At 62.3% G+C, this 55747-nt stretch carries 56 protein-coding genes and 2 pseudogenes (1 of these 58 only partly in view); 21 read left to right on the forward strand and 37 right to left on the reverse strand.

Annotated features, from left to right (window positions below):
- A protein-coding gene (locus ACP15R_RS07295) for a cation:proton antiporter (protein WP_424985735.1) crosses the window boundary here: on the forward strand, positions 1–1150 show its 3' end. 1364 nt of this gene lie to the left of the window's left edge; the window shows 1150 of its 2514 coding nt (coding positions 1365–2514); its start codon lies off the left edge, out of view; it ends in the stop codon at positions 1148–1150.
- A 28-nt stretch (positions 1151–1178) separates the two neighbouring features.
- Here ACP15R_RS07295 and ACP15R_RS07300 read toward each other — a convergent pair whose 3' ends face one another.
- The 18 genes from ACP15R_RS07300 to ACP15R_RS07385 all read right to left on the reverse strand — a co-directional run bounded on the left by ACP15R_RS07300 (position 1179) and on the right by ACP15R_RS07385 (position 18265).
- Positions 1179–1721, reverse strand: a complete 543-nt coding sequence (locus tag ACP15R_RS07300; RefSeq protein ID WP_424985736.1) for a redoxin domain-containing protein — start codon at positions 1719–1721, stop codon at positions 1179–1181.
- A gap of 24 nt (positions 1722–1745) precedes the next feature.
- Positions 1746–3110, reverse strand: coding sequence for a TRAP transporter large permease (locus tag ACP15R_RS07305; RefSeq protein WP_424985737.1), 1365 nt, complete (start codon positions 3108–3110; stop codon positions 1746–1748).
- A 2-nt stretch (positions 3111–3112) separates the two neighbouring features.
- Positions 3113–3646, reverse strand: a complete 534-nt coding sequence (locus tag ACP15R_RS07310) for a TRAP transporter small permease subunit (protein WP_424985738.1) — start codon at positions 3644–3646, stop codon at positions 3113–3115.
- 50 nt (positions 3647–3696) lie between these two features.
- On the reverse strand, positions 3697–4728 hold the full coding sequence (locus tag ACP15R_RS07315; RefSeq protein ID WP_424985739.1) for a TRAP transporter substrate-binding protein: 1032 nt from the start codon (positions 4726–4728) through the stop codon (positions 3697–3699).
- A gap of 207 nt (positions 4729–4935) precedes the next feature.
- Positions 4936–5631, reverse strand: coding sequence for an RraA family protein (locus tag ACP15R_RS07320; RefSeq protein ID WP_424985740.1), 696 nt, complete (start codon positions 5629–5631; stop codon positions 4936–4938).
- Positions 5628–6326: an alpha/beta fold hydrolase gene (locus ACP15R_RS07325; protein ID WP_424985741.1), complete on the reverse strand. Its 699-nt coding sequence runs from the start codon at positions 6324–6326 to the stop codon at positions 5628–5630. Before ACP15R_RS07325 ends, ACP15R_RS07320 begins: the two co-directional genes overlap by 4 nt.
- Positions 6323–6952 carry a class I SAM-dependent DNA methyltransferase gene (locus tag ACP15R_RS07330; protein WP_424985742.1) on the reverse strand — a complete coding sequence of 210 codons (630 nt, stop codon included), beginning with the start codon at positions 6950–6952 and terminating at the stop codon, positions 6323–6325. Before ACP15R_RS07330 ends, ACP15R_RS07325 begins: the two co-directional genes overlap by 4 nt.
- A 7-nt stretch (positions 6953–6959) precedes the next feature.
- Positions 6960–7922: a cupin gene (locus ACP15R_RS07335; RefSeq protein WP_424985743.1), complete on the reverse strand. Its 963-nt coding sequence runs from the start codon at positions 7920–7922 to the stop codon at positions 6960–6962.
- Positions 7923–8074: 152 nt separating this feature from the next.
- Positions 8075–9064: an ester cyclase gene (locus ACP15R_RS07340; RefSeq protein WP_424985744.1), complete on the reverse strand. Its 990-nt coding sequence runs from the start codon at positions 9062–9064 to the stop codon at positions 8075–8077.
- The gene (locus ACP15R_RS07345) at positions 9061–10080 is read right to left on the reverse strand and encodes a LacI family DNA-binding transcriptional regulator (RefSeq protein WP_424985745.1); all 1020 of its coding nucleotides are present in this window, start codon (positions 10078–10080) and stop codon (positions 9061–9063) included. Before ACP15R_RS07345 ends, ACP15R_RS07340 begins: the two co-directional genes overlap by 4 nt.
- A complete protein-coding gene (locus tag ACP15R_RS07350; RefSeq protein ID WP_424985746.1) occupies positions 10077–10841 on the reverse strand; it encodes an SDR family NAD(P)-dependent oxidoreductase in 765 nt (254 codons plus the stop codon). The genes ACP15R_RS07345 and ACP15R_RS07350 overlap by 4 nt, the downstream gene beginning before the upstream one ends.
- A complete protein-coding gene (locus ACP15R_RS07355; protein WP_424985747.1) occupies positions 10841–11887 on the reverse strand; it encodes an ester cyclase in 1047 nt (348 codons plus the stop codon). Before ACP15R_RS07355 ends, ACP15R_RS07350 begins: the two co-directional genes overlap by 1 nt.
- A 48-nt stretch (positions 11888–11935) precedes the next feature.
- Positions 11936–13264 (reverse strand): histidinol dehydrogenase, encoded by a 1329-nt coding sequence (gene hisD / locus ACP15R_RS07360; RefSeq protein ID WP_424985748.1) that lies wholly within the window; start codon positions 13262–13264, stop codon positions 11936–11938.
- A gap of 7 nt (positions 13265–13271) precedes the next feature.
- The gene (locus ACP15R_RS07365) at positions 13272–13808 is read right to left on the reverse strand and encodes an ester cyclase (protein ID WP_424985749.1); all 537 of its coding nucleotides are present in this window, start codon (positions 13806–13808) and stop codon (positions 13272–13274) included.
- A 125-nt stretch (positions 13809–13933) separates the two neighbouring features.
- A complete protein-coding gene (locus tag ACP15R_RS07370; protein ID WP_424985750.1) occupies positions 13934–14815 on the reverse strand; it encodes a carbohydrate ABC transporter permease in 882 nt (293 codons plus the stop codon).
- Between the two features lie 3 nt (positions 14816–14818).
- A complete protein-coding gene (locus tag ACP15R_RS07375; protein ID WP_424985751.1) occupies positions 14819–15844 on the reverse strand; it encodes a carbohydrate ABC transporter permease in 1026 nt (341 codons plus the stop codon).
- A gap of 67 nt (positions 15845–15911) precedes the next feature.
- Positions 15912–17135, reverse strand: a complete 1224-nt coding sequence (locus ACP15R_RS07380; protein WP_424985752.1) for an ABC transporter substrate-binding protein — start codon at positions 17133–17135, stop codon at positions 15912–15914.
- A gap of 80 nt (positions 17136–17215) precedes the next feature.
- A complete protein-coding gene (locus tag ACP15R_RS07385) occupies positions 17216–18265 on the reverse strand; it encodes an ABC transporter ATP-binding protein (protein ID WP_424985753.1) in 1050 nt (349 codons plus the stop codon).
- 137 nt (positions 18266–18402) lie between these two features.
- Between ACP15R_RS07385 and ACP15R_RS07390 the strand changes: the two genes are divergently transcribed.
- From ACP15R_RS07390 to ACP15R_RS07410, 5 genes are all read left to right on the forward strand, one after another.
- Positions 18403–19404 carry an ester cyclase gene (locus ACP15R_RS07390; RefSeq protein WP_424985754.1) on the forward strand — a complete coding sequence of 334 codons (1002 nt, stop codon included), beginning with the start codon at positions 18403–18405 and terminating at the stop codon, positions 19402–19404.
- A 268-nt stretch (positions 19405–19672) separates the two neighbouring features.
- A complete protein-coding gene (locus ACP15R_RS07395) occupies positions 19673–21007 on the forward strand; it encodes an FAD-dependent oxidoreductase (protein ID WP_424985755.1) in 1335 nt (444 codons plus the stop codon).
- Between the two features lie 24 nt (positions 21008–21031).
- Positions 21032–22579, forward strand: a complete 1548-nt coding sequence (locus ACP15R_RS07400) for a BCCT family transporter (RefSeq protein ID WP_424985756.1) — start codon at positions 21032–21034, stop codon at positions 22577–22579.
- A gap of 72 nt (positions 22580–22651) precedes the next feature.
- Positions 22652–23779: a mandelate racemase/muconate lactonizing enzyme family protein gene (locus ACP15R_RS07405; protein ID WP_424985757.1), complete on the forward strand. Its 1128-nt coding sequence runs from the start codon at positions 22652–22654 to the stop codon at positions 23777–23779.
- A gap of 83 nt (positions 23780–23862) precedes the next feature.
- A complete protein-coding gene (locus tag ACP15R_RS07410) occupies positions 23863–24516 on the forward strand; it encodes a GntR family transcriptional regulator (protein ID WP_424985758.1) in 654 nt (217 codons plus the stop codon).
- 90 nt (positions 24517–24606) lie between these two features.
- Here the strand turns inward: ACP15R_RS07410 and ACP15R_RS07415 are convergent, their stop codons facing one another.
- The 7 genes from ACP15R_RS07415 to ACP15R_RS07445 all read right to left on the reverse strand — a co-directional run bounded on the left by ACP15R_RS07415 (position 24607) and on the right by ACP15R_RS07445 (position 33033).
- Positions 24607–25107, reverse strand: a complete 501-nt coding sequence (locus ACP15R_RS07415) for a L,D-transpeptidase family protein (protein ID WP_424985759.1) — start codon at positions 25105–25107, stop codon at positions 24607–24609.
- Between the two features lie 64 nt (positions 25108–25171).
- Positions 25172–26425, reverse strand: a complete 1254-nt coding sequence (locus ACP15R_RS07420; RefSeq protein WP_424985760.1) for a class I SAM-dependent RNA methyltransferase — start codon at positions 26423–26425, stop codon at positions 25172–25174.
- Between the two features lie 38 nt (positions 26426–26463).
- Entirely contained in the window at positions 26464–28296 is a 1833-nt protein-coding gene (locus ACP15R_RS07425) for an ABC transporter ATP-binding protein (protein ID WP_424985761.1), read from the reverse strand.
- On the reverse strand, positions 28293–30131 hold the full coding sequence (locus ACP15R_RS07430; RefSeq protein ID WP_424985762.1) for an ABC transporter ATP-binding protein: 1839 nt from the start codon (positions 30129–30131) through the stop codon (positions 28293–28295). The genes ACP15R_RS07425 and ACP15R_RS07430 overlap by 4 nt, the downstream gene beginning before the upstream one ends.
- A gap of 175 nt (positions 30132–30306) precedes the next feature.
- Complete coding sequence (locus ACP15R_RS07435) at positions 30307–31461, reverse strand: CCA tRNA nucleotidyltransferase (protein ID WP_424985763.1); 1155 nt, start codon at positions 31459–31461, stop codon at positions 30307–30309.
- Positions 31458–32057, reverse strand: a complete 600-nt coding sequence (locus tag ACP15R_RS07440; RefSeq protein WP_424985764.1) for a CoA pyrophosphatase — start codon at positions 32055–32057, stop codon at positions 31458–31460. The genes ACP15R_RS07435 and ACP15R_RS07440 overlap by 4 nt, the downstream gene beginning before the upstream one ends.
- Entirely contained in the window at positions 32047–33033 is a 987-nt protein-coding gene (locus ACP15R_RS07445) for an Hsp33 family molecular chaperone HslO (protein WP_424985765.1), read from the reverse strand. The genes ACP15R_RS07440 and ACP15R_RS07445 overlap by 11 nt, the downstream gene beginning before the upstream one ends.
- Positions 33034–33111: 78 nt before the next feature.
- Here ACP15R_RS07445 and ACP15R_RS07450 point away from each other — a divergent pair, with 78 nt between their 5' ends.
- Positions 33112–33564, forward strand: coding sequence for an NUDIX domain-containing protein (locus tag ACP15R_RS07450; RefSeq protein WP_424985766.1), 453 nt, complete (start codon positions 33112–33114; stop codon positions 33562–33564).
- On the opposite strand, the gene ACP15R_RS07455 is transcribed toward ACP15R_RS07450, so the two are convergent.
- The gene (locus ACP15R_RS07455) at positions 33551–34831 is read right to left on the reverse strand and encodes a PP2C family protein-serine/threonine phosphatase (protein ID WP_424985767.1); all 1281 of its coding nucleotides are present in this window, start codon (positions 34829–34831) and stop codon (positions 33551–33553) included. The genes ACP15R_RS07450 and ACP15R_RS07455 overlap by 14 nt on opposite strands.
- A gap of 131 nt (positions 34832–34962) precedes the next feature.
- On the opposite strand from ACP15R_RS07455, the gene ACP15R_RS07460 reads away from it, so the two are divergent.
- Both ACP15R_RS07460 and ACP15R_RS07465 read left to right on the forward strand, forming a co-directional pair.
- On the forward strand, positions 34963–35325 hold the full coding sequence (locus ACP15R_RS07460; RefSeq protein WP_424985768.1) for an Hpt domain-containing protein: 363 nt from the start codon (positions 34963–34965) through the stop codon (positions 35323–35325).
- Positions 35326–35446: 121 nt separating this feature from the next.
- A pseudogene (locus tag ACP15R_RS07465) lies at positions 35447–36215 on the forward strand (IS5 family transposase).
- A gap of 10 nt (positions 36216–36225) precedes the next feature.
- On the opposite strand, the pseudogene ACP15R_RS07470 reads toward ACP15R_RS07465, so the two are convergent.
- Positions 36226–37320, reverse strand: a pseudogene (locus ACP15R_RS07470) (IS630 family transposase).
- A 134-nt stretch (positions 37321–37454) separates the two neighbouring features.
- On the opposite strand from ACP15R_RS07470, the gene ACP15R_RS07475 reads away from it, so the two are divergent.
- Positions 37455–37841: a helix-turn-helix domain-containing protein gene (locus ACP15R_RS07475; RefSeq protein ID WP_424985769.1), complete on the forward strand. Its 387-nt coding sequence runs from the start codon at positions 37455–37457 to the stop codon at positions 37839–37841.
- A gap of 115 nt (positions 37842–37956) precedes the next feature.
- The gene (locus ACP15R_RS07480; RefSeq protein ID WP_424985770.1) at positions 37957–38376 is read left to right on the forward strand and encodes a transposase; all 420 of its coding nucleotides are present in this window, start codon (positions 37957–37959) and stop codon (positions 38374–38376) included.
- A 149-nt stretch (positions 38377–38525) separates the two neighbouring features.
- Here the strand turns inward: ACP15R_RS07480 and ilvA are convergent, their stop codons facing one another.
- Positions 38526–39752: a threonine ammonia-lyase IlvA gene (gene ilvA / locus ACP15R_RS07485; RefSeq protein WP_424985771.1), complete on the reverse strand. Its 1227-nt coding sequence runs from the start codon at positions 39750–39752 to the stop codon at positions 38526–38528.
- 99 nt (positions 39753–39851) lie between these two features.
- Between ilvA and ACP15R_RS07490 the strand changes: the two genes are divergently transcribed.
- Together ACP15R_RS07490 and ACP15R_RS07495 are read left to right on the forward strand one after the other, a co-directional pair.
- Positions 39852–41069, forward strand: coding sequence for an argininosuccinate synthase (locus ACP15R_RS07490; protein ID WP_424985772.1), 1218 nt, complete (start codon positions 39852–39854; stop codon positions 41067–41069).
- The gene (locus ACP15R_RS07495; protein WP_424985773.1) at positions 41066–41491 is read left to right on the forward strand and encodes a DUF1810 domain-containing protein; all 426 of its coding nucleotides are present in this window, start codon (positions 41066–41068) and stop codon (positions 41489–41491) included. The genes ACP15R_RS07490 and ACP15R_RS07495 overlap by 4 nt, the downstream gene beginning before the upstream one ends.
- Here the strand turns inward: ACP15R_RS07495 and ACP15R_RS07500 are convergent.
- Both ACP15R_RS07500 and ACP15R_RS07505 read right to left on the reverse strand, forming a co-directional pair.
- Entirely contained in the window at positions 41488–42201 is a 714-nt protein-coding gene (locus ACP15R_RS07500; protein WP_424985774.1) for an HAD family hydrolase, read from the reverse strand. The genes ACP15R_RS07495 and ACP15R_RS07500 overlap by 4 nt on opposite strands.
- Positions 42201–43109: a D-amino acid aminotransferase gene (locus ACP15R_RS07505; RefSeq protein WP_424985775.1), complete on the reverse strand. Its 909-nt coding sequence runs from the start codon at positions 43107–43109 to the stop codon at positions 42201–42203. The genes ACP15R_RS07500 and ACP15R_RS07505 overlap by 1 nt, the downstream gene beginning before the upstream one ends.
- 127 nt (positions 43110–43236) lie before the next feature.
- On the opposite strand from ACP15R_RS07505, the gene msrA reads away from it, so the two are divergent.
- Positions 43237–43887 (forward strand): peptide-methionine (S)-S-oxide reductase MsrA, encoded by a 651-nt coding sequence (msrA, locus tag ACP15R_RS07510; RefSeq protein WP_424985776.1) that lies wholly within the window; start codon positions 43237–43239, stop codon positions 43885–43887.
- Between the two features lie 19 nt (positions 43888–43906).
- Here msrA and ACP15R_RS07515 read toward each other — a convergent pair whose 3' ends face one another.
- Positions 43907–44422: a CAP domain-containing protein gene (locus ACP15R_RS07515; protein ID WP_424985777.1), complete on the reverse strand. Its 516-nt coding sequence runs from the start codon at positions 44420–44422 to the stop codon at positions 43907–43909.
- 167 nt (positions 44423–44589) lie between these two features.
- Here ACP15R_RS07515 and ACP15R_RS07520 point away from each other — a divergent pair, with 167 nt between their 5' ends.
- Together ACP15R_RS07520 and ACP15R_RS07525 are read left to right on the forward strand one after the other, a co-directional pair.
- Positions 44590–45195 (forward strand): L,D-transpeptidase, encoded by a 606-nt coding sequence (locus tag ACP15R_RS07520; protein ID WP_424985778.1) that lies wholly within the window; start codon positions 44590–44592, stop codon positions 45193–45195.
- Positions 45196–45332: 137 nt separating this feature from the next.
- A complete protein-coding gene (locus ACP15R_RS07525) occupies positions 45333–45515 on the forward strand; it encodes a hypothetical protein (protein ID WP_424985779.1) in 183 nt (60 codons plus the stop codon).
- 69 nt (positions 45516–45584) lie between these two features.
- On the opposite strand, the gene hemH is transcribed toward ACP15R_RS07525, so the two are convergent.
- Positions 45585–46637, reverse strand: a complete 1053-nt coding sequence (gene hemH / locus ACP15R_RS07530) for a ferrochelatase (RefSeq protein ID WP_424985780.1) — start codon at positions 46635–46637, stop codon at positions 45585–45587.
- Positions 46638–46690: 53 nt separating this feature from the next.
- Entirely contained in the window at positions 46691–47509 is an 819-nt protein-coding gene (locus ACP15R_RS07535; RefSeq protein WP_424985781.1) for an SAM-dependent methyltransferase, read from the reverse strand.
- A gap of 17 nt (positions 47510–47526) precedes the next feature.
- Here ACP15R_RS07535 and ACP15R_RS07540 point away from each other — a divergent pair, with 17 nt between their 5' ends.
- The 5 genes from ACP15R_RS07540 to ACP15R_RS07560 all read left to right on the forward strand — a co-directional run bounded on the left by ACP15R_RS07540 (position 47527) and on the right by ACP15R_RS07560 (position 50119).
- The gene (locus ACP15R_RS07540; protein WP_424985782.1) at positions 47527–48255 is read left to right on the forward strand and encodes a double zinc ribbon domain-containing protein; all 729 of its coding nucleotides are present in this window, start codon (positions 47527–47529) and stop codon (positions 48253–48255) included.
- A gap of 37 nt (positions 48256–48292) precedes the next feature.
- Complete coding sequence (gene grxC / locus ACP15R_RS07545) at positions 48293–48553, forward strand: glutaredoxin 3 (RefSeq protein ID WP_424985783.1); 261 nt, start codon at positions 48293–48295, stop codon at positions 48551–48553.
- On the forward strand, positions 48550–49380 hold the full coding sequence (locus ACP15R_RS07550) for a carbon-nitrogen hydrolase family protein (RefSeq protein ID WP_424985784.1): 831 nt from the start codon (positions 48550–48552) through the stop codon (positions 49378–49380). Before grxC ends, ACP15R_RS07550 begins: the two co-directional genes overlap by 4 nt.
- Before the next feature lie 12 nt (positions 49381–49392).
- On the forward strand, positions 49393–49836 hold the full coding sequence (locus ACP15R_RS07555) for a MarR family winged helix-turn-helix transcriptional regulator (RefSeq protein ID WP_424985785.1): 444 nt from the start codon (positions 49393–49395) through the stop codon (positions 49834–49836).
- Positions 49837–49984: 148 nt separating this feature from the next.
- On the forward strand, positions 49985–50119 hold the full coding sequence (locus tag ACP15R_RS07560; protein WP_424985786.1) for a hypothetical protein: 135 nt from the start codon (positions 49985–49987) through the stop codon (positions 50117–50119).
- 123 nt (positions 50120–50242) lie between these two features.
- Here the strand turns inward: ACP15R_RS07560 and infB are convergent, their stop codons facing one another.
- The 4 genes from infB to rimP are packed head-to-tail and all read right to left on the reverse strand — an operon-like array spanning position 50243 to position 55588.
- On the reverse strand, positions 50243–52729 hold the full coding sequence (gene infB / locus ACP15R_RS07565) for a translation initiation factor IF-2 (protein WP_424985787.1): 2487 nt from the start codon (positions 52727–52729) through the stop codon (positions 50243–50245).
- An 8-nt stretch (positions 52730–52737) separates the two neighbouring features.
- Positions 52738–53358: an RNA-binding protein gene (locus ACP15R_RS07570; protein WP_424985788.1), complete on the reverse strand. Its 621-nt coding sequence runs from the start codon at positions 53356–53358 to the stop codon at positions 52738–52740.
- Positions 53359–53381: 23 nt separating this feature from the next.
- On the reverse strand, positions 53382–55013 hold the full coding sequence (gene nusA, locus ACP15R_RS07575) for a transcription termination factor NusA (RefSeq protein WP_424985789.1): 1632 nt from the start codon (positions 55011–55013) through the stop codon (positions 53382–53384).
- Positions 55013–55588 (reverse strand): ribosome maturation factor RimP, encoded by a 576-nt coding sequence (rimP, locus tag ACP15R_RS07580; protein ID WP_424985790.1) that lies wholly within the window; start codon positions 55586–55588, stop codon positions 55013–55015. Before rimP ends, nusA begins: the two co-directional genes overlap by 1 nt.
- Positions 55589–55747: the final 159 nt, after the last annotated feature.

The raw sequence follows: 55747 nt of genomic DNA on the forward strand, positions 1-55747 counted from the left end.
GCTGAGCCGCGACACCGTGCGCTCCGAGGCCAAGAGCTTTGCCGAACGTCTGGACGCCGCGGTCAAGATGGCCGAGGACAGCGCCGACATCCTTGATCGCGACCGGATCACCCTGGGCCTGATCGCGCTGGCCGGTCACGAGCGGGACACCATCCTGTTCCGCCTGCGTGAACGGACGATCTCGGCCCGGATGGCGGAACAGGTTCTGTCCGATGCCGACCGGCTGATGGAGGGCGCGCGGACACAGGGGCGCAGCGGCTATCAACGTGCCGGCCGCCGCAGCTCTGCCTATGGCCGGTGGTTTCGCGCCGCCGTGTTGCTGCACCGCCGGCTGGGCATCTCGCGCCTGCTGGCCCGGATCACCGCCGACCGCTTCGAGCTGTTGCTGTCGCAGCGGCTGATCCTGCGCGATCTCGGTGCCTTTATCGATGGCCGTATCCGCCGCATTCACGGGCGGCGCGTCGCCGAGTTGCTGCATGAATTGCTGTCGCGCCGGATCGAAGCGGTGGAAACCGCGCTCGAAGGGCTGCGGCTGCAATATCCCGGTTACGCGGAAAAGCTGGAACGCCGCTTTATCCGCCGCACCGCGCTGCGGCTGGAAGAGCGGGAATACACGGTGATGCGCGAGGACGGGCTGATCGGGGCCGAGGTATACACCTCGCTCATGCAGGATCTGAACGCCCGCCGCGCCGCCGCCGAGCTGCGTCCACACCTGGACATCGCCCTGCAAAAGGCGGCGCTTGTCCGGCAGTTTCCGCTGTTTGCCAGCCTCGACGACAAGACGCTGAAACGCCTCGGGCGTGTGCTGGAATCCCGCTATGTCAATGCCGGCGACATTCTGTTGCGCAAGGACGAGACCGCGACGCGGGTGTTCTTTATCTCGTCCGGGGCGGTGGAACTGGAGAGCGCCGCTCAGACCTGGCGGCTTGGCCGTGGCGAGATGTTCGGGCAGATGGCGATCCTGATGCAGAAACTGCCCCGCGCCGAGGTCCGCGCCATCGCTCCGACCACGCTTCTGGTGCTGGACCAAGACCGGTTCCGCCGGCTGCTCGACCGGAGCAAGGCCGTTCGAAAGGCGGTTCAGGCCAGCGCCGAAAAGCGGGGCATCGAACCGTCGCGCCTGTTCCCCGAAACCGGGGAACAGCCATGACCATCGCGGTCACGGGCGCGGCATAGCCCTATGACGCGTAGACGTGCGTTCCCCGGATCGGGTAGTCGTTTGCCGGATCCTTGATAAAGCCAAGCCCGTTGACCATGTCGGAAACCGCAGGGCGCGCAAATGGCACGTTGGAGATATCGGCAATCAGCAACACGCCATCGCCATTCACCACGAACAACCCGGGTTCGGAAAAGGGGCGCTCGCCTTCGCGTTCGTTCCGGGGCTGCGAGGCATAGAGCCCGAGGCGGGCCATGTCGGTCTCGCTCAGATCGTACCCGACCGGGAATCCGAGATCGAGCGCGGCGATCTGCTCTTGTGTGCGGGCCCCGGTATCGGCGGTGACGGCAACGAAATCGACACCGATCTCGGCCAGTTTGCCAAGCGCCGCGTTCCATTCCCCGAGGTAACGCGTGCAGATCGGGCAATGTTTGCCGCGGAACACCACCACGACCTGCCAGTCCTTGCCCTCCTTGGGCTTGCCAAGGGTCATTTCTCCGCCGCCGACAAGCGGCACGGATACGTCAGGAAAGGCCTGACCAGATACAAGACGGTTCACGGACACGATATAACCTCCAGGATTGCAGTGTCAGTTCAAGAGAAGCCCGGGCAACGCCATCACGATGGCCGGTTTCCAGACCAATACGCCGAGCGCCAGCAGTTGCAACAGCACGAATGGAACGACGCCCCGGTAAATCTGGCGCATCGTGACCAGGTCCCCCGCCGCGCCCTTGAGAAAGAACAGCGCAAAGCCAAAGGGCGGGGTCAGAAAGGATGTTTGCAGGTTCACCGCAACCAGCACCGCGAACCAGTAGATCAGGTCGGTTTTCGCGATATGGTCGCCGAGATCCATCAGGTCGACGATCGGCGCAAAAATCGGCAGCAGGATCAGGGTGATCTCGACCCAGTCAAAAAAGAACCCCATCACAAAGACCATCCCCATCATCATGAGGAGCAGCCCCCAGTCTCCAAGGTTCAGGCTGCGCGCGGTATCGACGATAAAGTCATCCCCGCCCAGCACGCGGAACAGATAGCTGAACGCGGTTGCCCCGACAAAGATGAGAAACAGCATCGCGAGGGTGCGGATCGAGCCGTCCATCGCACCGTTCAATGCCTGCATCGAGAGCTTGCCCCGCAGCGCGGCGAGCAGCAGCGCCGCCCCGACACCGACGCCCGAGGCTTCGGTCGGTGTTGCCCACCCGCCCAGGATGGAACCGAGCACGGCGATGATGATGAACAGCGGCGTCACCAGCGAAAAGGCCAGCTCGCCCAGCGTCACCCGGTCAGGCGCCGTGCCATCCGCGCCCGCCTTTGGTGCCGATGCCGGATCGAGCCAGGCCCGCAGCACGATATAGACAAGATAGATACCCGCCAGGATCAGCCCCGGCAGAAACGCCGCCACAAACAGCCGCGCCAGGTTCAGCGACATCAGGTCGCCCATGAACACCAGCATCACCGATGGCGGGATCAGGATGCCCAGGGTTCCGGCACTTGCCACGGTGCCCGATGACAGCGCCGGATCATAGCCCCGCTGCACCATCGTCGGCAAGGCCAGCACCGTCAGCATCACCACCGAGGCCCCGACGATACCGGTTGCCGCCGCCAGGATGGTTCCCATCAAAACCACCGCCAGCGCAAGACCGCCGGGCACCCGGTACAGCACCTTTTGCAAGGTCAGCAGCAAGTCCTCGGCCACTTGCGTCTTTTCCATGACGACGCCCATGAATACGAACATCGGAGCGGCGACCAGCACCGGGTTGTCGATCACGCTTCCGAATATGCGGTTGGGAATCAGCGTGATCTGGGCAAAACGCATCTCGCCCAGCATCAGGGCCAGCCCGCCGAAGATCAGCGAAATCGCCATCAGCACGATGCCCACGGGCAGGTTCGAAAAAAGCCCCAGCACCAGCGTGCCGAACATGACCGCAGGCAGCAGTTCCGTCACCATTTCCATGGTCAGCTCCCGATTGGATTGGCGCAGAGATCGGGTCGGCGCAGGGTTACGAAACAACGCAGCGCCACCGAGACGCCGCCGACAATCGTCAGCACGGCCGAGACCGGGATGACCGACTTGATGATCCAGCGATGCGACAGGCCAAGCCCGCCCACCGATGTCTCGCCCCTGGCAAAAGCCCGTTCGGCGAATTCATAGCCGAACCACGCAACCAGCCCCATGAACGGGATCAGGAACAGGACCACCCCGGCGATCTCGAGCCAGAGCTTGAAGCGCGCCGACATCAGCCCGGCAAAGATGTCGATCCTCACATGGGCGTTGCGGGTATATGCATACCCGAAACCGAGCATCGCAATGGCACCGTGCAGGTGCCATTCCAGTTCCTGAAGCTTGAACGACCCCGTGGCAAAGAACTTGCGGCCGATCACATCGTAGAGAATGACCGCGGTCAGCACCAGAAGGAGATAGCCGCTCAGCCGCGCGACCATGCGGCACAGCGCGTCGGCTGCGTCGGAGATAGCCAAGAGTTTCTGCATGATCTAACGCCTGCCAGTTGGGGCCGGTTCAAACCGCGATGCGTTTGAAATCACTCGACAAAACCAAGTTCTTTCCACTGGGTAAAGTTCTCGCGAAATGCGCTGACATGGGCCCAGACCCGCGCGAATTCCTCGCTCTGGGCCGAGCGTTCGGCCACGACCTCGTCCCAGGCCGCGCGATAGATGTCGAGCATGTCATCGGACCAGCGGTGCAGGATCACCCCGTGTTCATTGACCAGGGTCTCAAGCGCGTCCATCTGGATCGCCTCGCCCTGCGCCACGGTTTCCGCAACCAGCGCATCACAGACCGTGCGGATCAACAGCCGTTCATTGTCTTCCAGCCCGTCCCAACTGTCCTTGTTCATCATGAACATGATGAAGGAATTCTGCTGATGCCAGCCGGGGAAATAATAGTGCTTGGCGTGCTCGTACATGCCATAGGCAAGGTCGGAAGACGGCATCGACAGCTCTGCGGCGTCGATCGTTCCAAGGTTGAGGGCCGTGACCATATCCGCCGGCGGTAGCGATTGCGCGGCGACGCCAAGCTTTTGCATCACCGCCGCCCCCAGCCCGAAGACCCGCATTTTCAGCCCGTCGAGATCCTCGGGACCGGTGATTTCCTCGCGGAACCAGCCAGAGGCTTCGGGCGCAAGCACCGTGCAGAGTTCGGAATGGATGTTGTAGGGTTCGGTGATCTCGTTCCAGAGTTCACGCCCGCCGCCCTGATACCACCAGGCCGAATATTCGCGAATATCAGGGCCGAAGGGAAAGGACGTGAACAGCGACGCGGACGGCACGATCCCTTCGGCGAAACCGGTCGCATACCAGCTGGCCTCGATCGCCCCGGAGGACAGCGCATCCCAGATCTCGGTGCCGGGCACCAGTTCGCCGGGATTGCGGAAGGTCAGTTCAAGGTCGCCTCCGCTGAGCTGTGTTACGCGTTCGGCCAGCTTTACCCCCCCTTCGCCAAGCAGCACGAGGCCACCGGGATAGAGCGACTGGATCTCGATTTCCCGGGCATCGCTGGCGACGGGTGCCAGCGTCAACATCGCCGCGCCAAGCGCGAATAGTGCAGATTTCATTAGGTTACCCTCCCTATGTTCACGTTAACATGCCATTGTTCACGTGAACAGTAAAGGGGAATTTGCATTTTCATCGCAAAGGGCCGGACAAGGCAAACCCCTGTCCGGCACCAAACAAGTCATGCGGAAATGCGGCCTGGATCCGCTCAACCAGAGGTCCGCGCGCCGATCAGCAACCCGAACGCGCCGCCATCGGCCGAGCGTGGCTCAGGTCCGCGCGGCCTCGAACGCGGCCCAGCTTGCCTGGAAGGCGTCGAAATCAAACCCCTCGGCCCGTGCCGGGTCGAGCACCAGCCGTTCGGTCGACAGCAATTTCGTGATCGCCGCCTCCAGCAGGGGCACCACGTCTTCAGGAATGACCAACGCCCCGTGACGATCCGCATGGACCAGATCGCCGTCGCGGATGCCGAGCCCGAAGACCGTCACCGGGGTGCCGATTTCCCGGACATGAACGAATCCATGCGACGGGCCGATCGAGCCGGCAACCACCGGGAAACCCTCCGGCAAATCGCCAAGATCGCGCATGACACCGTTGGTCAGCGCGCCGGCAATGCCGAACCCCTTGTGGATCGTGGTGTTGATCTCGCCCCAATAGGCCCCGATGCAATGCGGGAAATCGATGTCTTCCACCACGGTCACCGCCGGGCGCGGGCCCTGTGACATGTGCCGGTAATACGCCATCCGACGCGCCTTGATCACGTCCGCGGGTTCGCTTGGTGCGGAAACCGCCGCGATCCTGGCGGTGCGCGCATAGCCCACCATCGCCCCGGCCCGGGGATCAGAGCAGAGCATCGTGCCGCGCGTGAAAGCATCGAAGCCGCGTTTGCCCTGGGCGACTTCGATCGCGTTGCAGACAGTGGGGGTATCGACCTTGCGCAAAAGGTCCAAAAGGGATTGTTTCATACGTCCTCCAGCCAGCGGCTCAGCGCCGCCGTGGTTTCCTCGGGCCGTTCCAGCGTCGGCAGGTGCCCTGCCCCCTCGATAACGGCCAGCGTGCTTGTCGGGATCAGATCATGCATCAGGTCGTGCCGCTCGGGTGGGCAGAGCCGGTCGCCACGTCCGCAGAGCACAAGCGCCGGTCCGCGAAAGGCGCGCAGCGTGTCGCGCTGGTCGATCCGGTCGCGCAGCGCTTTTGACTGGTTCACGAAAACCCCGGCCCCGAGCCCCATCGCCATGTCCATGCACAGATCGGTAATCGCCGTGTTGCTGGCCCCTTCGGGCAGGTAGTTGGGGATCATCTGATCGCGCATGATCCGGTCCAGCTCTCCCGCCTCGGCCGCGGCGATCTGGGGGGCGCGGCGGGCCTTGATCTCGTCCAGCTCGGCGAGCGGGTTGGTATCCATCAGCGCCAGCCCCGCGACACGATCCGGCGCCTGGCGCACCACCTCCATTGCCAGGATGCCGCCCATCGACAGACCGGCAATGGCAAAGCGCGGCGGCGCATTGGCCAGCACCTCGGCAGCGAGAGCCCGCATCGTGTCATGCCCGCCAACCGGGGCCGTCATCAGCGCCACCCGACCCGACAAGGCATCGATCTGCGGCCGGAACAACCGCGCGTCACACATCATGCCGGGCAACAGGATCAGGGGATATGTCATGCTTGCTCCTCGGGCAGCTTGCGGGCCATCAGGACGGAATGGCCGGTGCAGTCCGGGTCTCGCGCCAGGAATCCGGTCAGCCGCATGCCGTTCTCTTCGAGAATACCGGCATATTCCGCCGGGGACAGGCTGGCATGATATACCGTCGAATTCCCGACCTGCCCGGTTGCCTCGCCATCGCCATCGCCCACGGTGATCAGAAGACTGCCATTGGGGGCGAGGTGTCGCGCCAGCCGGGGCAGGCTGGCGCGTTGTTCATCACGGGTGAGATGAAAGAAACTGTCCCAGGCCACGATGCCGTCATACGGCCCTTCAAGGTTCAGTTCGCGCATGTCGCCAAGACGCCAATCGACCTCGGGCCAGCGCCGCCGCGCGATGTCGAGCATCGCCGGTGCGAAATCCATCCCGGTGAGCGCGAAACCCTCGGCGATCAGCCATGCGGAAATCGGCTCGCCCGCGCCACAGCCCAGGTCAAGCACCTTGCCACCGCGGGGCAGACCGTCGGAAAACCGCGCCAGCCAGCGCGCCTCGAACAGCTTGCGCGACCGGGTGCGATCATATTCCGCCGCCTCGGCATCGTAAACGTCACGGGTGCTGGGCGCGGGCTGTTGCATGGGGTCACTCATGACCGGCTCAGCCCGCCGTCCATGTTGCGCCCGCCGGATCCCCGGTGGCGGTGACGCGATAGAGGCTGGCCTCGCCAGTCATCGACGGTTCTGCCACATAGCTTTCGCCGGGCATCACCAGCGCCGTATCCCCGCCCGACAGGATCACCTCATGCCCATCGATGTTGATCCGCCAATGCCCGCGTACCGGCATCAGCACCACCGGCCTGTCGCCTTTGACAGGCTGCGTCACCGCCGACCCACGGGTCAGGAAATCGACCTCGAACCCCGGCTTGTCGCGGATCACCCCGTTTTCGCCGATCACCGTCACCGGTGCCCTGGCCCCAAGCGCCATCAGGTCCCAATAGCGCGCAACATACTTGCCGATCACCGCGTCAACGGGCACTTCGGGATAGGCGGCCATCTGCTCTTCGGTCAGCAACGGCATGGGGCCGATCCCCTCGGGCAAGGTCTCGCCCTTCTTGCTGTCATAGAGCACGCCGTTGTCACCCAGAACCAGCCCGTGATCGCTGGCATCCTGGATCACCTGCGGTGCCCAGGTGACGCCCCCGCCCGCGTCGTCTCCGCCCAGCATCGACATGATCATGCCATAGTCGGTGCCGATATTCTCAAACCCCCGGAAAATGCCGGTGGGGATGTTGAAGATGTCGCCCTCTTCGGCAACGAATTCACCGGCGGTGCCATGACGGCCCCAAAAGAACCGCCAGCGCCCCCTGGCGACAAAGAACACCTCGGCGGTGGTGTGGCTGTGCAGGGAATTGCGGCATCGCGGCGGCTGGCCGGCGGCACCGATGTTGAAACCGATCCTGTCGGTGATATGGACATGCTGATCGGGGGATTCCGATACGCCGCCGCCGATGATGGTAAAGTTTTCCTTTTGATCCGACCCCGGCGTATGGGCGTCGATAAAGGCGGTCTTGCAGGGTTTCAGTTCGCCATAGCGGACGATGCGTTGCTGGATGGTGCTCATGTGTCTTGTCCTGTTCAGATGCGGGAAATCGTGGTGACATCCCGACCGCCCGGCGGACGGTTGTTCAGGCGTCGCGCCCGCAACGAGGCGCGATGGGTGTGATACCGGCGCGCGCACTGGCTGGCATCAAGTCTGAGACCCATGCCCGGCATTCAATACGCGCCCGTCGCAAGCAGGATCTGTTTCCAGATCGCGGTCTCGTCATACAGGGTCCATTCGCGCCGCAACCGGGGCTCTCCGGCAACCAGCGCGCCAAACTCCGCGTGCGAAATGCCCAGTACGTAGATCTCGGCCCCCGTCGGCGCGCCAAACACGCCCCAACCGTCATGCTTGCCCCAGAGGCTCCAGCGGATGGCGGCGCGGGGCGGCATCGAGGGATCGTCGCGGCCGATCTGGTGGTGGATGGTAAATGTCGCGTTGGGAAATGACGCGCGCAGCCCCATCCAGAAGCGATCGACCGGGGCGTGGCCATGGCCAGTCTGGCCGCCCGGATATTCAGAGTGCACCGCGCGGTCATACTCGGCCTCGATCGCGGCCATGTCGGCATTCATGATCCGGGTCAGGATATCGGCATAGCGCTGGCCCCAGCCATTGTCATTGCCATGCCCGGCATAGGGCCCCGCAAGGTCATTCCTGGGCGTCAGGGGTTTGATACAGGTCTCGGCCCCGCCTTCGCGCGCGATCTGGTCGCGTGCAAACTCCACCGGTTCCCAGCCCATCTGGCGCACCACGGCACCATTGTCGCGGATCAGCCATTCGTCGTTGATGGCATTGTTGACCGCGTGACAATCTGCCAGGATCCGGTAGGTCAGCTTGCGGCCCGTCGCCTTGCCGAACCCGCCATCGCCCAGATGCGTCGCGGTGGACAGGATGCGATGCGAGCTCAGCATCCCCTCTTCCGGCGTACCTGACCAGATCACGTCCTCGCCCAACAGGGTGCGATCGGGAAATTCCGCCAGCGTCGCCATGGTCGCGGCGATGACGTTGCGGTTGCCGGTCGACACCGACCCCGGCATGCGCACCACGATATCGGGCGCGTAATATGCATGCAGCGTGGCAAGACCGCGATCTTCCCAGATCTCCTTGGTGATGCCGATGATATAGTCGGGGAAATCCCGGAACTTCGGGTCAAAACCCTTCATGAGTGCCATCCTTGCGGTACACGGGCAGAGCCGCGGATTATCAGCGGTCCGTCGATTTCAATGCGGCGCGGGCCGGCTGCCTTGCCTTCGATTTCATCGAGCAACAACTCCACGGTGCTGGCCACCATGCGGTTGGCGGGCTGCCTGACGGTTGTCATGTCATAGGCCGGCCACGCGGCGGTGGGCACGTCGTCATAGCCCACGACCGAAACATCGCCCGGCACTCTGAGACCAAGTTCGGAACGCAGCACATCCATCACCGCAAAGGCCATGTGATCATTGGCGACAAAGACGGCGTCGGGCGGATCCTGGGCAAACATCTCGCGCGTGGCGGCGGCGGCGGTCGCCATCTGGAAGTTGCCCACCCCACGGGCGTGCAGGGCGACGCCCGCCTCGGCCAGCCTGTCGACAAAGCCTGCCTCGCGGTCACGCTGGGTCGAGGCCCCTTCCCACCCGGCAATATAGCCGATCCTGCGATGCCCCCCGGCCAACAGGAACTCGGCCACCTTGCGGCCCCCGGCGATGTTGTCCGAGGTAACAGAGGACATCTCCGGCCCGTTCTGCGAGCGGTTGAACAACACCATCGGCACGCCCGCTGCCTGGCATAGCGCGGACAGTTCCGAGGACATTGCGACCGAAGCGGCGATGATCCCGTCCACCTGGTAGTCAAGGATTTCGGCCACCACGTTGTCGATCTGCGCCGCCGTGTTCGGCGCAAGGAACACCAGCACGTGATAACCGCGCTCCTGCAAGGCATTGGACAGTTTCTCGAGCGCTTCGGGATAGAAGTGGTTCTCAAGATAGGCGACCACCAGCCCGATGATCCGCGACCGCCCCGACACCATGGCCCGCGCCAGCGAATTGGGCCGATACCCCAGCTCTGCCGCCGCCTTGCGCACCTTGTCGACGGTCTTTTGCGACGCCGATGCACCGGGGGTAAACACCCGGCTGACCGCCGATTGCGACACGCCCGCGCGCCTTGCCACTTCCGAGGATGTCACCCTGGGGCCGGTCATTCCGCGGTCCAGCCCCCATCGATCATCAGCGCGGTTCCGGTGACCAGCGCCGAAGCATCGGACGCAAGAAACACCACGCCGCCCATGATATCCTCGACCTCGCCGATCCGGCCCAGCTTGATCTTGTCCTCGATCCACGCCCGGCGTTCGGGGCGGTCGAATGTGGGTTTCGTCAGGGGTGTGACGATAAAGGTCGGGCAGATGGTATTGATGCGAATACCCTGTTTGCCCCAATCGATCGCCATCGACTTGGTGAACCCTTCGACCGCGTGCTTGGTGGCGGAATAGACCGCGCGATCGACGCCGCCCACCTTGGCCATCTGGCTGGATATGTTGATCAGCGAGCCGGGCCTGCCCGCCTCCATCAACCCCTTGGCGACCGCCTGTGTCAGGAAATACGCCCCCTTGAGGTTCAGCGCCGCAACCGCATCGAAGTCTTCTTCGGTGGTGTCCTCTGCGGGGCCATGGCGCGCCAGGCCAGCCGAGTTGACCAGAACGTCAAAAGGACCGTTTTGGGCCACCGCCCGCCCGGTCGCCGCGATGTCGGACACATCCAGAGCCAGCGCCTCGGCGCTGAACCCCGCCGACTGCAAGTCATCGACCAGCGCCGCCAGCTTGTCGGCGGACCGGGCGGCGACGACCACATGCGCGCCCGCTTCGGCAAGGGCCACCGCACAGGCCCGGCCGATTCCCGAACTCGCCCCCGTGACAAGGGCGCGTTTTCCGTCGAGTCGAAAGGAAGGTGTCTTTGGCAGGGGCATCAATATTCTCCGGGCAATGTGATCGGGCCAAGGGTGCGGGCCTTGTTGAATTCTCGCAACCGCGCGAACACATCGACACCCAGCTGCGCATAGATGTCGAGCAGGTCGACCAGCACCCAGTTCTCGCGGATCAATCCGTCTTCCAGCCGCCAGAAGTCAAGGCTGCGCAGCGTGATTTCGCGCCCTGCCGGCGCGATACCCAGCCAGCCGCCGGCGCTGATGGTCTGTTGCATGTTCGGCCAGCCGGTGACGGCGGCATAATCGCCATCGCCAAAGAAATGGAACACCAAGTCGGCATCATGCGCCCCGCGATCCGGCATGGCGGACAGGAACGGGATCTGGTGCCAGTTGCGAAACCCCGCGATCCCGCGCGCGGTGCCGATGCCCGCCGGCCCGTACCAGTTGAACCGCGGATGCCAGAACCGCTCCATCTGCATGACTTGGGGACCACCCTGCGCGGGGTGCCGCACCAGATGGGCCAGCATGTCGACGATATGCCGGCAGGACATGTCAGCCCGCGCCGCATCCCGGGGGCCGGGCACCAACCCGTCCTGCGTTGCGGGCCCCGGCACCATCATTTCGCGCCCCAGCGACGGCACCATCGGCCAGGCGCGGGCCTGCATCATCAGCTCGGGAATGTCCCAGATCGCCTGCATCTCGACGACCCTGCCCGCCTCGATGCGATAGAATTCGTGAAATCGCATATGGGCGACATGCCCGGTCGGCGGAATATCCAGCCACGGGGCGCAAAAGGTACCGACGTAATGCCCGCCACAGCCGACCCAGTGATCGCCCTGCCCGGTTTCCCCGGCCATGACGATCCAGTCGCGGCGCTCAAGATCGGGGAAAGCCGCCAGCAGCGGGGCATAGGCGTGCTCATAGAGCGCCGCCGGGCCGGACAGGTCGCCAAGCGGATGCGCCAGGTGGACTGTGGCATCGGCAGCAAACACCTGCTCCAGCGCGCGGCGCACCGGGGCTTGGGCAAAATCCCGCATCGCGCTGCGCAGTATCGCAATCAGCTCCTTGTTGAGGCCGAGTTGGTCCATCGTCTTTCACGTCCGAAAAGGGCGCGGGGTGTGCCCCGCGCGCCGTTGCTATTCCGCCGCCTCGCGATAGGGGGCACCCTCACCATATGGCACGTTGATCCCGCCATAGCGGCGCACGCGGATGTTGCATTGCTCGGCATGGCCCACAAACCCTTCGAGCATGCACAGGCGCGAGCCGTATTCGCCGATCAGGGTCGCCGCCTCGTCGGTGGTGACTTTCTGATAGCTGTGGGTTTTCAGGAACTTGCCGACCCACAGACCACCGGTATAGCGCCCCGCCTTCTTGGTCGGCAGCGTGTGGTTGGTGCCGATCACCTTGTCACCATTGGCCACATTGGTGCGCGGCCCGAGGAACAGCGCGCCATAGCAGGTCATGTTTTCCAGGAACCAGTCGTCGCGGTCGGTCATCACCTGCACATGCTCGCTGGCAATGTCATCCGCGACGGCAAGCATCTCGTCATAGCTGTCGCACAGGATGACCTCGCCATATTCCTCCCAGCTGACCCGCGCGGTGCCCGCGGTGGGCAGCACGCCAAGGATGCGCTCGATTTCCGACAGGGTGCCCTCGGCCAGCGGGCGGCTGTTGGTGACCAGGACGGCGGGCGAATTGTACCCGTGTTCCGCCTGTCCCAGCAGATCGGTGGCGCACAGCTCGGCATCGACGGTCTCGTCCGCGATGACCATGGTTTCGGTGGGACCGGCGAACAGGTCGATACCGACACGACCGAACAGCTGGCGTTTCGCCTCGGCGACAAAGGCGTTGCCCGGCCCGACCAGCAGGTGCACCGGGTCGATGGTCTCGGTGCCGATGGCCATGGCGCCAACCGCCTGGATGCCACCGAGAACATAGATTTCATCCGCTCCGCCCAGATGCATGGCCGCGATCACCGCCGGGTTCGGTTCGCCGTTGAATGGCGGGGTACAGGCCACGATGCGCGGCACCCCCGCCACCTTGGCCGTGGCCACCGACATGTGGGCGCTGGCCACCATGGGGAATTTGCCGCCCGGAACATAACAGCCGACCGATTGCACCGGGATGTTCTTGTGGCCCAGGATCACGCCGGGCATGGTCTCGACCTCGATATCGAGCATCGAGTCCCGCTGGGCCTGGGCGAAATTCGTCACCTGCTCTTGGGCGAACCGGATATCGGCCATTTCACGCGGGCTGACCTTGGCGATGATCGCCTGGATCTCGTCGTCGCTCAGCCGATAGCTGGCGCGGTCGAAATTGTCGAACTTGACCGCCAGATCATGCACCGCGGCATCGCCACGCGCCTCGATATCCTTGAGCGTTGCAGCCACGACGGCCGCAGTCTTTGCGTCATCCTCGGCACGATCCGCTTCGGGTTTGCCGCGTTTCAGATATTCAATCGCCATTGTCTCTCTATCCTTGATTGTCAGGGCGCGGCGCGTGTTTCTCACCGCGATCAAATGTTTCCCAGCCTTCGCCGTCGAACAGGTCGACACCCAGCTGCGCCGCCACATGGGCGAAATCCACGTTCACCCAGTTGTCGACGATCTTGCCGTCAACGACCTTCCAGAAATCCATGTAGCGGATCTCGACCCGCTTGCCGGTGGGTGCGATCCCGAGGAACGTGCCGCTGTGGGTGGCCTCTTGCCGGCCAAAGGCGGCGGCCCATTCGCCCATGTAGAGCCGGGCCTCGTCGATACAGGTCTTGTCGCTGAACGCCGCCTGGAACGGGCGCTGCCAATTGTCCTGGAATTCTTGCAGGCCGGTCTTGGTGCCGCAGCCCTGGTTGCCCATCCAGCGAAAGCCCTCGGCAAAAAATTCACCGATATCGTCGATGCGATGGTCGTTCAGGCCATCCACCATGGTTTCGATCACCCGGCAGGTATCGGCGGTTTTGCTCATGTCCGTGTCACGGGTCAGCACGGCCTGTTCGGGGCGGGAACCTTTCATCATCTATCTCCTGTCAGGTTGCGTCGGGATGTTCTTGGGGGCGTTGCGCCACCCCACAAGAAAATCCCTCGGCATCCTGTTCAGAGCGGGGTGGCGCATCAGCGCGCCATGTCGGGCGGAATTGCTCATCCCTTGACCGCCCCCGCGGTCAGGCCGGAGACGATCTGGCGTTGGAAGAACAGCACCAGCACAAAGAGCGGCGCGGTGGCGGAAACCACGGCGGCGACCGCGAACATCACGTTACCCTCGGTATAGGTGGTGCCCAGAAAGGCGGCGATCTCGGGCACCATCGTGCGGTTCGACTCGTTCAGGATCATCGAGGTGACGGCAAAGTCGTTATAGGCCAGCAGAAAGCTGAACAATCCGGTGGTGATGACCCCCGGCCACATCACCGGGATGATCACGCGGCGGAACGCCTGGAACTGGGTACAGCCATCGACCTTGGCGCTTTCGTCGAGCTCTTTGGGGATCGATTCAAAGAAGGAATGCAGCATCCACAGGGTAAACGGCTGGTTGATCGCCACGAGCACGATGATCGCCGTGGGCAGGTAACCCCAGATGTTCCAGTCAAAGAACACTGGCAAATACCCGGAAACCAGCGTGATTGGCGGGATTGCCCGGAAGATCAGCGCGATGATCAGCAGCCAGAACACGTATTTGAACCCCGACCGCGACAGCGCGTAGCCGCCCAGCGTGCCGATGGTCAGCGACGTACAGACCACAAAGATGCAAACGATGCCGGTGTTGATCACGTTGCGCCAGAACGCCTCCTGCACCCAGGCGCCCTCGTATCCGGCGACGGTAAAGGCCCCGCCGTGGGTGCGCTCGGTATTGGCCCCAGTCAGGGCGTTGGTCCAGTCGGCGATGGAAAAGAAATCCAGCTCGACCTTGAAGCTGCCCCAGAGCGTCCACAGGAAGGGAAAGGCGGCCATGACCAGCCAGATCGCGACAAAGCCCCAGAGAGCGATCTTCAGCGGCAGCGGTTTGCGGGTGGCGACACTCGACATGGCTCAGCTCCGTCCTTTGAAATCACGCCAGGTGCGCAGCAGCACGGGCGACAAGAGAATGGCAACGCCGAGCACCGTCAGTACCGAAGTCGTCGCGGCGGCCGAGAGTTGCCGGGTTTCCCCGCCAAGGTCATTGAAGATGATCCAGCTGAGCGAGGTTGCATGAGCAGCGGCATTGAACCCGACAATGGGTTCGAACACCCGGAAATTGTCCATCAACTGGATCAGCGCCACGAAGGTCACCAGCGGCATCAGATGCGGGATGGTGACAAAGCGGATCTGCTGCCAGCGGGTCGCCCCGTCGATCTGCGCCGCCTCGAGAGTGTCCTTGGGGACAGTTTGCAGACCGGCGTAAAAGACCACGAAAGCAAACGGCGCGGAGGACCAGATGCCGTAGATGATCAGCGACACCCACATCAGCGGCGAAGATGCCTTGAGCGACAATTCGGGATCATCCGCGAGATACTGGATGAAATTGCCAAGCACACCCCGGCTGTCGATCATCCAGAACAGGATCAGCGAGCCGACCAGCGGCGTGACGATCATCGGCAGCAGCGAAAAGAAGATCACCAGCCCCTTGAGATGCCGGTGCAGCGCGTTGACCGAAATGGCGATGGCAAAGCCAAGCGCGATCAGCAGCGGCGTGCAGACAAAGGTGTAAGTCAGCGTAAAGGCAAGCGCCCGATAGAACGGCAGGTTGAACAACGTGCCCAGAAACGCGCCCATGCTGTCGGCGGTGCGCCATGCCGCGCCGATTTCACCCACCGCGAGATGACCCCGGTCAAGATAGACATCCAGCCCGACAAACCGCCCCATCGGCTGCGCTTCGCGCAGGGCGGTTGTTGCCTCCTGGTCGATTGTCGTTTCTTCCTTGCAGCCAAAGGGACCACAGTTTTCCACGGTTACAAGGACGGCTTCATGCGGTGCAAAGAGCGATTGCTGGATGATCGAGACCAGCGGCGCGGCGATGAAGACGAGCATCGCCAGCCCCGTAGGCAGGAAGAACCAGAAGAAAGTGCGGTGTTTCATGGCGGTGCTCGGCGATTGATGGGACACGGGAACCGGGGGACAACGCCCCCCGGCATGGGATCAGGTGCTACTTGAGCAGGCCCTTTTCCTTGGCGGCCGCGGTATAGGCGGCAGTGATGTCGGCCAGCGCCTGTTCCGCGGATTCCTTGCCTTGCATGAAATCGGCCAACTCGTTGCCCAGCGAGGTGTGGAACAGCGGCTGCTGCGGCAACGACGGATAGGGCACCGCCTTGCCTCCCGCCGCGGCGAACACGCCCTTGGCGGCATCCGTCGGCTCGTAACCCTCGATCAGCCAGACCGCTTGCTGGCGTTTCTCTTCGCTGAGCATTTCGGGCCGGATCCCGTGAACCAGCGCGATGAACGAGGCTTCGGCTTCTTCGTCCGACACGTTCCTGGCGATGGCAAAACCGTCCCACCACAGCGTCGTTGCCATGGTGTCGCCGCCGCCAACCGTCATCGGCGCGTCGATGGCAAAGCCGTCAACCACCTCTTGCGGCACCCCGTCAACAGTGGTCAGCGTCGCGGCGCGGCTGCCCCACATGTTCATCAATGCCACGTTGCCGGCGCGAAACTCGGCATTTGTCGCATTGGAATCATGGGTCAGAAAGTCGGGATTCATGTACTCGCTGAGCGCCTTCATCATCTCGAGCGTCTTGACACCTTGTTCATTCTCGATGGCCAGCTCGACCGTGCCGGGTTTGTACAGCTCGCCGCCAAAGCCGAAATACATGTTGATGAATTCCGTCGCGAGGTTCCAACCCGCCATGTAGGCCCCGCCAACCGGGTTCTCCATGATACCCTGCTCGCGGATCAGCCTGGCCGCCGCCAGCAGTTCTTCATAGGTCTTGGGCACATCGACGCCGACCTGCTCGAGAATGTCCTTGCGATAGACCAGATGCTGGGCATTCGCCATGAAGGCCACCGAAACAACCTCTCCGTTGATGGTGATCAGCTGGTTCGGCCGCAGGCTCTGGCCATGCTTGGCAACCAGATCGTCCAGCGGCCGGATCACGCCCTCGTTCAACAGCGACGTCAGAACCGAGTTGTTGTTGATGACGGCGGTGAATTCGGCGGGGTTGCCCTGAAGTCCGGGAATGTTGATCTTCTGGTGATCGGCGGTCAGGTTGGAGCTGACCTCGGCACCGGTACATTCCGCTGCACCGGCACCGACGGTCTGGATCGCCGGAAATTCATTGCCCACGATATTCACCCGCGCATTGATTTCGCAGGCCATCGCGGTGCCCGCCATCAGCGTCATGCCACCGGCAAGGGCAAGGGTCTTAAGTCGCATCATGTATACTCCCTAGTAAGGTCCGGGACGTCTGCTAAGCGCGCGCCCCATTTGCCCCGCCCGCGCGGGGATTGCAGGTATCAGTCCACCAGCCGGGCGCCGGTCTGGGCGTCGAACAGGTGGCAATGTTCGGTCGGAACCGCGATCGACACCACGTCGTCGATTTCCGCGCGATAGGTCTTGTCGGCCTTGACTGAGACCAGCGCGCCGCCGATGCGGACGGTGACCATCGTGGCGTCACCCAGCAATTCCATCGTGTAGATCGGCGCGTTGATCTGCCCGCCGCTTGTCACCACTTGGGCATCCTCGGCGCGGAAGCCCAGCGTGACCGCACCCTGATGCGCCGCAAGCCCGCGGATCTCGGTGTATTCCGCGGAAAACGCGCCATCCGCCATCGCGCCCTGCATCAGGTTCATCGCGGGAGAGCCGATAAAGCTGGCAACAAAGGCATTGGCCGGGCGGTCGTAGATTTCCGTGGGCGAACCGACCTGCTGTACCACGCCCTGCTTCATCACCACGACGCGATCGGCCAGTGTCATTGCCTCGATCTGGTCATGGGTCACGTAAACCGTCGTGACCGCCAGTTCGTGTGACAGGTTCTTGATCTGTGCGCGGGTCGAAACCCGCAGCTTGGCGTCAAGGTTGGACAGGGGTTCATCCATCAGAAAGACGTTGGGTTCACGTACGATGGCACGCGCCAGGGCAACACGCTGGCGCTGCCCGCCAGACAACTCGGCGGGTTTGCGATGCAGGAAATCGTCCAGTTCGACCATGGCGCTGGCGCGGCGCACCTTTTCGTCATGGGTCGACGCGTCGATGCCGCGCACGCGCAACGGAAAGCGGATGTTCTCATAGACATCAAGGTTCGGGTAAAGCGCATAGCTCTGGAACACCATCGCCACGTCGCGGTCCTTGGGCTCCAGATCGTTGACCCGCTTGCCATCCACAAGGATGTCCCCCTCGGTCGCATCCTCCAGCCCCGCGATCATCCGCATGGTGGTGGTCTTGCCACAGCCCGACGGCCCGAGCAGCACAAGAAACTCTTTGTCGGCAATCGTCAGATCGAACTTGTCGACCCCCACGAAACTGCCCCAACGCTTGCTGATATTGCGCAGCTGGATCTCTGCCATCCGGGCTCCCCTCCCAACGGAATCGGTTCTTTTTGCATACGATTGCAAAAAGGGTAGTCTCGGCTATAGTATTTTGGCAAGATAATTTTGCATACGAATGCAATATTTGCATAAGCCTAGGAAATGGTGCGAAAATCATGCAAGATCTTCAGTCCGCCAAGCAGTTGGTTCAGGCGTTTCACGCGAATCTGGAGGTGCCGGACGCGGATCCGGCTGACGTTCTGAGAACCCATTGTGCCGAGACCCTGACATGGCACGGGTTCCACCCGTTCAACGAGATCAAGGGCCCGGAAAATGTTGCCAGGGCGTTCTGGAAACCGCTTGGCCGCAGCCTGACCTCGTTGCAACGCAGACAGGACATCTTCTTTGCCGGGCACAGCGAGATCGGCGGTTTTGCCGAGACCTGGGTGGTGTCGATGGGTCACCTCATGGGGCTGTTTGACGCCCCTCTTGCCGGGATTCCGCCCACCGGCAAGATCGCCATGCTGCGCTATTGCGAGTTTCATCGGGTTGCGGAGGGGCGAATTGCCGAGACCGCGATGTTCTTTGATCTGCCCCATCTCATGGAGCAGGCCGGGCTGCATCCCTTTCCCGGACAGACCGCGCAGCATCTTGTGCAACCCGGACCGCGATCCCATGACGGGCTGCTTTTTGCCCCCCAACCTGCGCGCGAGGGTGAAACCACGCTGGCATTGATCAACAGCATGATTGCCAATCTTGGCCAGTGGAACAGCGGGCTGAGCCTCGAGGACGAACTGCGGTTGGACTGGGCCGAGAACATGCTCTGGTGGGGACCGACAGGGATCGGCGCGACCTATACCATTCCGCGTTATGCCCAACAGCATTCCGGCCCCTTCCGGGCCGCGTTTTCGGAGCGGTCGAAAACCAGCCATGTCGCGCGTCTGGCCGAGGGTCATTATGCCGGGTTCTTTGGCTGGCCCAACTTTTCCGCCCGGTTGACCGGACCGTTCATGGGATTGCCCGCCACCGGTGAAACAGGCGAGTTCCGGGTCATAGACATCTATCGCCGCGAGGGCGACAAGATCGCCGAGAACTGGATATTCATCGACCTGCTGCACTTCTGGAAGGGGCAAGGAGTCGATATCCTGGCACAATTGCCACAAAACGATCCTGCCTGATCGCGGTGAAACACCGGGCGCGCCGGCCCCCCGCACGCGAAACCGGCGCGCTCCAATAGCAGCCCACGCACCCCGCAACGGGTAACGCAGCCGCGTTACCGCATCGCGAATCCCCATATTCCCGGCGCGGGGATCGCGGCTGCTTTGCGCTGCCTGCGCGAAAGCTCTGACACAAGATGTCGTAATATGCCCCTATGTGGTCGCTTTTATGCATCGTATTTTTCCAAAATATTCTAAATATATTTCTGGCATATCCAAGGAGGGCGACATGCAAACCTACCAACCGAGCCTGGGTTCCGGCAGCTATCAGGACATCCCCGAGTTCGGCGCGTTCGATATCGTCGTGCTGGGCGGCGGCCCGGCGGGGATCGCCGCGGCGACGACGGCAGCCGAGGCGGGCCACAGGACAATGTTGATCGAGCGGCTGGGCTATTGCGGCGGTGCGGCGGTATCGGGCATGTCGGGAACGATCTGCGGCCTGTACCTGACCGTGGCCGATCCGCATGTTGCCCAGCCCCAACAGATCATCTTCGGCTTTGCCGAACGGTTTCGCAGCGCGCTTGACGCCGAGGGCGGCCTGACCGCGCCGCAAATCTATGGCAAGACCTGGGTCACCACCCATGACTGCGCCAAGTACAAGAAGGTTTCGACCGACCTGCTGCGCGGGGCGGGCGTTCATATCCTGTATCACACCGAGATGGTCGACGTGATCACCGAGGACGACGCGCTGACCGGGCTGGTGCTGCACACGCGGTCAGGCTTTACCCGCGTGTCCGCCAAGCGGGTGATCGACGCAAGCGGCGATGGCGACGCGGTGTTCCGCATGGGGCTGGCCACCACCAAGGGCAATAACGGCGTGATCCAGAACCCGTCGATGATGTTCAAGATCGGCAATGTCGACCGCGACGCCTACCTGGACTATTGGGGTGAAAACACCATCTCGCCACCCAAGGTCGTGGAAAAGCTCGAACAGCGCGACGAATTGCTGCGCAAGAAGGTCTGGCTGTTCCCGACGGTCAATCCCGGCGAGATCCTCGTGAACGGCACCAAGATCACCGGGTTCGACGGGCGCGACCTGGATGTCACCGACCCGCTGGACCATTCCGAGGCCGAGCAATTCTCGATCTATCAGGCGCGGGCGTTTTTCGATTTCCTCAGGCAGGAAATCCCCGGCTGTGAAGACGCCTATTTCATCGACTACGCGCAAGAGGTCGGCGTGCGCCAGACCCGCTCGATCGAGGGCGTCAAGCGGTTGATGAACGACGACGTGGTGAACACCCGCAAGACCGACGATTCCATCGCCCGGTCCAGCTGGCCGATCGAGCTGCACTATGGTGCCAAGCCGAAAACCGAATGGCTGGTTGACGACTATTATGACGTGCCCTTTGCCACGCTGGTGCCGAAACAGGGGCGCAACGTGATCGTCGCCGGGCGCTGTCTGAGTGCCGAGCACGAAGCCCTGGCGAGCTGCCGGGTGACGGCCCAGTGTTTTGAATACGGCCGGGCCGCCGCGCTCGCCGCTGACATGTCGATCCGTGAGGGGCTGGATTTCCAGGCCATCGACGGCGTCGGGATTTCCCAATTGATGAAAGCTGCCGATTGATCGGCTCACGTGGAGGAGACAAACGTGACTATTCTAGACGAGGCACCAAAAGGTGCCGCCAAACCTGTGCAGAACACGCCGGAAACCGACCGCAGGATGCAAGTCATCAGCATCGCGATCATTGCGATCTCGGCCATCCTGCTGATCGCCTTTCCCGAGCAGGGCAAGACACTGCTGGACGGGCTGTTCAAATGGATGACCAACAGCTTTGATTTCGCGTTTCTGATCGTTGGTTTCGCGGCCCTGGTCTTTGTGATCTGGCTGGCCTTTTCGCGGTTCGGCGCGATCAAGCTGGGCGATGCCGATACCGCGCCGGAATTCACCTGGTCGGCCTGGGGCGCAATGGTGTTTCTGGCCGGGATTGCGTCGGGGCTGATGCTCTGGGCGGGCACCGAATGGGCCTATCACTATGCCTGGACACCGTTCGGGCTCGAAGCCGCGACACCCCAGATGTTCACCGTGGGTCAGTCTTACGGCATCTTTCACTGGGGGCCGACGGCCTGGGCTCTCTACTGCATTCCCGCGGTTGCCATGTCCTATATCTATTACGTGCGCAAACGCCACATCTACAAGGTCAGCGAAGCCTGCCGCGGGGCCTTGGGCGACATGGTTGACGGGCCGGTGGGCCAGGTCATCGATTATATGTTCATATTCGGCATCCTGGGTGCGGCGGCGACCTCGCTGGGTCTTGGAACGCCGATGATCGGCGGCGCACTGGCGCATGTTCTGGGCATCGAACCCAATGTCTGGCTCGACGTATCCATCATCCTGTGCTGCACCGCGATCTTCTCGATCTCCAGTGGTCTCGGCCTGGATGACGGGATCAAGCGCCTGTCTTACGCGGGTTCGCTGATCACGCTGGCGATCATCATCTACGTGCTGTTTGCCGGTCCCACCGGGTTCATCGTGGCACTTGGCATGGATTCGGTCGCCTATACGCTGACCAATTACATCACCATGAGCCTGTGGACCGACTCGGTCAACGGTTCGGGCTTTCCGCAGGCATGGACCGTGTTCTACTGGGCGTGGTGGGTGGCCTATGCGCCTTTCATGGGGCTGTTTGTCACCCGGATCTCGATGGGCCGCAAAATCCGCGAAGTCGTGATCGGCCTGCTGACCTTCGGAACCTCGGGTTGCGTGCTGTTCTACGTGGTGCTGGGCGGTTATGGCATCGACCAGCAGATCAAGGGCCTTTTGCCGATGGTCGACCTGGTGAACGAACAGGGCGTCGCCCCGGCGATCATCGAGATGTTCAAGACCCTTCCGGGCAGCGGCCTCGTGCTGCTTGCGGTTGCGGTTTCCGGTATCGTCATGCTGGCAACGACCTTTGACTCGGCCGCCTATGTCATGGCCTGTGCCTCGACCAGGGAACTGGACGAAGGCCAGGAACCGGCGCGCGGCAACCGGCTGTTCTGGTGTGGCGCGATTGCCGTGCTGCCCATGTCGCTGCTGTTCCTGGGCGGGTTGAAAACCATGCAGACCGCGGTTGTGCTCGTGGGGCTTCCGATCATCCTGATCATGGTGTTCATGATGATCACCACCGTGAAGTACCTGAAACAGGATCACGCCTGATTTGCCTCGCCGGGCGGCGGCCAGACACGCCGCCGCCCGCCCTGAACCCCACTTTTTCTGGATGCATGCATCATGTCTAACGCACTGGTCGAAGAAATCGAATTGATGGCCGTCGGTCCCGACGGCGAGCGGGTCACCTGGTCCTCGCATCTGGGCGAGATGTACGAGGCGATGATCATCGCCCGCCTGCGCCTCTCGAACGGGATCGAAGCCATCGCCGGCACCACGGTCTATACCGAGCACGCGTTCGACAAGACGCTGTTCTCGGCGGCCTCACTCATGGCGCCCTTTGTACTGGGCCGCAATATTCTCGAGATCCCGCAGGTCTACGCGGATATGCGCAGCCGCTACGTGCCGCTGAACAACATGGCAACCTCGCTGTTTGACATCGCCCTGCATGATGGCAAGGCCAAGACGCTGGGCCTGCCGATCTACCAGATGCTGGGCGCGGTGCGCGACAAGATCGACGCCTATGCCTCAAGCCCGCTGTTGCCCGATGACGATGCCTATATCGCCTATTGTCATCGTATGCTGGACCGGGGCTATCGCGCGATCAAGATCCACCCCTATTGCCGCTTCAAGGATGACCTGCGCCTGGTCCAGCGGCTGCGCGAGGAGTTTGCCGGTCGGGGCATCGGCTGGATCCTCGATGCCGACGCCAATTACTCACTGAACCAGGCACTGCGCATGGGCCGGGTGCTTGATGAACACGGCTGGGAATTCTTCGAGGCCCCGATCCCGGACAGCGACCTGTCCGGCTACAAGGCCCTATCGGACGTGCTGGATACCGACGTGGTCAGCGGCGGCAACTCGGTCACCGACCTGCGCCTGATCCAGTTGGGGCTGCAAATGCGGTCCTGGGACCGGACCCGATTCGATGTCACGGGGATCGGCGGCTTTACCGGCGGCAACGAAGGCATGGCGATCACCCGCGCGCACGGCCTGAAATGCGAGGTCCAGAGCTGGGGCTATACGCTGACCCAGGCGGCGAACCTGCACCTCATGCTGGCCAACGCGAATTGCGACTATTTCGAACAGGCCGCGCCGTTCGAGAATTACGAATTCGGGGCCAAACAGGTTATCCGCCCCGACGACGATGGCTTTGTGCAACCCAGCGGCCTGCCCGGACTGGGCGTCGAGATGGACTGGGACGCGATCGAACCCTTTGTCTATGAGCGCAAGGTCTTTCGCCCGTCATGAGCCAGCAGCTCTTTGCAGTTCGCCCCGCCACCGGTATTGGTCTAGAACAGACCCCGGAGCGCCGCACTGACAAGAGATACCACGTGACCCCGACCAGTTCAGCCAAGAGAACCAAAGCAGAGATCGCCGCCGAAATGCTCGAGGCGGCGATCGTCAACTGTGACCTGCAACCGGGCACCGTCGTGGCCGAGGCCGACCTGATGGAAATGCTGGGCCTTGGCCGCACCCCGGTACGCGAGGCGCTGGTGCGGCTGTCGAGCGAAAACCTCGTCCGCCTGGGCCGTGCGGGCATCGTCATTCCCGAGCTGAACGCGATGACGATGCTCAAGCTTCTGGAGCTGCGCGAACCGATCGAACGTCTCAGCATCCAGAAGGCGACCCAACGGCTCAACAGTACCGACATGGACCGTTTCGCACAGATCCTGGATCAGCTCGCGCCACTTCCCAATGATGACCGGGCCGGGTTCATGACTCTGTTGCGGCAAATCCACGGCGCGGTGGCCGAGGCGTCCAAGAACGAATTCATCCTGTCGACCATGAAAACCACCCAGGGCCTGTCGCGCCGGTTCTGGCGCTATTACGCCACCGACCAAGACCAGGAATTCTGCACCGCGCTGTATTGCGCCATGCTGCGCGGGCTGATCTCGGGCGATGCCGTGGCCCCGGTGCAGAAATCGGAAGAGCTCATGACCTATTTGCGCGATTTCACCCGGCGGCAGATGGAAGCCCTGGTCTGAGCCGCGCCAGAAGCGCACACCATCCGCCGCCGCAGAAAACAGGTGATTTCAACGCGTCCAAATCAGCCCAAGCCGGCAATGCAAGTACCGCTAGGGGCGCAGGGTGATGATCGTGCCATCCCGCACCATTGCATAGATTTCTTCCATCTCGTCATTCGTGACGGCGATACAGCCCGCGGTCCAGTCGCGGCGCTTGACCTTCTGGTTGTTGGGCTGGCCGTGAATGAAAATCTCGCCCCCCGGGCTGCGCCCTGCCCTGATGGCATTCGCGATATCCCGTGAATTCGGATAAGAGATGCCGATCGACAGGTGATACTGGCTGCGCGGGTTACGCCGGTCGATCAGATAGGTGCCCTCCGGCGTCTTGCCGTCGCCTTCGAACTGCTTGTGCCCGGTCGGCGCAAAGCCCAGATCGAAATCATACGCCTTGAGGATGTCCTGGTTGTTCAACAGGTACATCCGCCGCTGCCCTTTGTTCACGACAATCGAAGTCACCTCGGGGCCGCTATATGTGCGGAATTTGGATTTGGTCGAACACCCCGCCACCGCAAGGGTCGCCATGGCTCCCAATCCGAAGATGCGCCGTTTCATCTGCTGCTCACTTTGTTTTTCTGCCTCGTCCCATGCAATAGCGCCCGCCCGGTGAAAGGCAAAATCACATTTGCGCCGACCCGCCGGTTTCCTGCCCTGCCGTCCGGGAAAATGCCGCGACCAGTTCAATATGCGAAGACCAGCGGAACTGATCAACCACCTGCACCCAGGCCAGATGATAGCCCGCGTCGACCAGAACGCGCGCGTCCCGTGCAAATGTCACCGGGTTGCACGACACATAGGCGATCCGTTCAAGCGATGACTCGGCCAGCGCGGCAACCTGCGCCTCGGCCCCGGCGCGGGGTGGGTCGAGCACCGCCGCATCGAACCCGGCCAATTCCTGCGGCACCAATGGCCTGCGAAACAGGTCGCGTGCGATGCCCGTGACCTTTTTCAGCCCCTGCGCCTGACGCCAGCCGTGATCCAATGCCCGGATCATCCCGGCATCCCCTTCGAGTGCGAACACCTCGGCCTGTTCGGCCAGGGGCAGGCTGAACGTGCCGCAACCGGAAAACAGGTCAACGATGCGCGCCGCGTTCCCGACAATCTCGCGGACACCGGCGAGCAGGGCGGCCTCTCCTTCCGGAGTGGCCTGCAGGAAAGCGCCGGGCGGCGGAGTCACCTTGGCCGTTCCAAAGCCCTGCACCGGCGGCTGGCGCATGGCAATCACCTCGCCCTCCCAGGCCAGCCGCGCAACGCCGAACCGCTCGGCCAGTTGCGCCAGCGTGGCCTCAAGCGGCCCGTCAGTCGGCTTGCCGCCGCTCACCGCCACGTCAAGCCCGTTCTCCGTAACCGTCAGCGTCACCGAGATCTCGCCCTTGCGGCTCGCCCCCGCCACGGCCAGCGCCTCGGCCAGCGGCAATCCCGCGCGCAGCCGCGAGTCGACCAGCTGGCAATCGGGTATCTGGACGATCACATCCGAACCACGCGCGTGGAACCCCGCCATCGCGCCCTTTTTCGTGCGCCGGGCCGACACCACGGCACGGCGGCGGGTTCGGGCCGCGGAGGTCTGGATCGCGCGCATCGGCGCGGCCAGCCCTTGCGCATCCAGCGCCGTGGCGACGATGTCCTGTTTCCACTGCGCAACAAACGCGTCGGAAGCGTGCTGCAACTGACAACCGCCGCAGGATTTGGCGTGCTGGCACGGGGGCTGTACCCGGTCCGGCGACGGGGTTTCGATCCGGATCTGGGTCAGCTGCGATCCGGACACCACGCCGCGCACGGTTTCGCCCGGCAATGTCGCCGGTGCATAGACCGGCCCCAAGGCCACGCCATCGCCCTGATGCCCAAGGCGCAGGATTTCATGTTCTGTGATCATGCCGCCTGATACCGATCCGCGCGCGCCGGAGAAAGCCCCTATTCCGCCGCCTCGGTATGGATAAAGCCGCCCGACTGGCGGTTCCAGAACCGGGCATAGAGGCCCCCCTGCGCCAGCAGATCAGATGGCGTGCCCGCTTCGACAATACGCCCCGCCTCCATGACGATGATGCGGTCCATTTCCGACAAGGTCGACAGCCGGTGCGCGATAGCCAGCACGGTCTTGCCCCGCATGACCCGGTGCAACGCCTCCTGGATCGAAGCCTCGACCTCGGAATCCAGCGCGCTGGTGGCCTCGTCCAGCACCAGGATCGGCGCATCCTTGAGGATCGCGCGGGCCAACGCGATGCGCTGCCGCTGGCCACCCGAGAGTTTCACGCCGCGCTCCCCAAGATGGGCGTCATATCCGGCCCGATCCTGCGAATCCTGTAGCGCGCCGATGAATTCATCCGCCTCGGCGAACTTGGCCGCCGCGATGACCTCGTCTTCGGTTGCGTCGGGCCGCCCATAGAGGATGTTGTCGCGCGCGGAACGATTGAACATCGCGGTTTCCTGCGTGACCATGCCGATCTGCCGGCGCAGGCTGTCCTGGGTCACGCCGGCGATATTCTGACCATCGATCCGGATCGCGCCATCCTCGGCATCATAGAGCCGCAACAAAAGCGACACCAGGGTCGATTTCCCCGCGCCCGACGCGCCCACGATGCCCAGCTTTTCCCCCGGACGGATGGTCAGGTCGATGCCCTGCACGCCGCCCACGTCGCGGCCATAGGCAAATTCGACGCCATCGAACACGATCTCGCCCTGATCGACGGCCAACGGGGTTGCGCCCGTGTCATCCTCGACACGGTTGCGCGTCGCCAGGGTCTGCATGCCGTTTTCCACCTCGCCCACATGGGCGTAAATGCCCATCAGGGTAAAGCTGACCCAGCCGGTCATCTGGGCGATACGGATCGAAATCGCGCCAGCCGCGACAATATCGCCCGCCGAGGCCCCACCGTCGCGCCACAGAAGCAATGTCGCCCCGATCAGCATCACCGGCAGCACCCCGGCGAGGGTCATCAGGAAAAACCGGAAGCTCGCCGAAAGCCTGCCAAAGGCAAGCGCGCGATCACGCAACACCGCCATTGCCCCGCGCGCCGCGTCGTCTTCGTGTGCCGCATGGGCAAACAGCTTGACCGTCTTGATATTGGTGATCGTGTCAACCACCTGCCCGGTCACCATCGCGCGTGCCCCGGCCCGCGCGGCAGAGCGTTCACGGATACGCGGCAGATACCAGCGGATCAGCAGGAAATAGACCAGCAACCACAGGGCAAAGGGCAGCATGACCGCCGGATGAATCGAACCAAGCAACAGCAGCGACCCCAGCATCGAGGCCACGGCAAAGACAATCGCGCTGATCACCTCGGAGACGATCGAGGTCAGCGCATTTGCGGTCTGCATCTGCTTTTGCGCGATGCGCCCGGCAAAATCATCGTCAAAGAAGGTCACCGACTGGCCGAGGGTCCAGCGATTGAGCCGCGACAGCACCAGCGGCGTGATATTGGGCATCACGATGTAGTTGTTGGCCACCGATGACAGCCCGAACAGGGCCGGGCGGATCAGCATGAAAAACCCGACCGCCGCGAGGATCCGCACGAGGTTGGAGCCGTCAAACACCCCTTGCGGCCCGCCCGACACTGCCGTGTCGATCACCAGCCCCAGCATCCAGGCCGTACCCGCCTCCATCGCACCGGCAAGCCCGGAAAACGCCGCTGCGACAAACAGCATCGGCCATGCCCCGGTCAGACACCAGCGAATGAACGCCGCCAACGTCCGGGGCGGCGGGGTGTCGATCCGCTGAAAGGGCTGGATCAGGTCGGCAAGCTTCATTCGGCGGCCTCCGTGCTCAGGAAACCACCGGACTGATGCGCCCAGAATTCGGCATACAGCCCCTGTTGATCCAGCAATTCGGCATGGCTCCCCTGTTCAACGATGCGCCCCTGGTCCATGACAAGGATACGGTCCATCTGTGCAATGGTAGAAAGCCTGTGGGCAATGGCAACCACGGTCTTGCCCTGCATCATGCCATAGAGCGTATCCTGTATCGCCGCTTCGACCTCGGAATCCAGCGCGCTGGTGGCCTCGTCCAGCAACAGGATCGGCGCATCCTTGAGGATCACCCGCGCCAGCGTCACCCTTTGCCGCTGTCCGCCAGACAGCTTGACGCCCCGCTCGCCCACATGCGCGTCATACCCGCGACGCCCTTCCATATCGACCAGGTCGAGGATGAAATCATGCGCCTCGGCCTGTTTCGCGGCGGCGATCATTTCCTCGTCGGTCGCATCGGGCCGCCCGTACAGGATGTTGGCCCGGACCGAACGGTGCAACAGGGCGCTGTCCTGCTGCACCATGCCGATATTGCGGCGCAGGCTGTCCTGCGACACGGTGGCGATGTCCTGCCCGTCGATCAGGATTTGCCCGGTCTCCGCATCGTAGAAGCGCAGCAAGAGCTTGACCAGAGTGGATTTTCCCGCACCGGACCGCCCGATCAGGCCAATCTTTTCGCCCGGCCGGATGGTCAGGCTGATCCTGTCCAGACCGCCGCTGTCGCGCCCGTAGTGATGCGACAATGACCGGATCTCGATGCCGCCCTCGTGCAACGTCAGCGGCCTGGCATCGCTGGCGTCGACTAGGTCGATCGGCTGGGCAATGGTCTGCATCCCTTCGGACACCACACCCAGTTCGCGAAAGAAGCTGGTCAGCGCCCACATGATCCAACCGGTCATGGCATTCAGCCGCAGGGTCAGCGCCGTGGCGGCGGCAACGACGCCAACGCTGGATTCTCCGACGGCCCACAGGTAAATCGCCCAGCCGACAACCCCGACGATCAGCAAGCCGTTCAACACCACCAGCGCGAGGTCCATGATGGTAAAGATCCGCATTTCGACCTGAAATGTCCGCCGGGTGTTTTCGATCGCCTCTTTCGCATAGGACAATTCGTGATCGTGATGCGCAAACATCTTGACCGAATGGATGTTGGTATAGCTGTCGACAACCCGCCCGGTCACGGTTGAGCGCGCATCGGACGCGGCCTGAGACGCCGGGCCCACATTGGTGACGGTCCAGCGGGTCAGCGCACCATAGAGAATGAACCAGATCAGCAAGGGAATGATCAGCCGGCTGTCCGCCGCCATCAACAGGATCGCCGCACCGATCATGTAGGCCAGCGAATACGAGATCGCATCGAATACCTGGAACACCACCTCTCCGGCGGCGGGCGGGGTCTGAACGATGCGGCTGGCGATGCGACCGGCGAAATCGTTTTCGAACCAGCCGACCGACTGGCGCAGCACATGTTTATGCGCCCGCCATCGGATCAGCGTGCCGAAATTCGGGAGGATCGTATTGTTCAGCAGGGCCACGTCGAATACGTGCAGGATCGGCCGCAGGAACACGAGGAAAAATGCGACCAGCGCCAGTTCGAGGCCATGTTCGGCCAGCACCTGTGCCGGGTCCCCGGTCAGCAGGTCGACCAGCCGCCCCATATAATAGATCAGCCAGATTTCCACCGCCGCCACCACGATGGACAGCATGCCGGTCCACCAGAACACGGTTTTGAACGGTTGGGCATAGGCCATCATGAACGGCCAGATACGGGTCGGCGGGCGATCTACTTCGGTATAGTCGCAGTAAGGGTCAACAAGGTTTTCAAAGAAACGAAACATGGCGGATGCTCCTGGTGAGCGCAAAAACGAAATGCAGGGGGCGGCGTCTGTCGACCACCCGTAACGGGGCGGCGTATCAGCTTGGGCTGTGCCAAATCCCGTAATACATTTCGTACCCTCCGAATGTTTCAGGCAATCAACTAGACGATGGCGGCGCAAATGTCACGCCAAAATGTCACCCGGCCAGCAGGGCATCGCGGTCAAGGCGAAAACCCGAACCGATCCACAGCGCCTCGAGCCGCGCCAGTTCCGCGCCCAGGGCCGGCCCCTGGAACCGCGGCATCAGGTCCCTGGCCCGCACGGGAAAATGCGCGCTGGCCCCTTGTTCGATGTCATCGCGCGCCGCGTCGTTCCACGGCTGTTCAAACAGCGCACAACGCAGCAGCAGCGCGTCACGCGCCTCGTCCGTGCCGAGCCGATAGCCCAGTTCCGCAGGACCGGTCATCGCCGCCGCCGCATCGCGCAACCGGGCAAGCGATGCCGCCTCGGCCCGGCTGAGGCGCAAGGCATCCGCGATACCGCTCCCCCCCAGAACCGCCAGCCGCCGTAGCCAGCTCGCCGGGGCACCGGCCATGGCCTCAAGATGAACCAGCGGCGCAAGCGCGCTGTCCTCGGCACCGGGAAGAAAACAGGCCAGCGCCCCGGTGGAGCGCATCGTCGCAACCGATGGCGCGGGATCGGACGCGGATAACAGCTTGCGGATCTCGGCACCGATCCGTTCCCGCGACAGTTGTGCAAGACCGTCCAGGTTGGCGGCAATCGCCGCAAGCGCCTCGGGATCGAACCCCGCATCCGGATCGCCATACCAGGCGTGAAAACGGAAATACCGCAATGCGCGCAGGTAATCTTCGCGGATCCGGTCCGCCGCGGTGCCGATGAAGCGGACCCGACGGGCCAGCAAATCCGGCATCCCGCCCAGGGGATCGACCACCGTGCCATCGGGGCGCGCATAGATCGCGTTCATGGTGAAATCGCGCCGGCTGGCGTCTTCGGCCACATCGGTGGAAAACGCCACCGTCGCGCGCCGTCCATCCGTGGCGACATCCCGGCGAAAGGTCGTGACCTCATGCGGCACGCCATCCTGCAACAGGGTCACGGTGCCATGGTCGATCCCGGTCGGCACCGCCTTGATCCCGCTGGCTGCGGCCAGCGCTATGATCTGCTCTGGGGTCGCATCGGTGGCAATATCGATGTCGCTGACCGGGGCCTCCAAGAGCGTATTGCGCACACAGCCACCAACGAACAACACCTGCGCGCCCCCGGCGGCCACCGCATCACACACGGCACGTGTTGCAGGGGCGGCAATCCAGTCGGCTGTTATCGTGGTCATTCCTGCATCCGGTCGGCCAGGGCGCGCAACATGCGCGCAGTGGCTCCCCAGATGTAATAGGGCCCATATGGCACCGTAAAGTAATACCTGCGCTGTCCGCGCCAGCGCCGGTGTTCAACCAGATAGTTTTCCGGGAGCATCACGTGGTCAAGCGGCACTGAAAAGACCTCGTCCACCTCGCCCGGCTCGGGCACCACCCGGAAATCGTCGCGCAGGATCGCGATCACCGGCGTCACCCGGAACGACGTGACCGTTTCGTGTTCGGGCATGTGGCCCAGCACCTCGGCAACCCCGTCCGGCAGGCCGATCTCTTCGCGGGCCTCGCGCAGGGCGGCGGCAGTGACATCCGCATCGGTTTCGTCCTGCTTGCCGCCCGGAAAGGCAATCTGCCCCGGATGATGCTTGAGCGCGGATGACCGCTTGGTCAGGATCACACGCGGTTCGCGATCCGCGAGCGATACCGCCACCAATACCCCGGCGGGCCGCAATTTGCGGCCTTCCGGCAGCACGGTTCCGGGGTTCAGGTCAAAATCCGAAGAGGCCGCCCCCGGTCGCTCCAGCGCCGCCCTGAGCCGGGTTTCAATATCATGCGCCATCGGGATCCCTGGCTTCGAACCCCACGGTTGCCGGGTCGAGTTCGTAATGGGCGCTGCAAAACTGGCAATCCGCCGTCACCAGCCCGTCTTCGGTCGTCATTTTCTCGATGTCCTGTGCGGAATAGATCGACAGGCTCTGCCGCACGCGCTCTTCCGAACAGGTACAGCCAAAACGGATGGCCTGCGCGTCATAAACCCGGGGTTGCTCTTCGTGAAACAGCCGCACCAACAAATCGGTCGGCGGCACCACCGGTCCGATCAGTTCGAGATCCTCGACCGTGTCCAGCAGGATGTTCACCCGGTTCCAGTTTTCGCCCTCGGCGCCATCCACCAGATCGGCCGCGCTCAGCACAGCGCCGCTGCCGCCATCCTGCGCGACAAAGGGAGACGCCTTGGGCATATGTTGCAACATGATACCACCGGCGCGCCAATGTTCGGCAACGCCCGGCTCCGAGGATTTGCCGAAACTGAGCGAGAACCGCGTCGGCAATTGCTCGGACTGCGCGAAATAGGCTTCGGCACAGGCGCTCAGCGACCCGCCGGTCAGGGGCGTGATCCCCTGGTAGGGCGTTGACCCCCTGCCCTGGTCGATGAGGATCGCGAAATAGCCCTCGCCAACCTGTGCAAAGGGTGCATCATTGCTGAGCCGGTCGGCGTCAAAGCTGGCATAGGCGCGAATCCTCGCCGGTTCGCCTTCGATCGCCGGCGCATAATAGTCGGTGGCGATCATGCGGACGGCCCCCTTGGACTGCACTTGTAGCGACAGCTTCCAGCGCAGCTTGATCGTCTGCCCGATCAGAGCGGTCAACAAGGCCATCTCAGCCACCAGCGCCTCGACCTGCGGAGGATAGTCATGCTGTTCGAGGATACCTCCCAGAACGCCGTCAAGCCGGGCAACCCGGCCACGCATGTCCGATGCATCCAGTTGAAATGGCAGAACCGTGTCGTCCCACGCGAGTTTTGATCCGATGGTCATGGGGTTTCCTTACGCGCCGCAGATTGGCATACCGGGGCTATATAAGAGCCATGAGCGGCGATGTAAGGGCAATTTCCGATGATTCCACGCTTTGGTGCCGCGCCGCTGCGCGATCAGATCTATATGCGCCGGATCGGAGTCTATGCGTTGCTGCCAAAAGCCGGGCGGCTCCTGCTGACCCGGCAATGTGATCCCGATCCGGATTTGCAACTCCCCGGCGGTGGCGTTGATCCGGGCGAATCCCCTGTCGTCGCTCTGCATCGCGAGGTGTACGAGGAGACCGGCTGGCATATCGCCAGGCCGCGCCGTGTCGGAGCCTTCCGGCGGTTTGCCTATCTGCCGGACTATGATCTCTGGGCGGAAAAGATGTGTCTTGTCTATGTCGCCACGCCCACGATGCGCATCGGCCCTCCGACCGAACCGCTGCACGAGCCAATCTGGTCGACACCGCGGCAGGCGGCGCAATCACTGGGCAGCACCGGCGATCGGCATTTTGCTTCCTTGCTGGCCAGGTCGATCATTCCCCATTGAATTCAAACAGCGTGGCCGACACGTCGTCTTCCATTCCGACATCGGCTGACATTTTCTGCGTGAGCGCCCAAAAGAGATCGTCGAGAAACTCCTTTCCCGAGTTTTTCGCGGCACAGTTCCTGATCAGGCCAACCAGCCCCTCTTCCTCGAGCATCCGACCGCTGTCCAGCCGGCTTTCGGTAAAGCCGTCGGTATAGAGCAACAACCGATCGCCCGGGGCCATGTCGATCTCGACCTGCGTACAGGTGATCCCCGGCAACAGCCCGATGGGCACGCCGCCCTCTCCGACGAATTGCGCCCGCCCGTCCGCGCGCAGCAACAACGGATACGGATGCCCCGACTGCACCAGCTTCACATTGCCGGTTTCGAGATTCGCCACCGCATAGACCATGGTGAAATACTCATCGATGCCGGAATCGGCCAACAGGCGTTCGTTCAGCATTTCGACCACCGTCGCCGGTTCGCGCAACGCATAGGTGCCGTCACCCCGCCGATCGATACCCAGATTCTGCTCCGGATAGGCGCTGCTCAGCAAGCCGCCAAGCTTTGCCGTCATCATCGCCGAGGTGATCCCGTGCCCGGACACATCGATGGAATAAAACGCGATCTCGTGGTCATTCGCCGGGAACATCCCCACGAGGTCGCCACCGATATGGCCGCAGGGTTTGAGCAACAGGCTCACCCGCGAAGCGCCAAAACCGCGCGAGAACTCCGGAACCAGGGATTGCTGGATCTTCTTGGCCTGGATCAGGTCCTTGTCGATGGTGTCATAGGCCACGCGCAGCTGGTCGAGCGTGTCGGTGATCATCCGGTTCTTTTCCGACAACTCGCGCTGCATCTCGAGAATGCGTCCGCCGGCGGAAATGCGCGCCCGCAATTCGTCGGCATTCACCGGTTTGGTCAGGAAATCATCCGCCCCCGCGTTCAGCCCCTGCGCCACCTCGTTCTTTTCGCTCTTGGAGGTGAGCAGGATGAAATAGGCATAATCGTCACCCGTCAGCTCGCGGAAGGCGCGGCAGAAGTCCAGCCCCGACATGCCGGGCATCATCCAGTCGCTCAGCACCAGGTCGGGGCGGAAGTTGCGGCACAGCTCGATTGCCGCGTCACCGCTCTCGGCCTCGATGACCTGAAATCCCCATTTCTTGAGCGACGTGGCGATGATGCGCCTTTGCAGCCGGCTGTCATCCACCAGGAGGACCTGCCGGATCGACCTGACATCGGACAGGCCCGCGATCTGTATCCGATTCGCCGAACCGACAGTAGACATGGTGACTCCGCGCATTGTTTCCATAACCAGCGCCATCATTGGCGGAACACCTTAATTGCGTATGAAGGCTAAACTTGTCCGTATCCACCCGCTGTTCATTAACACCGCGTTCACCCAACATGAGGCCAGATATGACCCTGGATCACAGTGGCGGATTGGGCATGATTGACTGGTCACGAGTTAAGGAAGTATGTGATGAAATTGGCTCGGAGGATTTCGACGAAGTTGTCGAACTGTTCCTTGAAGAGGTCGAAGAGGTGATCGGCCGATTGCGAACCGCGCCCGACCCTTCACAGCTTGAACAGGACCTGCATTTTCTCAAGGGCAGCGCGCTGAGTCTGGGGTTTGCGTCATTCTCCAGCCTTTGCCAGAATGGCGAACGCATCTCAGCAGGGGGCCAGGCGGAAACGGTGAACGTGCCGGAAATCGTTGCCGAATTCGAACGGTCAAAAGCCGGCTTTCTGGCCGAACTGCCCGAGCGAATCGCCACGTGATCGGCCAGGTCACACACTCATAAATGACTAGCGGTGTTTGAGGGGTTACTGATTCACTTTCTAGAAGGAGGAGAGCAGCATGGCTCAACGTCGCTATGAACTGACCGACTTCGAGTGGTAGATCATCGAGCCGCTTCTGCCGAACAAGCCGCGTGGAGTGGCGCGCGTCGATGACCGGCGGTTGCTGAACGGCATCTACTGGCGGCCGAGGACCGGGTCGCCCTGGGCGGACATCCCCGAGCGCTATGGGTCTTATACGACATGCTCCAATCGGTTCGTGCGGTGGGCTCGGATTGGCGTGTGGGACCGGATATTCGACGCGGTGTCAGCAGCTTACGAAGGCTCGGAGCATTCGGTGGACAGCTCTTCGATCCGCGTCCAACAGCATGGAGCGAACGCAAAAAGGGGGCGAAGCGCCCACCGACACCATCGATCTGGCAGACCTTCGAGCCGTCTGCTTGGGGCGCTCGCGGGGCGGTCTGACCACCAAAATCCACACCGTCACGGACGCGCGCGGCCTGCCGATCACGCGAAAGCTGACCGCGGGACAGGCGCATGACGGCCGCTCTGCCGACGACGTGCTCGGTACCGTCGGCCCCGGTTAGACTCTGCTGGCGGACGCCGCCCTTGACAGCAACCGGCGCCGCGACCGCCTCACGGAGATCGGCGCGCGGGCCGTGATCCGTCCGGTCCCGCGCCGATCAAACCCGCCGCTGCTCAACCTGAGGGCATACAAGCGGCGCATCCGGATCGAGCGGTTCTTCTCGAAACTCAAGCAGCATCACAGGGCCATCGCGACACGATACGAAAAACACGACGCCAACTTCCTCGCCCTCATCAAACTCGCCGCAACACGCAAATGGCTGCGGGTCTATGAGTGTGTAACCTAGTCACCTGAATCTAAAGTTCATCGCATAGGGTTTTGGTTCGCTGGCAGAACCGCTTGACCGATGCGAGGATTTCGTCGGCGGATTTGACTCATCGGTATGGTTTCGGATCTTCGTTGTGTGCCGCGATGAAGGCCGTGATTTCGGCCTCCAGCTCGGCGGTCGAGCGGTGTACGCCGCGGTGCAACTGCTTGCGGGTCAGCTCCGCGAACCAGCGCTCGACCTGGTTGATCCAACTGGCCGATGTAGGGATTAAGTGCACGTGCCAGTGCGGGCGGCGGGCAAGCCAGGCCTTAACCTTAGGTGTCTTGTGTGTGGCATAGTTTGTCCATCACCAGATGAATGTCGCGCTCCTTCGGGACTGCCCTGTCGATCTGCCTCAGAAAACCTAGGAACTCGGTTGCGCGACGGCGCTTGTAGCATTTCCCGATCACTGCACCGGTGGCGATATCCAGTGCAGCAATAGAGTGTGGTCGTGCCGTGGCGGATGTGAGTGTGTGTCCTTCGCTCGGCGACACCTGGCCCTATCGGCAATACCGGTTGCTCGCGATCCAGCGCCTGGATCTGGGATTTTTCGTCTACGCACAAAACGATGGCCCGGTTCGGCGGCGCCATGTAGAGGCCGACAAGATCCTGCACCTTGTCGACGAACAGCGGGTCGGTGGACAGCTTGAATGTTTCACTCCGGTGCGGTTGCAGGCCGAAGGCGGTCCAGATCCGGCGGATAGTTGTGTGCGACAGGCCGGTCGCCGCGGCCATCGACCGGATCGGCCAATGGGGGGGCATCCTTGGGTGTGGCGTTCAGCGTTCTCTCGATCATCTCGGCCACCTGATCGTCCGATACTGTGCGGGGGCCACCAGGGCGGTATTCGTCGGTCAGCCCCTCGATCCGATCCTTCACGAACCGCCTGCGCCACTTGCCCACCGTGTGCTCATGCACCCCGAGGCGCGCACCGACCTCCTTGCTTTGCAGACCCTCCGCACAGATCAAGATCATACGGCACCGATCCGACAGCGAACGGGCGGCCATGTGTCGCCGAACTTGCGCCTCGAGAAAGCTCCGCTCATCGGCACTCAAAACCACCGCGTCTGCAATCCGACCAACAATTTGATCCCCCTGAAAACCTCAAACCAATGAAACGAACTACAGTTCCGGATGAATAGAGCGTCCCGACGAAAACCTCAATCGGGGGTTTCCCGTGAAGTTTGATCTGTGATTCATCCTGTTTGGGGGGATGGATCATGTCAGCACCCTTGCCGGACGCGTTTCGGGCGCGGTTTCAGAAGTTGGTTGAGGAAGGGTTAAGCGGGCGTGCGGCGGCATTGGGCTTTGAGCTTTCGCCCGCCACAGGGGCGCGTTGGGGTCTTGCAATCCGCCGTACTGGTCAAGCGCGTGCGGCGCCTCAAGATCGTCCCAAAGGCAAGGGAAAACTCGACCCGCATCGCAGCTTCTTCGCCGAAGTTATCGAGCAGGATGGCGACATCACGATGCCGGAACTGGCATCTGCCTTGCACGATGCGACCGGCGTGCGGGCGCACCCGAATGCGATCGGGAAGTTCCTTCGCAAGCTCGGCTATACACATAAAAAAAATTGCTTGTCGCTGCCGAACGACGCCGCACCAAGGTAAGGCGGCAGCGCGAAAACTGGTTCAGACACCTTATCCCGGCTGTGTCAGCGCACCCAGAGTGCGTTGTCTTCATTGACGAAACCTCGGTTAAAGCCAACCTGACCCGGTTGAGGGGATGGGCACCGCTCGGGGATCGCCTCGTCATAGACGCCCCGTTTGGATCAAGGGGGACGCAGACGTTTATTGCGGGGCTCACCGCCGATGCCGTGATCGCGGCCTAGGTGATCAAGGGAGCGATGCCTCTCGCGACATTCGCTTTGCGAATGCACTGCCGGTAATGGACGGCCCGGCATTCGCAGCTTACGTCGAGAAGGTGCTGGTTCCGGAACTGGCCCCCGGCACTGTCGTCATTCTCGACAATCTCGCCACCCACAAGAACGTATCGGCGGCCAAGGCGATGCGGGATGCCGGGTGCTGGTTCCTCTTCCAGCCGCCCTACAACCCCGATCTCAACCCCATCGAAATGGCCTTCTCCAAGCTCAAGGCCCACCTCAACATTCACCGACATGTTCAAGGCCATCGGAGAGGTCTGTGATCTCCACTCACCTCAAGAGTGCTGGAACTACTTCAGGGCTGCCGGATATGCCTCAGATTAATGGCGGGATGCTATAGCCCTGATGCAAGGACAGCGTTCCGGCTCAGGGACCATTTCAGAGACCTGCAAGACCCCTGTCCTGAAGGATGTCAGATCAGGAATTGCGCCAACGTGTCGTCATTGGTGATGTCGCGATAGGCGAACCCGGCCTCGTCAAGCTGTGCAAACAACCGCACGAAACTGTCCGGGTGCTTGCTCTCGATCCCGATCAGCACCGACCCAAAGTTCCGAGCCGATTTCTTGAGATACTCAAAACGGGCGATATCGTCTTCCGGCCCCAGGATTTCCAGAAAATCGCGCAATGCGCCAGGACGCTGAGGCAGCCGCAGGATCATGTATTTCTTGACCCCGGAATAGCGAAGCGCGCGTTCCTTGACCTCGGGCAGGCGCTCGAAATCGAAATTGCCACCGGATGTAACGCAAACAACCGTCTTGCCGCGAATCCCCGACTGAATGTCGCCCAACGCCTCGACCGATAGTGCCCCGGCGGGTTCAAGGACGATCCCCTCGACATTCAGCATTTCGATCATCGTGGAACAGATGCGATCCTCGCGCAGCGTGATCACATCCGACAGGGGCACATCCTTGAGCAGATCAAAGGTCTTTTCGCCGATCCGTCCGACCGCCGCTCCGTCAACAAAGGTATCCACATGCGGCAACGTCACCGGATGCCCCGCCGCCAGCGCCGCCCGCAAACAGGCGCCACCGGCCGGTTCGACAAAGATCGCATGGGTGTCCTGCCCGAAATAGGTGGCCACCCCGGACGACATCCCGCCGCCACCAACCGGCAGCAGGATCACGTCAGGGGCCTTGCCCAGCTGATCGGCGATCTCGACGGCAACCGAAGCCTGCCCCTCGATGACATCGGAATCGTCGAAGGGCGACAGGAAATACCCACCCTCGCGGAGGCTCCAGGCCTGGGCCTCGGCCAGTGTCACGTCGAAATAGTCGCCGACCAGGTGAATATCCACGTGACCGCCGCCAAACATGCGGGTCTTCTGGATTTTCTGCTGTGGGGTTGTCACCGGCATGAAGATGACGCCTCTGACCCCCATATGCATGCACATGAACGCCACGCCTTGTGCATGGTTTCCCGCGCTGGCGCACACGAACAGCTTTTGGTCCGGCAATTTGCGCATGGCATTGAACGCCCCGCGCAGCTTGTAAGAACGCACCGGGCTCAGGTCTTCGCGCTTTAGCCAGATATCCGCGTCGAACCGATCCGACAGATGCACGTTTCGTTGCAGCGGCGTTTTCGGAAACACCTCGCGCATGGCGGCTTCGGCAAGCCGGGCCTTGTGTTGAAAATCACTCATGCCTCTCTCTGCCGCAGCTTGCCGCCACGCGCAACCACAGCTTGCCCCTTGCTCGAAAAACCGATAACCCGCTGCCGATCCAAGTGGAGAGGAACCCCAATGTCTGCGCCCAAGAAAGTCGTGCTGGCCTATTCCGGCGGTCTGGATACGTCGATCATCCTGAAATGGCTGCAAACCGAATACGGCTGCGAGGTCGTGACATTCACCGCCGATCTTGGCCAGGGTGAAGAGCTTGAACCCGCGCGCAGCAAGGCCGAGATGATGGGCGCGAGCGAGATCTATATCGAGGACCTGCGCGAGGAATTCGTCCGCGATTTCGTGTTCCCGATGTTTCGCGCCAATGCGCTCTACGAAGGGCTCTACCTTTTGGGCACGTCGATCGCCCGCCCGCTGATTTCCAAGCGCCTGGTCGAGATCGCCGCCGAAACCGGCGCGGATGCCGTGGCGCATGGCGCAACCGGCAAGGGCAACGACCAGGTGCGTTTCGAACTGGCGGCTTATGCGCTGAACCCGGACATCACGGTTGTCGCCCCCTGGCGCGAATGGGACCTGTCGAGCCGCACCAAGCTGCTCGATTTTGCCGAAAAGCACCAGATCCCGATCGCCAAGGACAAGCGTGGCGAGGCTCCGTTCTCGGTTGATGCGAACCTGCTGCACACCTCGTCCGAGGGCAAGGTGCTCGAGGATCCGGCCGAAGACGCGCCCGATTACGTCTATCAGCGCACCGTGCACCCCGAAGATGCGCCGAACGAACCCGAATTCATCGAAGTCGGCTTTGAACAAGGCGACGCCGTCAGCATCAATGGCGAGGCGATGAGCCCGGCCACCATCCTGACCCGCCTGAACGAACTGGGCGGCAAGCATGGTATCGGTCGTCTCGACCTGGTCGAGGGGCGTTTTGTCGGGATGAAGTCGCGCGGCATCTACGAAACGCCGGGCGGCACCATCCTGCTCGAGGCGCATCGCGGCATCGAACAGATCACGCTGGATCGCGGTGCCGCACACCTGAAGGACCAGATCATGCCGCAATATGCGGAACTGATCTATAACGGCTTCTGGTACAGCCCGGAACGCGAGATGTTGCAGGCGCTGATCGACAAGAGCCAGGAACATGTCACCGGCACCGTTCGCCTGAAACTGTACAAGGGCCTTGCGCGCACCGTTGGCCGTTGGTCGGAGATGTCGCTCTATTCCGAAGAGCATGTCACGTTCGAGGACGATGCCGGGGCCTATGACCAGAAGGACGCCGCCGGGTTCATCAAGCTCAACGCGCTGCGCCTGCGGCTGATCGCGATGCGGAACCGCCGCCTCAAATGACCGGTGAAACCGACGCCGACCTGTTCATCGAAGCACAGGACACCGTTTGGGCGTCGGTGAAATCGGAACTGACCGGCGGTCGGAAAACCAGCCACTGGATGTGGTTCGTGTTCCCGCAACTGGCGTCGCTGGGCCAATCGCACATGGCCCAGCTATATGGCATTCACAACCTCGCCGAGGCGCAGGCCTATCTGGATGATCCAACCCTGCGCGCGCGATTGCTCGAAGTTGCCCGGTTGGTGCTGGCCCACGATGACAAAACCGCCGAGGCGATTTTCGGCGCGACGGACGCGTTGAAATTGCGGTCTTCCATGACGCTGTTTGCCGCGGTTCCGGGCGCGCCGGACGCGTTTTCGCGCATCATCGATACCTTTTTCGACGGCGTGCCCTGTCCGCTGACAACCGAGGCGCTTGCGGGTTAGAGCGCCACCGATTTCAGCCTGTTGTAATGCTTCATCGCCGCGTCATAGACATCTTCGAGATGTTCGGGCACATGCGGCAACGGCCCTTCGGCGGCGGCAAAACCGGTGCTTTTCCAGACCGACCCGTACCAATGCGGCGCCCAGGCTCCATCTTCGGGATGACCACCGCGCGGCCATGACAGCATCTTGGGCGTATAGGGCAGGCCGATGGCCTTGCACAGCCGTTTCAGCATCTTGTCCGGGTCTCTGCGGATGTCGGTGCTGTCGATCACCACCGGGCTGCCTTGCCAGCTGTTCACTTCGTCAAACAGCTCGGATTGCTGCGCAAAGCCGATATCGTGCAGCGTCGGATCCTCGCGTTTGGCAGCATAGCTGGCAATGACCCGCGCGGGATGCCGTATCAGGAACACGTTGACCATGCCACGCATCCAGTCGCGCGACACGCCGGGCACCATGTGGTGGGTCATGTGTTTCTGGTAAAAATGAGGCACATCGTTCGGAATCGGGCCGGTGATCGTATTGACCACCGCGCCGGGATCGGTGGATTGCGCCGCGAGAATCGTCTCGCGCATGGGATGATCCAACCCGGTTGCCGCGAGATATGCGGCATAGAACGGCTCATCCACCACGGCACAATCGCCACGTGCGCCGAATGAATACATCATCGCCGTCGACAGGTTGCGCGGCCCCGACCACATCGCGATCCGCATCAGGCACATTCCCTTTCAATCAGACCCTTGTAGAGCGCGCGAATCCGCTCGGTCACGGGGCCAATCTCACCCGTGCCGATCACCCGGCCATCGATCGAGCCAACCGGCGTTTGCGCTCCGAATGTACCTGTCAGGAATGCCTCTTGCGCGCCATAGGTGTCAACAAGGCTGTAGTTACGCTCGTGGACGGGAATGCCATCGGCACGGCAAAGGTCGATCACCTTTTGCCGGGTGATGCCGTTCATGCAGTAATCCCCGGTACTGGTCCAAACCTCGCCCTTGCGGACGATAAAGAAATTGCAGGCATTGGTCGTGTTCACGAACCCGTTGACGTCCAGCATGAGCGCCTCGTCCGCCCCTGCCTTTTCCGCCGCGATACAGGCGAGGATGCAGTTCAGCTTGGAATGGCTGTTCAGCTTGGGATCCTGTGTCATCGGCAATCCGCGCAGGTGCGGAACGGTGGCAAGCCGGATGGGGCGGGGCAGTTGCGGGCGTGAATGCTCCATGATGATCACCATGGTCGGCCCCGACCTGCTCAGCGAAGGGTGCTGGAACGGACGCATCTTGACCCCGCGCGTCACCATCAGCCGGGCATGGGCATCGGTCTGCATGTCATTGGCCCGCTGCGTTTCACGCAATGCGGCGATCACCCCGTCGCGGTCCATGCCGATATCAAGGTCGATGGCCCGGGCGGCTTCGAACAGGCGGTCCATATGTTCGTCCAGAAAGGCCCAGCTCCCGTTATAGAGCCGCAACCCTTCCCAGACCCCGTCGCCCAGCATGAAGCCGCTGTCATAGACGCTGACGGTGGCCTGCGCCCGGGGTTTGAGCTCACCATCCACGTAAATGCGAATGTCCTCGTTCCGGGCATCCTCCTCGGCCTGATGGGTCGACATCTTATCCGTCATCATACACTCCCGAACCGCCATTTGCAGGGCTTGCCAGTCACCTTCCGTCACCACGGCGTGACTTTTCATGTCATCGTCTTGCCCGGTCTGCGGCAACAAGACAACCTGTGCCGTGAAGGAGGCCGCCATGACAAGATTGAACAGGTTCAAACCGATTCTTCTCACCATCCTGATCGCCACGGCATTCTGGATCAAAGGCCAGGGCGCGAGCGCCGCCGAACCCCAGACCCTGACCGTGGCGGGTGGCTGTTTCTGGTGTGTCGAGGCCGATTTCGAAAAGGTCGACGGAGTGCTGGACGCGGTATCCGGCTATGCCGGCGGGACCACGGTGAACCCGACCTACAAGCAGGTGACAAAGGGGGGCACCGGGCATTACGAGGCGGTGCGCCTCACTTTTGACCCGGATGTCATCAGCCGGGAGAGATTGCTCGGGATGTTCCTGCGCTCGGTGGATCCCACCGATGCGGGCGGGCAATTCTGTGATCGTGGCGACAGCTACAGAACCGCGATATTCGTCTCTAACAAGGCGGAACAGAGTCTGGCGCAGGGTGCGATCGACAACGCACAGGCCGAATTGGGGCAACCGATCGTCACGCCGATTCTCTCTGCCGGCCGGTTTTACCCGGCGGAAGCCTATCATCAGGATTATTACAAGGGGACGTCGCTGGTTCTGACCCGGGCCGGTCCCAAGACACAGGCCAAGGCTTATGAATTCTACCGCAAGGCCTGTGGTCGGGACGCGCGGGTCAAGGCGCTTTGGGGCAAGGCGATGGGCTAGCGGGGCAAGGGCGCCCTGCTCAGCCGCCCATCAACATGGTCCACCAGATCTTGCCGCTGGAATCCTGATACCAGGAGAACCCCATGTCACGGGCACTCGGGTCCATGATCACTTCCCGGGTTCCTGTCACTTCCATCCAGGCGGCCAGGGTTTCCAGCTCGGTCTCGTAGGTCTCCGAGATGTTCTCGCCCAGCATCGTGCCGGGATAACCGGCGCGCTGCGCCCGGTCGATGGGCGAGGAGCCGTCAGACCCGAAATGCCAGGGGCGGTTCTGTACCGACATGTCGCGCGAATGGGTCGCGGCGGCGGCGTTGAGCTGGGAGTTCAACTGTACCGGCCCGGCCCCGGCGGCCGACCGCAGGGCATTGACCGAATCGAGCACGCGAAACTGGATGTCCGCGGACTGGCTGTTGCGGATCTTGTAGACCTTGGGCAGGGGCAGGCCATCTGCGCCGACGCCACCCGACGTGGAGGGCGCATCACAGGCAGAGAGCACCAGCAAACCGGTCAGCAAAAGAGAAACGATGCGTATCATGGGATATCCCGACCTCTGAGTTCCCTTGCAATTACCCCGAAGCGCCGCGATGCGCAAACCGACACTGGCCGTCCCGAGCGGCCGAGACCCTGATTGATTTGCGACTGCGGCATTCTGGCCATATGATTCGTACGATTCGGTATGTCGACGTAACGCAGGTGATCGATATGAAATACAAGCAAAATACGAAACAGACACGCCGCAGCTTTCTGGCCACGGGCGCGGCCTTTGCCGGTGCGCCACTTTTCGCTCAGGATGACGTCGAAGAGTACGACCCGCTGCGCCCGCCCCCGGAACCTGAACCGCCGGTGCGGCGCAATATCTCGAGTTTCCGCTCGGTGGATTGGCGACCCCATTTCCGCTCGCTGAAAAACGGGGCGATCCTGGTCGATACGCGGTCGCGCGCGCTGCATTTCTGGTCAGAAGATCAAACCGTCTACAAACTCTTCCCCTCCAGTGTACCGCTGACCGAAGAGATGACCCGGCGCGGGCGCACCAGCGTCATCCGCAAGGTTGTCGGCCCCGGCTGGAGCCCCACCCCGTCGATGCGCAAGCGCAACCCGGAATGGCCGGCCTATATCCCGCCGGGGCCGGATAACCCGTTGGGAACGCACGCTTTGTACCTGAGCTGGAAATACTATCGCATCCATGGCACCCACGATACGCGCAAGATCGGGCGGCAATCATCCAACGGCTGTATCGGGCTCTACAACAACCATATCGAAGAGCTCTACGGGATGACCAAGGTGGGCACGCAAGTGTTGCTAATTTGACGACATTGGTGGGTTCGTGGGGTTTCCCGCGTAAACAACAGTTTGCAATCGATGCACATTGCTGCATAGAAAAAAACACGAGGTAAGTCATGGTGCGCGGTTCGTTTGACTGAACCGTGCTAACTCTGGAGGTTAATATGAAGAAACTCGTTCTCGCTGCTGCACTGGCTGCTGCTGCTTCGACCGCAACTGCTGGCAACCTGGCAGATCCCGTCGTGGAAGCACCGGTGATCGTTGAAGAAACCACCAGCTCTTCCAACGGCATCTGGCTGCCGCTGCTGCTGCTGGTTCTGGTTGGCGCAGCTGTCGCTTCCAGCTAATCACTGGCATCAGACTGGGAAAAAGGCGGTGGTTTCCACCGCCTTTTTTCTTTGCGCGGCCCCGATGGCTCAGTCGATCCAACCCGAGAGATTCTGCTCGATGACCCCGGCAAGCGCCGCAATATGCGCGTCATCGTCGTTCAGGCAGGGGATATAGGTAAAGCTCTCGCCGCCCGCCTCGATGAAACTGTCGCGGATTTCCTCGTTGATCTCTTCCAGTGTTTCGATGCAATCCGCCGAAAAGGCCGGAGCGCATATGGCGATGTTCCTGGTGCCATTGCGGGCCAGTCGGGCCACCTCGTCAACCGTGTAGGGTTTCAGCCATTCTTCCGGGCCAAAGCGGGACTGGAATGTCGTGGTGATATCACCCTCGGCCCAGCCCAGCCGCTCTTTCAAGAGCCGCGTGGTTTTCTGGCATTGGCAATGGTACGGATCACCCTCGGTCAGATACCGTTCCGGAACCCCGTGATAGGAACAGACCAACAGATCGGGGCGCCTCTCAAGGCCCGCATAGGCCCGCTCGACCGACCGGGCCAGGGCATCGATATAGGCAGGCCGGTCGAAATAGGGCGCGACCGTACGGGTGACCGGCTGCCATTTCTCATCCATCAAGGCGCGAAAGAACGCATCATTGGCGGTGGCCGAGGTGGCCCCGGCATATTGCGGATAAAGCGGAAAGAACAGGATCTTGCGGCACCCGGCCTCGATCATCGACCGCACCCGCGATTTCGTGGACGGATTGCCATAGCGCATGCAGAAATCCACCATCACCCGATCCCCGTAACGATCACCCATGGCGCGGGCGATCTTGGCGGTCTGATCCCTGGTGATCGTCATAAGCGGGCTTTCCCCGGCCACGTCGTTCCAGATCGATTTATAAGCCGCCCCGCTGGTGAACGGACGCTTGGTCAGGATGATCAGCTGCAACAAAGGTTGCCACTTCCACGACGGATAATCGATCACCCGCTTGTCTGACAGAAACTCGCCCAAATAGCGCCGCATGGACCAGTAATCGTAATTGTCGGGCGTCCCGAGATTGGCCAGCAGCACGCCGATCTTTTCCGGTGGCAGGCCGGGGTGATCGGTGGGGGCGTGCGCGGGACGGCTTGGTGTGGCGGGCATGGCGTATCCTGATGGCGGGCGTTTCTGTGCAGATAACTGCTTTTGCCTGCGGGTCAATCCGACAGTTTGGTTTCCTGCGTGCCGAGCGCGTCGGCAAGCCGGGTCCGGGCCGATCCGGGTCTGAGCGGTTGCGGCTGGCTGTCATCCGGCGACCAGCCGGTCAGGCAGATCAACTCGAACGTCGCGGGCAGATAACCGTCATCGGTGCCGAATTCGTCTCGGTACAGGGCCTGTGCAAGGGCGAACAGGCCGCGGGCCGTCGGACGGCGCAACCGCCCGGCAAGCGCATTGGCCTCGCCCATGTCGCGCAGGTCATGCATCAGATGCGCCAGGTTGCGATACTTGGCGATCGACGCATGGCTGTCGGCCACCGGCAGGGTCAGACCGGCCCGCTGCAACAACGCGCCGGCTTCGCGGATTTCCGCCATCGGCGCGACGCGCGGAGAAATCCCTCCACTGGCCCGGCTTTCCGCATCGGTCAGCACCGCCCGCAATTCGTGCAGCGTACGCCCCCCGAGCAAGACCCCGAGAAACAGCCCGTCAGGTGCCAGAGCGCGGCGGCACTGGATGATCTGCCCGACCGGATCATTTGCCCAATGCAGGCACATCGCGTGTATGACCAGATCATGCGCGCCAAGCGTCAAATCCAGCGTTTCGCTATCGGGCACAAGCCTGGCCTCGGGGAAGCAATCGCGCCAGAATTCGGGGAATCCGGTCACGATGGCGACGGATCTAAAGACCCTGTTAACCATGGCAAGGCGATCCTTGACCTCGTCCACCGCAAGCTGTTGCAGGAAGAGATCGTCGGAACGTGCACGGCGGCGATGGCGCAGCAACGCATCGTGGTCGAATATTCGGGGCGCATGATTCATGGGCGGAACCTAGTTCGATGTTGGCAAGGATTCAAACGGCTGTCGCGCTCTTGTACCCGCCGCGCTGCCTGGGCTGTGGCGTCCTGGTCGAAAGCGACTTTGGCCTGTGCGGGTCTTGTTGGCGGCAGACCTCGTTTGTCGGCGGCACCGTGTGCGAGTCCTGCGGCATCGCCCTGCCCGGCGCGCATGATGGGCACCGGGTCGAATGCGACGATTGCATGGGGCATCCGCACCCGTGGTCGCATGGGCGCGCGGCGCTGGTCTACGAGGGGCGTGCGCGGCAGATGATCCTGGCGCTGAAGCACGGGGACCGCCCCGAGATTGCCCGCCCTGCCGGGCGCTGGATGGCCCAGGCGGCCCGGTCGATTCTGGTACCGGACATGATCGCGGTGCCCGTCCCGCTGCATTGGTCGCGCCTGTTGAAACGGCGGTATAATCAATCCGCCCTGCTCGCCCAATCGGTGGCGCGCACGCTTGGGATCGAGCATTGCCCCGACCTGCTCCAGCGGGTCAAGCGCACCCCGATGCTCGAAGGGAAGACCCCCGACCAACGGTTCGGCACGCTCGCGGATGCCATCCGCATTCACCCGAATCGCGCGGCGCGGTTGCGGGGCCGCGCGGTTCTGCTGATTGATGATGTCATGACCACCGGTGCCACTTTGGGCGCCTGCTCTCGGGTTTGTGCGGCAAACGGCGCAAAAGATGTACGGGTTCTGACACTGGCACGAGTTGCAAAGGATGCTTAGATCATCGAAAACGTGCTCACATATCCGAGGTATCCGAATGCAACCGGTCGAAATCTATACATCGCCACTTTGTGGCTACTGCCATGCCGCCAAACGCCTGCTGGATCAGAAAGGCGTGGATTTCTCTGAAATCGACGTGCTCGCCAATCCCGAGCGCAAGCCCGAGATGATCCAGCGTGCCCAGGGCGGGCGCACGGTGCCGCAGATCTTTGTTGGCGATCTGCACGTGGGGGGCTGTGACGACCTTTTTGCGCTGGAACGCGCCGGCAAGCTCGATGCGTTGCTGACCGCCGCATGAAGGTCGCGCTGATTCAGCTCAGCTCCTCGGACGATCCGCAGGAAAACCTTGCCCGAACGCAGGATTACATCGCCAAGGCGGCCGATGCCGGGGCCGGTTTCGTGCTGACCCCCGAAGTGACAAATTGTGTCTCGACCAGCCGCCGGCATCAGAATCAGGTGCTGATGCATGAAGATGCCGACACCACCCTCGCCGCCCTGCGTGCGCAGGCCGCGGACCAGAAGATCTGGCTGCTGGTCGGTTCGCTCGGGCTCAAGACAGGCGATGCTGACGGGCGTTTTGCCAACCGGTCGCTGCTGATTGGCCCGGATGGGCAGATCAAGGCGCGATATGACAAGATCCACATGTTCGACGTCCAGGTGACGCCGGAGGAAACCTATCGCGAATCCGACGGCTATCGCCCGGGAACCCGTGCGACCGTTGTCGATACGCCCTTTGGCAAAGTCGGCATGAGCATCTGTTATGACATCCGGTTTCCGCACCTGTACCGCGCGCTGGCACAGGCAGGCGCGCGCATCCTGACGATTCCGGCGGCGTTTTCTTATGTCACCGGGGCGGCCCATTGGCACAGCCTGTTGCGGGCCCGCGCGATTGAAACCGGGTGTTTCGTACTGGCACCGGCGCAAACCGGCACCCATCCAAGCAGCACCGGCAAACCGCGCCAGACCTATGGCCACAGCCTCGCCGTATCGCCCTGGGGCGAGGTGTTGCTCGATGCGGGCACCGAGGCCGGTGTGTTCACCTTTGACATGGATATGACCGCCGTCGACGACGCCCGGCGCAAGGTGCCTTCGCTGACCCATGACCGCGTGTTCGAGGGCCCGTAACGATGCTGTGCCATGGCAGATGACACCAATGCCCTTGCGGTCACGCTGTTCAGCGAAATGCTCGCGGCGGATCAATTGCTGCGCAACCGGCTGAGCAAGGTGCTGCCCAAGGGCATGGAGATCTCGCATTTCTCGGTGCTCAATCACCTCGCGGTCATTGGCAATGAAAGAACCCCCGCCCAATTGGCCGACACGTTCCATGTCACGCGCGGGGCCATGACCAATACGCTGGGCAAGCTGGAGCTTGCCGGTTATGTCCATATCCGCCCCGATTGGGACGACGCCCGGCGCAAGCTGGTCGCGATCAGCCCGGCAGGCCGCCAGGCGCGCGAACAGGCGATTTCCGCCCTGACGCCGGTGATCAACCAAGTTGTGGCCGAACTGGGAACCGGCAATGTGCGGGCGGTGCTGCCGGTATTGCGCGATTTGCGCATGCGGCTTGAAACCATGGATTGAGTTTTCGCCACCTGCAACTGTGGCATTTTTGTCGATTTCATGAAGATTGTGCAACGGTTTTGTGACCGCTGGAAACATAGACCAAAATCTTAATGATTTGATGCCTAATTATGCATATTATTTATGTCATAGTTTTGGGAGGAACGAGATGCTTCGTACAATTCTCATCGGCACATGCGTTTTGATTCAGGGCACCTTTGTTCGCGCGCTTCCTGATGGCCGCATCGCGGTCCGGGTCGGATCGAACGAATTCATGGGCAAGCCGGTCAACCCGGCCATCTGATCAATCGCCACCGTCACATGACAAAAGGGCGCGCTCGCCATGAGCGCGCCCTTTGTTGTTCCTGAGGGATATGCCGCGTTCCGCGCACGGTGTGTCACCATTGGCGCGAAACGCTTGCGCGTATCAATCCAGCGAGCGAGTCACTTCTTCGCGTTCGAAGATTTCGATCACATCCGCCGGGCGGATATCGTCGTAATTCTCGAACGCCATGCCGCATTCCTGGCCCGACTGGACCTCGGACACCTCATCCTTGAACCGCTTGAGCGTCTTCAGCGTGCCTTCGTGGATCACCACGTTGTCACGCAGCAGGCGCACACCGGCACTGCGGCGGGCGACGCCTTCGGTCACCAGACAGCCGGCCACCTTGCCAACACCCGTCACCTTGAACACTTCCTTGATCTCGGCGTAACCGATGAATTTCTCGCGGATCTCGGCGCTCAGCAGGCCGCTGGCGGCAGCTTTGACATCATCCACGAGGTCATAGATCACCGAGTAATAGCGGATCTCGACGCCTTTCTGGTTGGCCGTGTTGCGGGCACTCGCGTTGGCACGGACGTTAAAGCCCATGATCGGCGCGTTGCTGGCCTCGGCCAGCCCCACATCGGTTTCGGTGATGGCCCCGACACCCGAATGCAGCACGCGCACACGCACCTCTTCGTTGCCGATCTTTTCCATCGCCTGCACGATCGCCTCGGCAGACCCCTGAACATCCGCCTTGACCAGAATCGGCAGCTCGCTGACATTCTCGTCCGCCTTGGCATTGGCCATGAGCTGTTCCAGGGTCGTCGCGGCACCGGCAGCGGCGCGTTTTTCCTTGGCCAGGTTGGCGCGGTAATCCGCGATCTCGCGGGCCTGCGCCTCGGTGTCGACCACGTTCAGAACGTCACCGGCCTCGGGCGTGCCGTTCAGGCCAAGCACCTCGACGGGAACCGACGGGCCGGCTTCCTTGACGCGCTTGCCCTTGTCGTTCTCCATCGCACGCACCTTGCCCCACTGTTCGCCGACGACAAAGATGTCGCCCTGGCGCAGGGTGCCGTTCTGCACCAGAACCGTCGCCACCGGACCCCGGCCCACGTCAAGCTGGGCCTCGATCACCGCGCCCTGTGCGGCACGGTTCGGGTTGGCCTTGAGTTCGAGGATTTCGGCCTGAAGCGAAATCGCCTCGAGCAGCTGGTCCAGACCGGTGCCGTTAATCGCCGATACCTCGACATCCTGCACTTCGCCGGACATCTTTTCGACGATCACCTCATGTTGAAGCAGGTCGGTGCGCACCTTGTCCGGGTTCGCGTCCGGGCGGTCGATCTTGTTGATCGCCACGATCATCGGAACCTCGGCCGCCTTGGCGTGGTTGATCGCCTCGATGGTCTGCGGCATCACCGCGTCATCCGCGGCCACCACCAGAACAACGATATCGGTCACCTGGGCACCGCGCGAACGCATCGACGTAAACGCCGCGTGGCCGGGCGTATCAAGGAAGGTCAGCAGCTGGCCGTCTTCGGCTTTGACCTGGTAAGCCCCGATATGCTGGGTGATGCCCCCGGCTTCGCCAGACACGACCTTGGCATTGCGAATCGCATCGAGAAGCGAGGTCTTGCCGTGGTCAACATGACCCATCACGGTGATGACCGGCGGGCGTGGCTTCAGATCGGTTTCGGCATCATCGATCTGGGTGATGACGTCTTCCACATCGGCGTCCGAGACCCGGACGACCTTGTGGCCGAACTCTTCGATGATCAACTCGGCGGTGTCCGCGTCGATGGTCTGGTTCTGGGTCACCATCATGCCCATGTTCATCAGCGACTTGACGACTTCGCCAACGCGTTCTGCCATGCGGTTCGCCAGTTCGGAAACCACGATCGCCTCGGGCAGCTGAACATCACGCACGACCTTTTCGCGCTCGACGCTGCCGCCCATCGCCTTCTGGCGCGCGCGTTCCTGCTTGCGTTTCATTGCGGCCATCGAGCGTTGCCGCCCGCCTTCACCGCCACGCAGCGCCTGGTTCAGGGTCAGCTTGCCAGACCGGCGCCCGTCATCGTCGCGCCCCTTGCCGCGCGTGTTGCGCTGGTCGCGCTCGCGGTCGGTCTTGCGCGGGCCGGGTGTTGCCGGTTTGCTTGCCGTGCGTGGCGCGGATGCCGCATCCGGCGTTGCCGCGGGGGCCGCGGCGGCGCGTTTCGCGGCCTCTTCCGCCTGCTGGCGCTGGCGTTCTTCCTCGGCCGCCTTGGCCTTGAGCGCCTCTTCGCGTTCGCGCTCTTCGCGTTCCTTGGCCTCGGCTTCGGCACGGCGGCGTTCGCGCTCTTCGGCGCGGGCGCGTTCTTCCGCCTCGCGCGCCGCGGCCTCTTCGGCCTCGCGCGCCTTGGCCGCCTGAAGCGCCTTCAGCCGCCGCTCCATTTCCGCATCGGTGATACCGGCAGGACGCCGGGACGGATCCCCGGCAGGTGTCGACATCGGAGACCCGGACTTGCCCGCACCGGGCTTGGGAACCACAACGCGCTTGCGCTTGGTTTCGACCACAACATTCTTGGTCCGACCGTGACTGAAACTCTGCTTCACGTTCCCCGGACGGGACCCCCCGCGCAGACCCAAGGTCTTTTTGCCGTCAGTATCGCTCATAAAGCTATTTATCCTTCCAGGCGGCCCTTGCCGCCTTCCGTTTTGCGCACACCCCGCAACCGCTGTGCTTCCTCTACAACACGTTGAGCGAGTCCGCCAGAGGCGAGCGCCGCATGTATCACAGTTTCGCGCCCAAAGGCCAATCCCAGCTCATCTGCGGTCAACCAGCCGATGTAGTGGCCGAAATGGGGCGTACTCAGTTTCGACTTTCCCCGGCCCGAGCCATCCACGGCCTGCACCAGGATCAATGCCTCTTCCTTGGACAACCAGTCCTTTACCTTTTCATAGCCGGCAACGGCGGCACCGGATTTGCGCGCCAGGCTGATCAGGTCGATCACCCGCCGCGCCAGTTGCCGTTCCACTTCGTCGGTCAGCCCCTCGGGGACCTGGACCTTGGTCTTGAGCCCGCGCGCGAACAGTTTCCTGGCGACCGCCAGGTCCAGCGCCGCGCGATCTGCGGCCACGTAGACGCCCCGCCCCGGCAGCTTGCCCAGAATATCGGGCACAACCTGCGCATCGGGGCCAAGCACGAACCGGATCAGCCCGTGCTTTGGCTGAACTTCGCCGGTGGCCATGCACTTGCGTTCCGGGCCATCCGACCGATCCTTGTGAGCGCCACCGCGACTCATGTTGCGCGTACCGGGGCCTGAAATCAGGCCCCGACCTCCGAGGTCTGCTCGTCAACGCCCGGGTCTTCGCTCGCTTCCTCTTCTTCGGCTTCCAACTCGGCCGGGTCAACCCATCCCAACAGGATACGCGCCGTCATCACGAGGTCTTGCGCCTCTTCCAGCGACATGTCGAACGGCTCAAGGATACCATCATCCTTGACCCGTTCACCATCGATCGTGGTCCAACCGCCGGCCAACTCCCAATCCGCACAGGTCGCGAAATCTTCGAGCGTCTTGACGCCATCCTTGGCCAGCGCCTCAATCATCTGGGGTGTCAGCCCCTCGAATTCAACCAGGCTGTCCTCGACACCCAATGCGCGGGCATTGTCCAGGGCCGCCTTGGCCTGTGCTTCGAGGTGCTCGCGGGCGCGGGTTTGCAGCTCTTGCGCCGTGTCCTCGTCGACCCCGTCGATCACCAGCAATTCGTCCAGCTCGACATAGGCAACCTCTTCGAGATTGGTAAAGCCTTCGGAAACCAGCAGCTGGGCAAAGAACTCGTCCAGATCCAGCGCATCCATGAACAGCTGGGTGCGGATTTCGAATTCCTTCTGGCGGCGTGCGCTTTCCTCTTCCTCGGTCATGATGTCGATATCCAGACCGGTCAGCTGGCTGGCCAGGCGCACGTTCTGACCACGACGGCCAATGGCGAGCGACAGCTGCTCTTCCGGCACCACCACCTCGATGCGCTCGGCCTCTTCGTCCAGAACCACCTTGGTCACTTCCGCCGGTTGCAGCGCGTTCACGAGGAAGGTCGGCTGATCTTCGTTCCACGGGATGATGTCGATCTTTTCACCCTGAAGCTCGTTCACCACCGCCTGGACCCGGCTGCCGCGCATACCGACACAGGCACCGACGGGATCGATGCTGTTGTCATAAGAGATCACGGCGATCTTGGCACGGCTTCCGGGATCGCGGGCAACCGCCTTGATCTCAATGATGCCGTCATAGATCTCGGGCACTTCCATCTTGAACAGCGCCGCCATGAATTCCGGCGCGGTGCGGCTCAGGAAAATCTGCGGCCCGCGCGGCTCGCGGCGCACATCCTTGATAAAGCAGCGGATCCGGTCGTTCGGACGATAGCTTTCGCGACCGATCTTCTCGTTGCGGCGCAGGATCGCCTCGCCGGTGCCCACGTCCACGACGACGTTGCCGTATTCCTCGCGCTTGACCACGCCGTTGATGATCGACCCGGCGCGATCCTTGAACTCTTCGTACTGGCGGTCACGCTCGGCCTCGCGCACGCGTTGCAGGATCACCTGCTTGGCGCTCTGGGCGGCGATACGGCCCATTTCGACCGGCGGAACCTCTTCGATGAACTGGTCGCCGATCTTGGGATCGGCCATGTATTGCTTGGCCTGCTCGACGGTGAATTCGGCCTGGTAGTTTTCAAGCTCTTCGTCCTCGACCACGGTGCGCACGCGGGTAAAGGTCGCCTTGCCGGTCCGGCGGTCGATGGACACGCGGATGTCCATTTCCGCGCCATAGCGGCTCTTGGCGGCGCGGGCGAGCGATTCTTCCATCGCCTCGACGACCAGCCCGGGGTCGATCATCTTTTCGCGCGCCACGGCCTCGGCCGTTTGCAGCAACTCGAGCTGGTTGGCGGATGTAATGGCCATCAGTTGTCCTCCTGAGCAGACTCTTCGGTCTCAATCTCGTCAAATTGGTCTTCGTTCAATGCGCCCGCCGCCTTGCGCTGGCGCAGCATTTCCTTGATCAGATCGTCGGTAAGCACCAGCTTGGCATCGCTCAGCCAGTCGAAATGCAGCCCGATCGTGCCTTCGGGAATGTTGATCAGCACCTCGTCACCGTCGATGCCGGCCAGCTCGCCCTTGAACCGCCGCCGCCCGTCGATCAGTTCGGTGGTTTCGATCTTGGCCTCGTAGCCTTCGAACATGTCGAAATCCTTGAGCCGCGTCAGCGGCCGGTCGATTCCCGGGCTCGACACTTCAAGCGCATAGGCGTCTAGGATCGGGTCTTCGACATCCAGCGTCGCGCTCACCGCGTTGGACACCTCGGCGCAATCATCCACCTCGATCCCGCCGCCGGGGCGGTCGACCATGATCTGCAACGTGGTCTGCTTGCCGCTCATCAGTCGCACACGCACGAGTTCGAACCCCAGGTCCTCGACCACGGGAGCGATGATTTCGGCCAGTCGCCGGTCTATCGCGGCTTTCGCAATCAGATCGTTCATCATGTCTTTCTTCCAGGGCGCGGGCATAAAAAAACGGGCCCGCGGCCCGTCATGTTTTCCGGTGGAGCCTCGGGACCAGAGCCCGACGCGCCGCTGTTGAAGAACCATATACGCAAGCCTTGGCGAATCTGCAACCCCTGATGGGGCGCACCCCGCGCC

Source organism: Microbulbifer sp. S227A (assembly GCF_049800935.1).

What these genes read in the sequence shown, in the direction of transcription:
- ACP15R_RS07305 (WP_424985737.1), bottom strand. Translation starts at nt 3,110, where the DNA reads ATGGAAATGGTGACGGAACTGCTGCCTGCGGTCATGTTCGGCACGCTG.
- ACP15R_RS07310 (WP_424985738.1), bottom strand. Translation starts at nt 3,646, where the DNA reads ATGCAGAAACTCTTGGCTATCTCCGACGCAGCCGACGCGCTGTGCCGC.
- ACP15R_RS07315 (WP_424985739.1), bottom strand. Translation starts at nt 4,728, where the DNA reads ATGAAATCTGCACTATTCGCGCTTGGCGCGGCGATGTTGACGCTGGCA.
- ACP15R_RS07320 (WP_424985740.1), bottom strand. Translation starts at nt 5,631, where the DNA reads ATGAAACAATCCCTTTTGGACCTTTTGCGCAAGGTCGATACCCCCACT.
- ACP15R_RS07325 (WP_424985741.1), bottom strand. Translation starts at nt 6,326, where the DNA reads ATGACATATCCCCTGATCCTGTTGCCCGGCATGATGTGTGACGCGCGG.
- ACP15R_RS07330 (WP_424985742.1), bottom strand. Translation starts at nt 6,952, where the DNA reads ATGAGTGACCCCATGCAACAGCCCGCGCCCAGCACCCGTGACGTTTAC.
- ACP15R_RS07335 (WP_424985743.1), bottom strand. Translation starts at nt 7,922, where the DNA reads ATGAGCACCATCCAGCAACGCATCGTCCGCTATGGCGAACTGAAACCC.
- ACP15R_RS07340 (WP_424985744.1), bottom strand. Translation starts at nt 9,064, where the DNA reads ATGAAGGGTTTTGACCCGAAGTTCCGGGATTTCCCCGACTATATCATC.
- ACP15R_RS07345 (WP_424985745.1), bottom strand. Translation starts at nt 10,080, where the DNA reads ATGACCGGCCCCAGGGTGACATCCTCGGAAGTGGCAAGGCGCGCGGGC.
- ACP15R_RS07350 (WP_424985746.1), bottom strand. Translation starts at nt 10,841, where the DNA reads ATGCCCCTGCCAAAGACACCTTCCTTTCGACTCGACGGAAAACGCGCC.
- ACP15R_RS07355 (WP_424985747.1), bottom strand. Translation starts at nt 11,887, where the DNA reads ATGGACCAACTCGGCCTCAACAAGGAGCTGATTGCGATACTGCGCAGC.
- hisD (WP_424985748.1), bottom strand. Translation starts at nt 13,264, where the DNA reads ATGGCGATTGAATATCTGAAACGCGGCAAACCCGAAGCGGATCGTGCC.
- ACP15R_RS07365 (WP_424985749.1), bottom strand. Translation starts at nt 13,808, where the DNA reads ATGAAAGGTTCCCGCCCCGAACAGGCCGTGCTGACCCGTGACACGGAC.
- ACP15R_RS07370 (WP_424985750.1), bottom strand. Translation starts at nt 14,815, where the DNA reads ATGTCGAGTGTCGCCACCCGCAAACCGCTGCCGCTGAAGATCGCTCTC.
- ACP15R_RS07375 (WP_424985751.1), bottom strand. Translation starts at nt 15,844, where the DNA reads ATGAAACACCGCACTTTCTTCTGGTTCTTCCTGCCTACGGGGCTGGCG.
- ACP15R_RS07380 (WP_424985752.1), bottom strand. Translation starts at nt 17,135, where the DNA reads ATGCGACTTAAGACCCTTGCCCTTGCCGGTGGCATGACGCTGATGGCG.
- ACP15R_RS07385 (WP_424985753.1), bottom strand. Translation starts at nt 18,265, where the DNA reads ATGGCAGAGATCCAGCTGCGCAATATCAGCAAGCGTTGGGGCAGTTTC.
- ACP15R_RS07390 (WP_424985754.1), top strand. Translation starts at nt 18,403, where the DNA reads ATGCAAGATCTTCAGTCCGCCAAGCAGTTGGTTCAGGCGTTTCACGCG.
- ACP15R_RS07395 (WP_424985755.1), top strand. Translation starts at nt 19,673, where the DNA reads ATGCAAACCTACCAACCGAGCCTGGGTTCCGGCAGCTATCAGGACATC.
- ACP15R_RS07405 (WP_424985757.1), top strand. Translation starts at nt 22,652, where the DNA reads ATGTCTAACGCACTGGTCGAAGAAATCGAATTGATGGCCGTCGGTCCC.
- ACP15R_RS07415 (WP_424985759.1), bottom strand. Translation starts at nt 25,107, where the DNA reads ATGAAACGGCGCATCTTCGGATTGGGAGCCATGGCGACCCTTGCGGTG.
- ACP15R_RS07420 (WP_424985760.1), bottom strand. Translation starts at nt 26,425, where the DNA reads ATGATCACAGAACATGAAATCCTGCGCCTTGGGCATCAGGGCGATGGC.
- ACP15R_RS07425 (WP_424985761.1), bottom strand. Translation starts at nt 28,296, where the DNA reads ATGAAGCTTGCCGACCTGATCCAGCCCTTTCAGCGGATCGACACCCCG.
- ACP15R_RS07430 (WP_424985762.1), bottom strand. Translation starts at nt 30,131, where the DNA reads ATGTTTCGTTTCTTTGAAAACCTTGTTGACCCTTACTGCGACTATACC.
- ACP15R_RS07435 (WP_424985763.1), bottom strand. Translation starts at nt 31,461, where the DNA reads ATGACCACGATAACAGCCGACTGGATTGCCGCCCCTGCAACACGTGCC.
- ACP15R_RS07440 (WP_424985764.1), bottom strand. Translation starts at nt 32,057, where the DNA reads ATGGCGCATGATATTGAAACCCGGCTCAGGGCGGCGCTGGAGCGACCG.
- ACP15R_RS07445 (WP_424985765.1), bottom strand. Translation starts at nt 33,033, where the DNA reads ATGACCATCGGATCAAAACTCGCGTGGGACGACACGGTTCTGCCATTT.
- ACP15R_RS07450 (WP_424985766.1), top strand. Translation starts at nt 33,112, where the DNA reads ATGATTCCACGCTTTGGTGCCGCGCCGCTGCGCGATCAGATCTATATG.
- ACP15R_RS07455 (WP_424985767.1), bottom strand. Translation starts at nt 34,831, where the DNA reads ATGTCTACTGTCGGTTCGGCGAATCGGATACAGATCGCGGGCCTGTCC.
- ACP15R_RS07460 (WP_424985768.1), top strand. Translation starts at nt 34,963, where the DNA reads ATGACCCTGGATCACAGTGGCGGATTGGGCATGATTGACTGGTCACGA.
- ACP15R_RS07475 (WP_424985769.1), top strand. Translation starts at nt 37,455, where the DNA reads ATGTCAGCACCCTTGCCGGACGCGTTTCGGGCGCGGTTTCAGAAGTTG.
- ACP15R_RS07480 (WP_424985770.1), top strand. Translation starts at nt 37,957, where the DNA reads ATGGGCACCGCTCGGGGATCGCCTCGTCATAGACGCCCCGTTTGGATC.
- ilvA (WP_424985771.1), bottom strand. Translation starts at nt 39,752, where the DNA reads ATGAGTGATTTTCAACACAAGGCCCGGCTTGCCGAAGCCGCCATGCGC.
- ACP15R_RS07490 (WP_424985772.1), top strand. Translation starts at nt 39,852, where the DNA reads ATGTCTGCGCCCAAGAAAGTCGTGCTGGCCTATTCCGGCGGTCTGGAT.
- ACP15R_RS07495 (WP_424985773.1), top strand. Translation starts at nt 41,066, where the DNA reads ATGACCGGTGAAACCGACGCCGACCTGTTCATCGAAGCACAGGACACC.
- ACP15R_RS07500 (WP_424985774.1), bottom strand. Translation starts at nt 42,201, where the DNA reads ATGCGGATCGCGATGTGGTCGGGGCCGCGCAACCTGTCGACGGCGATG.
- ACP15R_RS07505 (WP_424985775.1), bottom strand. Translation starts at nt 43,109, where the DNA reads ATGACGGATAAGATGTCGACCCATCAGGCCGAGGAGGATGCCCGGAAC.
- msrA (WP_424985776.1), top strand. Translation starts at nt 43,237, where the DNA reads ATGACAAGATTGAACAGGTTCAAACCGATTCTTCTCACCATCCTGATC.
- ACP15R_RS07515 (WP_424985777.1), bottom strand. Translation starts at nt 44,422, where the DNA reads ATGATACGCATCGTTTCTCTTTTGCTGACCGGTTTGCTGGTGCTCTCT.
- ACP15R_RS07520 (WP_424985778.1), top strand. Translation starts at nt 44,590, where the DNA reads ATGAAATACAAGCAAAATACGAAACAGACACGCCGCAGCTTTCTGGCC.
- ACP15R_RS07525 (WP_424985779.1), top strand. Translation starts at nt 45,333, where the DNA reads ATGAAGAAACTCGTTCTCGCTGCTGCACTGGCTGCTGCTGCTTCGACC.
- hemH (WP_424985780.1), bottom strand. Translation starts at nt 46,637, where the DNA reads ATGCCCGCCACACCAAGCCGTCCCGCGCACGCCCCCACCGATCACCCC.
- ACP15R_RS07535 (WP_424985781.1), bottom strand. Translation starts at nt 47,509, where the DNA reads ATGAATCATGCGCCCCGAATATTCGACCACGATGCGTTGCTGCGCCAT.
- ACP15R_RS07540 (WP_424985782.1), top strand. Translation starts at nt 47,527, where the DNA reads ATGTTGGCAAGGATTCAAACGGCTGTCGCGCTCTTGTACCCGCCGCGC.
- grxC (WP_424985783.1), top strand. Translation starts at nt 48,293, where the DNA reads ATGCAACCGGTCGAAATCTATACATCGCCACTTTGTGGCTACTGCCAT.
- ACP15R_RS07550 (WP_424985784.1), top strand. Translation starts at nt 48,550, where the DNA reads ATGAAGGTCGCGCTGATTCAGCTCAGCTCCTCGGACGATCCGCAGGAA.
- ACP15R_RS07555 (WP_424985785.1), top strand. Translation starts at nt 49,393, where the DNA reads ATGGCAGATGACACCAATGCCCTTGCGGTCACGCTGTTCAGCGAAATG.
- ACP15R_RS07560 (WP_424985786.1), top strand. Translation starts at nt 49,985, where the DNA reads ATGCTTCGTACAATTCTCATCGGCACATGCGTTTTGATTCAGGGCACC.
- infB (WP_424985787.1), bottom strand. Translation starts at nt 52,729, where the DNA reads ATGAGCGATACTGACGGCAAAAAGACCTTGGGTCTGCGCGGGGGGTCC.
- ACP15R_RS07570 (WP_424985788.1), bottom strand. Translation starts at nt 53,358, where the DNA reads ATGAGTCGCGGTGGCGCTCACAAGGATCGGTCGGATGGCCCGGAACGC.
- nusA (WP_424985789.1), bottom strand. Translation starts at nt 55,013, where the DNA reads ATGGCCATTACATCCGCCAACCAGCTCGAGTTGCTGCAAACGGCCGAG.
- rimP (WP_424985790.1), bottom strand. Translation starts at nt 55,588, where the DNA reads ATGAACGATCTGATTGCGAAAGCCGCGATAGACCGGCGACTGGCCGAA.